The organism is Nocardioides sp. (genome assembly GCF_036503465.1).
Taxonomy (GTDB): Bacteria; Actinomycetota; Actinomycetes; order Propionibacteriales; family Nocardioidaceae; genus Nocardioides.
On record NZ_DASXWU010000059.1, the window covers coordinates 1 to 56405 of the forward strand.

A 56405-nucleotide genomic window follows, 5' to 3' on the forward strand; every position below is an offset into this window, starting at 1 on the left:
TCGAGCTCCTCAGCCGACGGAGCGTTCGCGCCGTCCTCGGGTTCAGGTGGACTCACACCCACCAGTGTCTCGGTCATGTCGACCCTCTCTGCCCGCTCAGCGGGCGATAGGGCCACTTACACCGTTAGAGCGACAGTCCCCCAGCAGGCGTCCAGGCGTCGCGACGCCGGCGCACGGTCAGCAGCATGACGCTGTGCCGCCCTGGCTGCGGCATCAGCGTGCCTCCGGACAGCCGCGTGTGTCACCGTTTGCTCACCCTGTGATCCACATGCATGGGCTGAGAGCGGGCGGAGGGGCTGTCGTGGCGCCGATGGTCAACAACTGGGGTGAGAACGGACCGAGGCCCACGCCTGACCCACGAGTGAGCGCGGTCGTACCGGCCATGGGTGTGAGCGTTCGGATGCCGATGGAGTGTCCACCCCAGGCGTTCTGGGACCTGATCACGAGTGTCGAGCGGATTGGTGAGTTCAGCCCGGAGTGTGTTGAGGCTTGGTGGGTGGACGGCTTCCCCGCGCAGGCTGTTGGCGGACGTTTCGAGGGGCGCAACCGCATCGAGGTCGAGGGCGTCGCCGACGAGTGGATACGGCCATGCGACGTGGTCGCCTACGACCCTCCGCGTCACTTCGCCTACACCGTCGGAGACCGTTTCGACGGGACGCCCGCGACGCGTTGGACCTTCCGGATCGCCCCGAGCGAGTTCGGCTGCATCGTGGAACAGCAGTTCGAGCACCTTCCGGAAGGGCTCAGCGGGCTTCGACTCCGGGCTGAGCAGGTCGAAGACGCTGAGGCGCTCATCGCCCGGCGGCGCACCATGTTGCGCGAAGGCATGACGCAGACCTTGGAACGCATCCGACGGGTTCTCGAGGCTTGAGCCCGACATTGGTCCGGAGAAGCCCGCCCTCGGTTGTGGGGGAGGGTGGTCGCCCGGAGCGAGAGAAGTCGCCCCTGACCTGCGCGAACAGTTCAGGACCGGATCGGTCGGGCTGACAGGATTTGAACCTGCGACCCCTTGTCCAGCGACGAGAGCCGCGACAGATCTGTCGTCGTTTGCGGAAACTAGCGCTGACATGCGCAAACACCCCGCGGCGTCGACTTGCCCTTTGCTTCACATTGACCGCAAGAGCGAGCTTTTCACCGAATACTTGGGGAATAAGTGCGGCACGCCCCGAGCTGCACACCAAATCAACGGGGCCAAATCCAACCAGATCTGCAGCCGAGGGTGGTACCACCCACCCCCGCGACTCCATAACCTGCCGCCCACAATTGCTCGCTAGACCGTCGTTGACCCGCGGCCCTGCGAGCCGGTGCTGGCCGTTCTTCTCCATTCGAGGAGGAGTCCTGGGAGACGACCGTGGTGGTCACCGTTGCCGACAACCGTCGCGTGCTCGGTGATCTTCGGCCGCCAGAGACCGCATGCTCGGTTCCCGCGGCCGTCATGATCCTGCCGCGAGGGCATCGACGAGGGACAGCTGACAAGGGCCTAGCGTTGCGCTCGGTTAGGGCTATCTCGGGCATCCGTTGTAGGTTCGGGAGTAACCGAACTGTCGCGCCAGCTCGTCGAGCTGCAGGACAGAAACGAAGGGTGGGCGTCATGGCGACGTCACCAAGCTCAGTCAACACCTCTGCCAACCGAGTGCCGCTGCGCATGCAGATGCTGGACTCTCCCTCCACCGGCCGCCTCGGCGGCGTCTGGTGGCCACAGTCGCGGGACCTCCAGGTGGAGGCCGCCGATCTGGTTGACCACTTCCCGGATCAGGTTGGCCACATCGACCGGTTGCTGTTCTCTCGGCCCGACTGGGACAACGCTGTTTTCGGCCACGGGGTGCGCCGGATCCACGCCCGGCGAGGGCCGGTCAAGGTCGGCTCGTTCCCCAGTGACGACACGGAGCTGATCATCCTTCTCCTCGCGACCGGCCGACGAGTAAGCCTCAAGGTGATCCCCAGTGCCACTGACCCCGTCGAGGCCGACCGGCAATTTCGGGTCCTAAGGGATGGCGAATTCTCGCGCGCCAAGGTCGAACCTGCCCAGGCTCGATCGCATACCGAGGGATCGCAAAGCTGGATGTAAGGAGCGCCGCGGTCATGGCTTACCTACTGCTGTACGGACCCGGATGGACCCAGCGATGGCAGATCGACAACCTTCAATCGGAGCTTGTCAGCGCCGCGATCAACCGAGTGGGCCATCACGAAACCGGGCACCTCCCGATTCTCGACCCAGGTTCGGGAGCGCCCACGACGTTGGTCGTCGCCTGGCAACACGTGGCAGCCGCTGTGGTGCTCGGCGCGGATCACACCGATCAGCCCGGTCAACCGATTGCCGGGTCAACCGGTCAATACCCCTAGACAGAAGACGCTCGAGACGCCCCGACTCCGGCCGCGACTCTGGGCCGCTCACTCGAACGCTCCTCGGGGCGCCACCTCGATCCTGACCAGGGCGCGCGAGAGTAGGGCTACCAGGCGAAACCTTGTCGGCGTCAGAGAATCTGCACTCCTCGTTGAGCAGCTCCTAGATCACCCCATCGATCAGCCTTGGCCGCTTCGAGCTGGTCAGGATCCTGACAGAGCAGCGTCGTGTGTTCGCCACCGACCAGACGGGCGCGTAGTGCGCTGGTTCCATCTCCAAAACCTCGCACCCAAACGCACTCCACAGGTGGACTGGAACGTAGTCGAGGCTTTCGAGTTTGCGCGCGAAGTGTTTGGGGTGCTCACGACACGCGCTGCCGCGATAGCGGGCGCCAACGGCCATCGTCTGCCTTTGGATGTTGGTGGTACGCCGATGGGGTGACTCACTGTGCGGCGCGCACCATGCTCGGTGGAAGCCCGGCTACTTCTCGCTGCCGTCCCAGATGGATCGGACGGCCGCATCGGCGTCTCGTTGCTTCGTGGCCTCGACGCTCGACTGGGCCGCCGCAAGGGTGGTGTGGGCCTCGGCCAGGTCGGACAACCATCGTTCGTGATACAGGTCGTGAGGATTGACGAGGTCTTGAGCACCATGCTGCCCGTCGCCTCGGATCGCGAAGCCATGGCGTTGGAGAACGTCCACGAGGGCGTCCATCCGTCGACCGTGCAAGTAGCTGAACAAGGCAGCATCGAGGTGGCGGGTGGCGGCCTCGCCGTACCGCACGGTCTGCTGGAGGGGCCAGGTGATCTGTGCCGTCGATATTTCCGCGGCTAGTTGGTTGGCTTTCTCCGCCAGCTCTGCTCGCATGGCTCTGATCCCGTCGCTCCCCAGCCGCCTGGTGACCTCCGGTTGCGATTCCGCAGCACCCTTGGCGGTGTCGTCGACGGCGCTTGGGACGCCGGCAGCAATTCGGTGGAGAAGTTCCCGCTCAAGCTGCTCGATCTTCGTCTGCGCGGCCGCGAGCGCTGCTCCAGCCCTCGACAGCGCGTCGGCCGCTTGATCACCCATGTCCTCGACCGTAATCCCACACCTCAACAAACCGTGTGCTCGCGGGCACCTCGTCAGCGACTCGACAGGCTAGACTGGCGTACTGCGGGCGCAGATCACCTATGCAGGTTCTGCCGCAGCAACCGAAGGTGGTGGCCCATGGCCACACAGACTCAAGTCTCTCAGACAATCGATTACCGCGGGCCGCCGATCCTCGTCGGCGCGCTTGCTCACCTGTTGCGTGAAGAGGGGCTCGACTTCGAGCGGCCACGAGATGACAGAACCAGCGTGGCCGAGGTGGTGGAGGCGACTCTGACTGTGACGTCCGGCGCCACGGTCCTTGATCAGAGTCTGGACGTCATGGTCGATACTGCGGTGGCGAGGTTCAGAAGGCGCTTCGGCGACTCTCCGGCATCGGTCTCCGTGGGAGGCAAACGTGGTACCCAGGCGTAGCCAGGCGGCGTCAGCAACTGGCCGTTAGGCCTGGTCAGGTCCTCCGCGGGACGCGGTCCCGCTCGAGGTTTCCGCTTCCCGTGCATGTTTGCGGGCCCGTTCGCTGGTTCAGCCACCTCCGATGCAGGCCCCGGGCCGCCGCCTGTGGTGTCTCCTGGATCGGGCGGTCGGCCGGGCGACGCGATTGTGTGATCGGCGCAGAGGACGACACCGGCTACTACTGGATTCCGGCCTCGACCGTGGCGCCCGAGGTGTCGCCCCTCGCTGAGGGCCTGAAACTGCCGGTCGGCCTCGTGCGGATCGGTGGCGCTGGCCGTCACCTCCGGACGTCTGATGCCAGTCGCTGGCCCGCGTGTGCGGTGATACCCCACCACTCAGCGGGGACGTCAGCGTCCTGTTTCGGTCAGGTGGGTGTGAGGCCTGTGCGGTCCAGGGTGTGAATTGCTCGGCTCAGGGCGCGGGCTTGGCGGTTGAGCAGTCGCATCGTGGGTCCGCGAGGTTCGGAGTACGGCGCGAGGCGAGCGCGGTCGCGCAAGATCTCGCTCTCGGCATGTGCGAGCGCGGCGTGGACCCGGGGGTCTGAGTCGAGACCCTCGCGGTGCCGGGCGAGTTCGGCGGCTACCAGACGGATCGCGGTCGGCTCGACGTCGTCGAGCCGATGCGGTGGCCGTGGCCGTCGTGGTCGCAGCCACAACCGGTCTGCCCAGGTCGGAGCGATCGCGACGGATGCCTGGGCGAGGACACGGTGGAGAACACGGGCGTAACCGCTGGGGAGCCCGATCCACACGACGAGGTCGTGCAGTGCCGCTTTGCGAGACGCCGCGCCGATCGCAGCGTCGTACGGCGCGACCGGGTTGGTCATCGCCACCCCGAGCAGCGGCATCAGCGCGGTCGACTTCGACAGGGTGCGCAACCGGGCCGGATCGGGAGGCTCGCCGGCGTCGGTGAGCCCAAAACGCTCGGTCAGCTCGCCGCGGACCGCCTGGAGAGCCCCACGGAAGCGTGGCTGCTGCGCGCTCGGCAGGTGCTCGGCCACGAAGTGGGCGTAGGCCAGCACCAGGTAGGCATGCAGCTCGGCGTCGTCGATCTCGGGCTCGGGCAGCGACGCCGGCACCGACAGCTGCCGGCCCAGGCTCCCGAACAACGCCCGACCCACGGCGCCGGCGACGAGAGCGGAGCCGAGATAGTTCTCCATGGGATGCCGACCGCCGGGCAGCACGATGTCCAGCACCCACGGGAACCGGTGGGAGATTCCACGCAGCCCGGTGACCGGGTCGGCGCCGCCCCACACGTTGAGCCACCAGGAAACCTGCGGCAACGGCTCCCGCAGCACCTCCAGACGATCACTGCCCGTGCGCACACCCAGGAGTCCCGCGGGTGAACCCACGGTGATCACACCGGACACCTCGATCCCCGCCGGCAGCCGGGTCAGCAGGTCAGCGGCTATGACAGAGCCAAGGCTGTGTGCCAGCAGCACGATCGGTCCGGTCTCCGGCAATGCAGCCAACACTCGATGCAGGGTGTTGGCACGCGTGGCCTCGTCCTCGAGATAGCGCCGGGCCTGCGGAATCACCTTCATCACCGCGGGGACCGTCTCGGCCACCAGCGGCATCCGCCACCCGGCCGTATGCACGCCGAGGGCGCGCTCGAGATCGGCCGTGGCCCGCTCCACCCGCCAACGCAGCTCGTCGCGCTCCCGGCCCGAAAGCCGAGGCGACGTCTGCGGCGGGAGGTCGTGGCGCTCGTCGCTGGGGTAGCGCAACGTGTTGGGGTACTTCGGCGCACAACACTCGACACCGTCGAAGAGACCCGGATAGCCGAGCTCGAGCAGCGCGGCGCTCATCAGGTCACGCCACGCATCATCGTGCTCGGCGCCGATGCCGTGGAGATAGATCAGCGTGGGTGTCATGGGACGCCCATCATGCGACAGACCGATGGCTCGCCGGTGGGCAGCCTGCGCAGTGGGTCCCGCGTGGCCGCTGCTCGAGGAATCTCTTCCCCACCGCATCGGGAGTAGAGTCGAGATCAGGACTGCGATTGTCGGATCACCGGAGGCCGGTTTGGCCACCTGGGTGCCAACAAAGGCAGCAACACGCGAGGCGGTGCGAGATGACCTCGCAAGCCCAAGCCCGACGACATGACCGACGATTCGCAGTCCGCGCCACGTTCGACAAGAACGAGCCGTACGCGGCCTGGTGGCCGCGCAACCGCACCCTGGCCGACCAGCTGGATGACCTCTTCTCCGCCTGGCCACCTCAAGCCGGACGGATCGTGCGGGTGCTGTACTCCCCTCCCGACTGGGACGACCGGCCTCGCTCGGTCGCAGTGGCCGGACGCCGGGTGAAGACCGGGTCCTTTCCCCGCGACGACACCCACCAGCTCCAGCTCACCCTCGGCGACGGCGTACGACGCGCCATCACCGTGATCCCGCCCGAGACCGCCGCTCAAGCCGCGCACGACATCCTGACCGCAGTCGAAGCCGACGGTTCCGTCGACACCTCCCGCACAGAACGGGCCGTATGGGACAACGAAGGCGGACACAGCGAGCGACTGATCTCGTCGGGCACGTCAACTCACGCAGTGGCGTAGCCCGGCCTGGAGGAGCGATGCGGCGTTTCCGGGACTGTCGACCTGGTCGGCACACCTGGGAACGCCGCGGATGCCCGACCTCCAGATGTCGACCCTTATCCACAATCCGGGGAACCAGGGAAAACTCGATCACCAGAAAGCCAGGCCGCATGACCCAACTCGCCACCTCTGGCGCCCGCGCGAGACCGATCGTGACGAGCACCGCCGGGTCACGCCCGCGACTCGGAGCCGTGATCCGACGGGTCGGTCTGGCCCTCCTGATCGCCTGCGCGATCCCGTTCGCGATCTTCTACACCACGCTCCAGGTGGCCGGGGTGTGGGTAGCGATCTTCGCTGCCCTCGGTTGGGCCTACGGCGCCATCGCTTGGCGCTGGCTGACCGGCCGCCGACCCTCCGGCCTGCTGATCCTCACCGCGACCGTGATGACCGGCCGCACCGTGATCGCGACGGCGGCCGACAGCACCTTCCTCTACTTCCTGCAACCTGTCATCACCGACGGCATCGTCGCGACGACGTTCCTGCTGTCGCTGGCCACCACCCGCCCCATAGTGGCGCGCCTCGCAGGTGACTTCTACCCGATGGACCACGAACTGTCCCTGCGACCGGCGATCCAGCGACTCTTCCGGCGCCTCACCGTGCTGTGGGCCGTCCTGGGTCTGGCCAAGGCAACGATCACGCTGTGGTTGCTGGAGACCCAGACCCTGCACACCTTCGTCCTGGTCAAAGGGATATCGGTCCTCACCCTGACCACCCTGACCATCGCCGCCACCATCGGCGCCGCCGCGGTCGTGGGCCGCAAAGAAGGCCTCTTGGCTTCTGCGTGACGGACTTCCGAAGGTCGCTGGCCGAACGAACGATCTGGAGACGGCAGAGCACACAACCCCGCATCTGTGTGGCACCGGCAAGGCCTCCCATCGACTGAGCGGCCTCATGGCTCCAATCAACATGCGCCGGATAGACGCGCGTGGTGTGCGTCGGGTGAGTTCGGCGATGCGCTGTACCGGGCACCCAGCCGTAGCCTGAAGGCTGTTGAAGGGGTGGCTCTGCAAGCCGCCCTGGCCGCGCACGAGGTTGCGGCTTGTCCGCAGGCAGAGAACGTCCGCGTCTCCTGATCTCGCCGCGAGAGCCCCGACCGCACGCCCGGGTCGGGGCCCTCGCGCAGCGAGTGCGGAACGTCAGCCGAGCGACAAGGCTGGCCCGACGGACGGCGACGCCGCAGCGCTGAGATTTGATCGGATGCTGCCGACTGCCAGGCGGTGGCTTTGTTGTTGCGTCGCCGTGTACCGGCGCCACCCCCCCAACCTCGCCGAACGCGAAGCACATGCACGCCCGAAAGTCACGCGTGTTGGCAGCGCGACGGAGGCGAGCCGGTGCCGAGAAAGCACTCCCGAAATCATCATCGTCGGCGACATCCCTCCGGATCCGAACCGCCTCCGTCACGGAGCAGCCGAGGGGAAATCAGGCTGATGCACGCACCACCCCAGCGGGGGGACGGTTCGCGCGCATTCTCAGGTAGGCTTTGCGCTGTTCAGTGCGTCGTCCCGGACCTCGACGGCTCTCCATCTTGTCGATGGCCGGAGGTCCAATGGCCACCACCACGCCGGCCGCTGGTGCGAGCCGCGCACAACGTCGGGCCGCCGCTGGCAGCTCGTACACGGATCTGGCGAAGGTGATCCGGGAGAGCGGTCTTCTCCGGCGTCGTTATGCCTGGTACTGGTGTCGGATCGGGCTCACCATCGCAGCGTTTGTGGCCGTCTGGGCTTGGGTCGCGTTTCTGGGGCACTCGTGGTTCCAGCTGCTCCCGGCGGTGGGCCTCGGGGTGCTGAGCGCGCAGTTCGGCTTCCTCGGGCACGACGCGGCCCACCGTCAGATGTTCGTCTCGGCAGAGTGGAACGACTGGACGTCACGGATCCTGTCGGCGGTGTTCGTGGGGCTCTGCCTGGGCTGGTGGAAGGGCAAGCACAACCGGCACCATGCGGCTCCCAACACCGAGGGCCGTGACCCAGACATCGCCGCGGGCGCCCTGGCCTTCACCCGCGACGCGGCGGCCGCCCGCAGACCGGGGCTCGGCACGTGGCTCCTGCGCCGCCAGGGCTGGCTGTTCTTCCCGATGCTCACCCTCGAGGGCCTGAACCTGCACTACGCCGGACTCCGGTACATCATCTCCGACCGGTCCGTTCCGCACCGCCGGGTCGAGATCGCACTCGTGGTGACCCGCATCGCGTCCTACGTCCTGGTCCTGGCCTTCCTGCTTCCTCCGGGCCTGGCGATCGCGTTCTTTGTCGTGCATATGGCCGTCTTCGGGCTCTGTCTTGGCGGCTCCTTCGCGCCCAGCCACAAGGGGATGCCGATCGTCCCCAAGGACGTCAAGATCGACTTCCTGCGCCGTCAGGTGATGATGTCGCGCAACGTCCGCGGGGGTGTCCTGGTTGACCTGGCCATGGGCGGCCTGAACTATCAGATCGAGCATCACCTGTTCCCAAGCATGCCCCGACCAAACCTGCGCCTGGCCCAGCCGGCCATACGCGCCTATTGCGCCGAGCAAGGGATTGTTTACACCGAGGCCGGGCTGTTCGAGTCCTACGGGATCGTCATCGATTACCTCAACCATGTCGGGCTGCGGGCTACGGGGCCGTTTGAGTGCCCGCTGAGAACGGGGCTGCGGTAACCGCAGAGGAGCCGGACATCCGCGGAACGGGGGGTGGCAGGGAAATCTCCTCAGAAAAAACTCTGCGCGCTTGGGACTCCCTGAAGTATGCCCCGATCTCCGTGGAGTCGAGTCGCTGAATTCTCATGCCCCGTGGATGACTCGATCATTGCCCCCATTAGTCGGGCTGAGCCTTCCTGCGGCGCTGTGTCCGCGGTTGTGCATGGATCTCGATCGCGTTGGCCACCTCGACACCGGTGCTTCAGTGACGTCCGATTGAGGAGTTCGCCTTGCATGCCTCCGGTGGCCGCAAGCCTCGTTGGCGCAGGCGATCTGCCGGCGTCTTGGAGTTTCCGGTCCGTGGGCAGACAGGGTCTGCTGCTGCACGACTTGCCGGTTTTCGGCTGCAGTGGCTTGGCGGGGCGGCAAAGGAGATGCCTGCGGAGTGTGCCGTCGTTGATCTGGACGAAGTCGACCCCTCGAGAGTGAGTCGTCCCGGGGCAGCCTCCATGAAACCAGGGCTCTCATGCCTGACGATGGTGTTGATGTCCGCGCCCGAGAGATCCACGCCCGGCGAACCCCGGTTTCCTGCAGCGGTTGCCGTGGTGGTCGCGATCGCGCTCTATGCAGCCTTGCCTGCGCAACTGCTGCTTGGGCCCCGATATGTGGTCCCCGGCCTCGAGGTGTTGCTGTTCGTGCCGCTTGTCGCGGTCAACCCGAGGAGGATGACCCGGGAGAACAAGTGGTTACGACGCCTATCTTTGGCGCTGGTCATGGTGATCGCGGCCGCCAACGCCATCGCCCTCGGTCTTCTCGTCGGGGAGCTCGTGTCGGGGGCTGCCAGCCAAGGCAAGGCGCTGCTGCTCGCTGCCGGTCAGGTGTGGTCGACCAACATCGTCATCTTCGCTTTGGCCTTCTGGGAGCTGGACCGGGGTGGGCCGGTCCGGCGAACCGAAGGTCGCGACCAGGACCTACCCGTGGCCGACTTTCGGTTTCCTCAGGATGAGGACCACGACGCAGTCGTCGAAGTAGCGGCCCGGTCGTCCATGAGGTCGGGGTGGACGCCCGGGTTCATCGACTACTTGTACGTGTCGGTCACGAACTCGTCGGCCTTCAGTCCCACCGACACCATGCCGCTGTCGCATCGGGCCAAGCTGTTGATGGGCGCCGAATCGGTCTCAGCGATCGTCCTGTCGGTACTCGTCATCTCGCGCGGCGTAAGCCTCCTGAATTGACAGCCACCTCTCGACCCGTGCGGTTCGCGGGGCCGAGATGTGCCCGGTGATCCGCATGGAGCCGTGAGGGTCTCGGTCACGCCTGATGGCTGCTTGGACGGTGGGCGTGAACGTCGCTCAAGGCGGAGGTCACGGTGGTGCGGCGCTGATCCGGGGACGTTGACCTCTGGGCTGTCGAAGAAACCCAACCTCGGGCATCCTCTCAGTTCGTCATGACCCCATGAGGTCTTGGACGCTGGCCGGGGTGGAGATCACCTGGTTGGCGACGTCGGTCAGACGCAGACGGTGGCTGCGGCAGTAGGCCCGCAGCATCTCGAAGGCTTGGTCAGGGGTGATGACGTTGGCTTGGGCGACCATACCCTTGGCTTGTTCGATGATGATGCGGGTGTTGAGGGCGCCCTGCAGCTGGTCGGTGAGGTCGTGACCATGTTGGATGGCGCGTTGCTGGAGGAGCCCGATGGTGGCTATATCGGCGAGTGCTTGGACGATTCGGATGTCGGTGGCGTCCATGCGTCCAGCCTCGTTGCTGAACAAGTTGAGTGCACCCAGCGACTGATTGCGGAGCCGGAGTGGGAAGGCATGGACCGAGCGGTAGCCGGCGGCCACGGCGCGGGGTGCGAAGGTGGGCCACCGGTCGCTGGCCTGGGTGAGGTCGGCGTTGATTACAGGTGTGCCTTGGGTGTAGCAGTCCTGGCAGGGACCTTCGCGAGCCTGAACCTGGAACAGTTCGAGCATCTCGGAGCGTTCGTCCGAGGCGGCCATCAGCTGGAGTCGGCCTCGATGGTCCGCCAGGAGCAGACCGGCGGCACGTGCCTCGAAGAGGTCGGAGGTGTGGGTGGCGAGCCTTTGGAGGAACTCGATGAGATCGAACTCATCGACGAGAGTGTCGGCGACCTCGACGAACACTTCGGCCAGCCGGTCAGTGGCGATCACGTTGTCCAACTTCTTTCATCTGTGCCTGGTGGCGGGCGGGCGCGTTCATGTGTCCGTCTGAAGGAGGAGTTTACCGACGATGATGTCGTCGGCGACGTCACTCAAAGCGCGGTCCTGAGCGTAGGCGTAGGCCCGGATCCTGATCATGGCCTCATCGAGTGGGATTCCCAGCTGGATGGCCAGCATGCCCTGGGCTTGGTATAGCTCGAACCTGTTGTCCAGAGCGTCGTCCAGGGCTGGCGGGCCGTCACTCTGGTTCGAACGTTGTTGCGCATTCAACAGCCCTGTCATGGCCACGTCAGCCAGCGTCAGCGCCTGGACGATGGTCTCGGCCGACGGGCTCCCGGGCTGGTCGCGGTAGACGTCCAATGCACCGAGACGCGCTGCGCCGATCTGGAGCGGGAACGAGAACGCAGCCTGGACACCGTGTTCTTGGGCAGCCGGCGCGTAGCCGGGCCACCGGACCCGGGCGGCGACGCTCAGGTCCGGGGCGAACACAGGTCTACCGGTGCTGAACGCGTCGATGCAAGGCCCCTCCCCTAGGGTGAACTGGAGGTCCTCCACGGTTGCGCTCTTGGCATCCGAGGCGGCCACCGTGGCCGGCTCACCACCTCGCGACATCACACTGATGCCGACCCCGGCGGCCGGGAGCGTTCTCGATGCCACACGGCACAACCGCTGCAGCCAACCCACCACGTCGGGCTTGTCCGCGGGATCGACCGCCTCAGCCTCGATCAGGGCCCACATGCTCTGGAAGGCTGCATCAGAGGTGGTCACGGCGTCCTCGACCCAACCCCGGGGTGCGGCAATGCAAGGCCACCGCTCTCAGGTGTCCATCGTGTGGCTGGATCCGGCGGTCAAGACATCGGCACGGGTGGGATCGAGCGGGCCGGATTCCGCGGGTAGCCATTTCTATGGCCTTCCTTGGTGCCGAGTTTCACCAAGGCGACGGCCAGCACCCGAAGCTCCACCCCGTGGGTGATTGACCACCGCAGCAAGAGGTGGAGTGCCTTGTCGGCCGGGAGGCCGTACCGCATCATCAGCATGCCTCGGGCCTGCTCGATCGGGGCCCGCGCCTCCATCGCACCACGCAGCTGCGCCACTTCACGGCGCGACAACATCAGTTCATGGGCGAAGTCATCAACTACGTCGGCGGTCGCTGACAGCAAGACGTTCAGGCTGTCTTCTCGTACGCTCAAAACGGTCAACCCCTACTTGGCGCGTGAAAGGTCGCTGTCGTCGGGGTCCGGGACGGCCTTGGCTGCCAACCTAGCCCCAGAAGCCCCGTTTCAGCCATAGAGGGCATGCACTCGTCTTCGTCGCGTTCGGCACAGTCAATGCGTTCCGCCCACCGCGGCCGTCCCAAGGTTCGGTGGGCGCCTCCTGGACGCCCGCGCCTGGGACGCGCCAGCTCGATGGTTCTGCTGGGTTCCTGTGGACGCGGGCGCGGGGCTGGTCCCGGGATTAGGCGTCAGTCCGGTCCGTGGCGACCCCTCGGGCGGGAGGGCGTTGCCGAGGGATGTGGCCCGGTTCGGACCCCGGCTGAGAGCCAGCCCGTGAGCGACACCCCACAGCACTGCTTGGGATCGGGTTGTCACGCCGATCTTGCGGTAGCTGGACCGGATGTAGCTCTTGACGGTGTTGATCGTCAGGCACGCCTCTTCGGTGATCTCTCGGTTGCTCAGTCCGGCAGTGATCAAGATGAGGACGCCTTGTTCGCGTTCGGTGAGCTCGTTGAGACGTGACACGTTCTCGCGGGGCAGCTCGACGCGCGGCTCCCGGTCACCTCCCACGACCTCACCTAGGTATATGCGCTCTAGAGTTGCCACCAGCTCTGAGACGGCCAGGTTCATCGATAGCCACCCACGCAATCTTCCGTGCAAAGCGCGCTCGATCGTGGCCATCTGCGGTGACTCGACGACAGGGCCCCACTTGAGGAAGACGATCAGCTCCATTGCTTCGAGACGTCTCAGCAGCCGCGCCGGATCCAGCCTGGGGTCATCGTGGTAGGGATCGATGAGGTGGATCACAGCCTCGTCCCCAGCCACTGAGGCACCCAGAAGAATGATGCGGTCGGCGTAGGGAGCGAGCAGCCCGCGGAGACCGAAGTCGACCAGCTCGCCCATGCTCTCGAGCACGACCGGCACGGGCGCCCACGTCTCGGCCTCGGGCGTGGCAGCTAGACGCTCTCGTGCTGTTTGGGCCGCCTGTGGTTTGGTGGAGCGATTCGACACGTCGGTTCTCCTTGCCTGAGCTCGGGCATTCGACACGCTCGAACTCGACAGCGGTGAGCCGATCGAGGAGACCCTGGCTGACGGCGGGAGTTGGGCGCGCCACCGAGGTCTGGGGTGGAGTCACAAAGTGTGGACCGAGACTCTACACCCGGAACCACCGCATGAGCTCACACTGCTATCGAGGGTTCGGGCCAGTCGTTGGGGTGCGGTGCCCAGGGTGCGTCGTAGGCCGCGGCGCAACCGGCTTACGTCTTCGGTGAGGAACGGGTCGTCAAGCCCGTGACTGCGGTGGACAAACGAGAGGGCCGACCAGGATGTGTCGATCACCGAGGCCGGCGCACCAGCGTTCCCAGCGGCGCCAGGTGTGGCCGTACACGGTGCGGGCGGACTCGGTGACGACCACGGCCGTCGCGTCGACGATCCGGCCGCGGTCGGTCGCGGTGAGGCCGGCGAACAGATCGGCGAACAGATCGGCGAACAGATCGGCGATCCGGTCTGCGGTCAGGGTGTCGGCGGGCGTGCGTGTGGGTGAGGTGGCGCCGGCGGCGACCACTTTCGCCCTGGGATCGACCAGCCGCGCGAGGCCGCCGCTCGTGGGCGGTAAAGGCCGGTTTCTGCCCGTTCGATCAAATCTCAAATGTCGTTCAGGCCGGGAGATCCATGGTCTCCGAGCCTGAATTTGGTAGCGGGGGCGGGATTTGAACCCGCGACCTCTGGCTAAAGGATCAAGCCACAGCAAAACCGATCGCACCAGGACAACCGAGATCCGCTCGACCGCAAAGGTGTCCGTCGCGGCCCGGCCAGTCAGCCGCCGAGCGCCTTCCTGCGTACCGCAGCGAGATCCCGCTCGAGGCGGTCGAGAGCACTCTCGACGTCGTCGGCAGGCGCGAGCGACTGGAGCAACAACTGACGCGCAACGGTCGAGACGGGCAATCCTCTGCCTTGCGCCAGGGCCACAAGCTCTGCGAGCTCGTCGTCGTTGAGACGGACCTGCAGCGTCCTCGCGCGCGAGTGCCCTCTCGTGACCTGCACGTCCGTGCGCTTCGGCGAGTTCGGGTCAGCTTCGGCTGCCTCCGCGGCGGCGCCCTCATCCGCGAGGAGTTCGTCCAGCTCGTTCATCGCAGCGCTCCTTCCGCGCACAGCGTATTACATTGCAGTACAGGTGCCCGCACAGGGCGCCTCCGTCCGGACTTGTCCACAGGCAGCACGGTTCGTTGTGCACACCTCCAGTCATGAGGGCAAACCTGTCCTCGTGACCACGAAGGAGCACATGATGAACACGACGATCGACACCAGCGTGGACGGCGGCATCCTCACCATCGACCAGGCGGCGACTTACCTCTCGATCCCGAAGGCGACGCTGTACACCTGGCGTACCCGCCGGGCCGGCTTCGGTCCGCGCGCGGTCAAGCTCGGCGGCTGCCTGCGCTACCGGCGCTCGGATCTGGACGCCTGGGTCGCGGAGCACCTCGAGAGCTTCGATGATGTCCCGGACATCCCCGCGCAGCGGCAGAGCGACGGCGTCTCGCTGTCGCGTGCCAGCGGTCCTCGCTGAGTGGGTGACGACATGGGACGCGGACGCCCGCCGACCTCAGTAGGCACCTGGGGCACGATCCGGACGACACGGATCCGCGAAGGCGCCTACCGCTCGCGGACTCGGATCCGGGACAGGGACGGCGTGACGAGAGAGGTCACGGCCACAGGAACGACGATCGCGGCCTCAGAGCGTGCGTTGCGCGAGAAGCTGGTCGACCGGGCGACACCGACGCAACAGGCGATCACCGCCGACACGAGCGTCGCGAAGCTCTCTGCACTTTGGTTGGCCTACCTCCGCGAGGAAGGCCGCATCGAAGCCACGACGATCAACGAGTACGAGCGTGTCCTCACCAAGGTGATCGTCCCGGAGCTCGGTGGCCTCCGCCTTCGGGAGCTGACCACCAGCCGACTCGACCTCTTCCTGGTCCGCCTACGCGCGACGAGCACCAGCCGACAGCGCAAGACCAAGGTTGTGATGGGGGCGATGCTGGGCTTGGCTGTCCGCCACGACGCGCTCGCCGTCAACCCAGTGCAGCAGACTTCACGCATCCACCGGGTCAGGTCGGAAGCCCGCTCTCTGACGCTCGAGGATCTCAACACGGTTCGCGAGGCACTCCGAGCCTGGACGTCGAAGCAGCGACCAGGGCCAAAGGCGACCAGCGACATGGCCGACATCATCGACCTGATGCTCGCCACCGGAGCTCGCATCGGCGAGATTCTTGCACTGCGCTGGGTCGACGTCTCACTCTCAACCGATCGCCCGAACCTGACGATCAACGGGACCATCAAGACCGAGCCGGGCAAAGGTACCTACCGCAAGGCCACTCCCAAGTCGGACGCCAGTGTCAGGACAGTCGCTCTGCCCGACTTCGCGGTCGCTGTGCTCCAACGCCGGCGGAAGTCGAAAGGACAGAACCCCGTCGACGCGGTCTTTCCGACCCGGAACGGGACCTGGCAGCAGGTGAACAACGTCGAGCGCCGCTGGAGGCAGATCCGCCAGGACACGGGCCTGGACTGGGTCACGCCCCACACCTTCCGAAAGACCGTGGCGACCCTGATCTCAGAGCGGGTCGGCGCGGAGACCGCCTCCCAGCAGCTCGGCCACTCCTCCCCCGCCATCACCCGGGAGTTCTACATCTCCAAGCCGGCGATCGCGGCCGACGTGGCGCATGTTCTCGAGGAGTTGGCTGACCCGGACCCGGACCACGGACCGAATACTTCGGGATTAAGTGGTGAATAGCGCCTTCGGGTTCGAAACCAAGACCGGCTCTGATCCGCGTTTCCGCAGGTCATCCCTGTAGGAGCGGGGCCGGTCAAGGGGTGTTCTTGGGTGCCGCGACGTAGTTGCGGGCGCGCCGGAGAGGGTTCGGGGTCAAGGCTCGGGCGTAGCCCGACCGCGGAGCGGCCGGAGGGCCTTGACGGCGATCCCGTTCGGCGCATGCTGTTCGTTTGTCGCGGTGTTCGGTGTTGGTGCGTGTTTGCATCAGGTCGGTCCGTGGCCGGTGGGAGCAGGCGGCTGCCGCTCGGTCATCCCTTCGCAACGCCCCGTGAGTCGCGGTTGTGGCGGCCAGGGGGTCGCGTGATGGGGTACGCGCCAACTGTGGTTCGGCCGGTCGGGGTCAATCAGAAGACGGACGACCTCGCCGTGGTGGTGCTGGGGGTCATGACCTGCACGACCCGCGACCGACCGAAGCTCCTGGTGGTGGGGATGGTTCTCATGCCGCCTCCCCGGGCGGTACCCGGTGTCCTGCGTGGAGTGCTCGGACGTGGTGGTCACGCAGCGCGTAGTAGACGAGCTCGATCTGGGCGCGGGCGGCCGCGACGACCCCGATGTTACGGCCCCGGCGGGCAGCGACCCGGTTGCGCATGCCGCCGATTCTGGTGTGGCCGGGCAGGATCTGCACCGACTCCACCGCGGCCCAGCGGACCAGTCGGGAGCCCTGCTTGGTGATGCGTCCGCGGTGCACGTGGGTGTCGGACTCACGGTGCTTGGGGGTCAGGCCGGCCCAGCAGGCCAGCTGGGCGGCACCCCGGAAGCGGGTGACGTCACCGACCTCGGCGACGAAGACCGCCCCCAGGATCGGCCCGATCCCCGGGATCTGCTGGACCGCGAGGTAGCCGGGGTCGCGGGCCAGGCGACCTCGGACGATGCCGGCGAACAGGTCGATCTCGAACTCCAGATCCTCGATCAGCCGTCGCAGAGAACGGACCCGGGCCGCGTAGGGGCCCGGGAGTCGACCGTCCCCGACCAGCCGGTCCAGCAGGTCGTTGCCCGCCATGCCGAACAGGTCGCTCATCGAGACCGGGATGCCGCACTTGGCCAAGACCGCGTGGACCTCGGCCTTGCAGTGACTGCGCAGCGCAACCAACTTGGCCCGATGCCGGACCAGCTCGCGCAGCTCACGAATCGCTGGGGGCGCGATCCACGCCTCCGGCAGCCGGCCCATCCGTAACAGATCGGCCAGGTCCTTGGCGTCCCGCTCGTCGTTCTTGACCCGCCGGTACTCGAACGCCTTGACCCCCAGCGGGTGGGCCAGGTGCACATGGGCACCAGCCTCCTGGAGGGCATCGACCGCCCAGTACCAGCCGTAGGTCGCCTCGAGCACGACTTCGGGGTCGGCTCCAGCCCGGGCCATCACCCGGTTCAACGAGTCGACATCGTTGGGGATCCGGACCGACTCCAGCACCTCACCGGCATCGGTCGTCCTCACCAAGACGGTGCGGCGCCGATGCAGATCGACACCCACGAACTGCTGACCGTCATACTCAGACACAAGGGGCCTCCTTCGTCGTAGACGTGAGACACCCAGCATCCGCCGGGGACACGAGGAGCGAGGCCCCGCTCCTACATCGCATCAGAGCCGGTATTTTTGTCGGGCTGACAGGATTTGAACCTGCGACCCCTTGACCCCCAGTCAAGTGCGCTACCAAACTGCGCCACAGCCCGATGCCCCGCGGCGACCGGCCGCGGAGCGGAGTGAAGGCTACCGCAGCGCTCGGCGCCCCTCGGAATCGGTGAGGCGGACGCGGCGTCTCAGCAACTTCTTCCGCGGCGGCTATCGGCGTCCCAGCGGGCTCACAGGTTCCTCAGAGGATCCCGGGGCTTCATGGATCCATCCGACGAGGAGGAGCCCATGGACGAGCAGGCCCCACGATCCGGCGAGAACAGCCCCACCGATGGTCCGGCCGACAACCCGGCCGACAATCCGGCACGGTACGGCGCACCGCTCCCGCCTCCCCCAGTCATGGGATGGGTGCCTCCGCCTCCTACTCCCCCACGGCGTCGTCGGCGGCGGCTGGCCGCGGCCGGGACCGCCCTGGCGGTGGTCGCCGTCGCAGGCGGGGCGGGCTTCGCGCTGGGGCGGCTCGACCACCAGGTCCACGCGTCGGCCGGCACGCCGGCCGCGGGCTCTGGAGGCGAGGCTCGGGACGGGCAGGGCTTCGGCGAGCCGCCGTTCGGCAACACCGATCCCTTCGGAGGCACGCCGTTCAGCGGGCCTGGTGGGACGGGCGGAACGCCGTTCGACTCCGCCTCGAGCGGGACACCGGCCACCGACAGCCAGCTGACCGGCCTGGTACGGATCGCGTCGACCCTCACGTACGCGAACGGCCGGGCCGCCGGCACCGGCATGATCCTCACCAGCACCGGTGAGGTCGTGACCAACCACCACGTCGTCGAGGGCTCGACGAAGCTTCGGGTGACGGTGATGAGCACCGGGCGGAGCTACCGCGCGACCGTCGTCGGGACCGACGCCCAGGACGACGTGGCCGTGCTCCAGCTCCGGAACGCCACCGGGCTGCAGACCGTCACCCCCGACACGGACGGGATCTCCGTCGGCGACGCGGTGACCGCCGTCGGCGACGCCGGCGGCGACACCTCGACGTTCACCGCCGCCGCCGGGAAGATCCTCGCCACCCGGCAGCACATCACCACCCGGAGCGAGGGCAGCGCGAGCAGCGAGAAGCTCCACGGCCTGATCGAGATCAGCAGCGACGTGATCTCCGGCGACTCCGGCGGCGCGACGTACGACGACGAGGGCGAGGTGGTCGGCATGACCACGGCGGCGTCGTCCGGCACACGGGACGTGGTCGGGTACGCGATCCCGATCGCGAAGGTCGTCCGGATCGCCGCCGACCTCGAGAGCGGCACGCAGAACGCCCGCTACGACTACGGCTCGCCCGCCTTCCTCGGCGTCGGGCTCGGCGGGTCGACCACCCGGGTCGGTGTCGTCTACCCGGGTACGCCGGCCGCCCGTGCGGGCCTCACGACCGGTGACACGATCACCCGCGTCGGCACCACCAGCGTCCACACCGCGTCCCAGCTCCGGGACGCGATCACGGCGTACTCCCCCGGCGACCGGGTGCGACTGGGCTGGACCGACCGGGACGGCAGGTCGCACATCTCGTCGGTGAAGCTGATGGCCGGGCCGATCGCCTGACCGCCGCGCAGCCGGCGGCGGGGAGATGTTTGAAGATCGAACCACCGGGGAACGAGAGGAGTACCGCCCCACCGGCGAGGCTCAGTCGTCCGAGGGCGTCACCCCACAAGGACGTGCTGCATGTCGAACCTCACCATCGCGAACATCTTCTTGTTCTTCGCCATCCTCTGCATGACCCTCAGCGCCTCCGCCGGGCTGATGCTCTACTTCATCTACTCCATCGGGGCGACCGCGATGGCCGGGGCGGTCCGCTACCAGCAGCTCCCGGAGAAGCCGCGGAAGACGCATCGCCACTGACCCTCGGCCGGCTCGGACCGGCCCAGCACAGGAGGCACCATGCCCACCCGCACCGCCCGCACCGCGTGGTCCGGCACCCTCGAGCAGGGCTCGGGCCGGGTCGAGCTGACCAGCTCGGGGCTCGCGACGTACGACGTCTCGTTCCCCCAGCGCGCCGCCGAGGACGCCGGTGGGACCACCAGTCCCGAGGAGCTGATCGCGGCAGCCCACTCCTCGTGCTTCGCCATGCAGCTCTCCGCGCTGATCGCGGAGGCCGGCGGCACGCCGGTCGCGCTGGACGTGCGGGCCGACGTCTCGCTCGGACCCGACCCGGCCGGCGGCTTCCACCTCACCGGGATCGAGCTCACGGTGCGTGGGGAGGTCGAGGGCCTCGACGCCGACGGGTTCCAGAAGGCGGCCGAGGGGGCCCGGACCGGCTGCCCGGTGAGCAAGGCGCTCACCGGCGTTGAGATCTCGCTCGACGCGGCTCTGGCGAGCTGAGCCGGTCCCTCAGCGGGTGGCGCCGCTGTTCCTCGACACCCTCAACGACGAGGTGTCGACGGCGACGAACGTGCGCGCCGGAATGCGTTTGAGCTGCTCGATCAGCGGGTTCGGCCAGTGCCCGTTCTGCTCGCCCTGGAAGAACCAGGGCGACCCGTTGTCGGCCAGCACGAGCCCGTACTTCTTCATCGCCCGCACCACTGCCATCGCCTTCGGCCCGAAGCCGCTCGGGTGGTACGACGCACGCAGCCGGAAACGGGCACCCATCGGCGGATAGCCCCAGCTGCGCGTGGACCCGGCGTCGTGCCGGGCCGGCCAGAGATGGTGGCTCGAGGTGACGTCGGTGGTGAACCGGATCGCGTGGTCGATGTCGCGGTGCTTCACCTCGCTCCACCGGAGCAGGCCGGGCAGGATCGGCAGCCCGGCCGCGTCGGCCGAGGTCCAGCCGTTCGGGCGCAGGGCATCGGAGGTCAGTGACCAGACGGCACCGGATCCGGCGTACCACCTGCCGTTGCGCTCGCGGGTCGCGAAGGTCTCGTAGAGCCGGCACACGCCCTTGTCGACGACGATCGCGTGCCGGTCGCCCGACGAGCGCCGTCCGCCCTCGATCCGGGTGTCGCTGCCGAGCGGGTAGCGGACCCGGTCGCTCTCGCCGGCGTACTCGAACCGGACGCGGACACGCGGGTGGCCGTGCCCGACGACCGTGATCGGGATGCCGTAGTTCGGGCCGTCGCCGAACGACGGTCCGAAGTCCGGGTGCAGGTCGACCCCGGCCGACATGTGCGAGAGCCAGCGCCGACTGCGCGGGTCGACCGGCAGGTTGCGGATGTCGGCGTGCCACCAGTTGTCCGCAGGGAACGTCGGACAGTCGGTGCCGGCCACCGGCCGGGCGGAGCCGCCCGTGGCGGACGGACCCGCGATGCCGGCGTACGCCGTGCCGGTCACCGCGAGCGCGGCCACGAGCCCGAGCGTCGTGCCCCGCAGCCGGATGCGCGCTCTCATGCGGCGTCCGGCCGTCCCCCGACGGCCACCGCGACACCGAGCCCGATCATCGACACGCCGCCCACGGTCCCCAGCGCGCGGCCCCGTCCCGGAGAGGCGTTGAACCAGCGCCGGAGCTGGCTGGCGAGCAGCGCCCAGAGACTGTCGGAGCAGAGCCCGATCACGAACGCGATCGAGCCGAGCAGGAGCATCTGGAGACCGGCGTGGCCGTGGTCGCGGTCGAGGAACTGCGGCAGGAGTGCCACGAACATCACGTAGCCCTTGGGGTTGGTGAAGCCGACCAGGTAGCCCTGGCGGAGCGCTGTCAGCGGCCTGAGCGGCGGGCCGGCGGAGTGCCCCTCGCGGGTGACGGTGATCCCGTGGCGGTGCCGGAGCGCCTGGACGCCCAGGTAGACCAGGAAGCACGCGCCCCCGAGCTTCACCACCTCGAAGACCATCTCGGAGGTTGCCACCAGCTCGCCGAGACCGAGCACCACGAGGACCAGCGCGGTCAGCAGACCGAACGAGTTGCCGACCACGGTGGTGAGCGCGACGCTGCGGCCGTAGGTGAGCGCCCGGCCGACCGTGAACACCACGCTCGGCCCGGGGATGGCGATCACCACCAGGGCGACGAGGCCGAACGCGAGCACTTGATGCATCGTGACCATGCCCGCGATGGTCTCACTCCGGCCGGCGGACGCGCCGCCGGTTTCATTCAGCGCTTGCGACGCTCCCGGACCCGCTGGGTGAGCACGATCGGGGTGCCGACGAAGCCGAACTCCTCCCGGAGCCGGCGTTCGATGAACCTCTCGTACGCCGCGTCGAGCCGGCCCGAGGTGAACAGCGCGAAGGTCGGGGGCGCCACCGACGGCTGCGTGCCGAACAGGATCTTGGGCTGCTTGCCGCTGCGCACCGGGTGCGGGTGCTCGGCGACCAGCCGGCCGAGGAACGAGTTGAGGGCACCCGTCGACACCCGCGTCTCCCAGCCCTCCAGCGCCTTGTCGAGGGCGGGCACCAGGCGGTCGACGTGCCAGCCGGTACGGGCGGTGATGTTGATCCTCGGTGCCCACCGCACCTGCACCAGCTCCTGCTCGACCTCGCGCTCGAGGTAGTGGCGGCGGTCCTCGTCGACCAGGTCCCACTTGTTGAACGCGATCACCAGGGCGCGGCCGGAGTCCCTCACGGTCTGGAGGATCCGGACATCCTGCTCGGAGATGCTCTGGTCGGCGTCCAGCACCAGCACCGCGACCTCGGCCCGGTCGATCGCGGTCGAGGTGCGCAGCGACGCGTAGAACTCGTGGCCCGACGCCTCCTTCACCCGCTTCCGGATGCCGGCGGTGTCGATGAACCGCCACTCCCGCCCGCCGAGCTCGATCAGCTCGTCGACGGGGTCGACCGTGGTGCCCGCCACGGCGTCGACGACGACCCGCTCGGAGCCGGCCAGCTTGTTCAGCAGTGACGACTTGCCGACGTTGGGCTTGCCGACGATGGCGACCCGCCGCGGCCCCGCCTCTTCCTCGAAGGACTCCGGTGGCGGCTCGGGGAGCACGGCGAGCACCGCGTCGAGCAGGTCGCCGGAGCCCCGGCCGTGCAGGGCCGAGACCGGACAGGGCTCGCCGAGCCCGAGGTTCCACAACCCGTACGCCTCGGCCTCGGCACGCTGGTCGTCGACCTTGTTGGCGGCGAGGACCACCGGCTTCTCCGACCTCCGGAGCACGCGTACGACGGCCTCGTCGGCGTCGGTGATGCCGACGGTCGCATCCACCACGAACAGCACGGCGTCGGCCAGCCCCACGGCGATCTCGGCCTGCGCCCGGATCCGCTCGGCCATGCCGCGCGCATCCGGGTCCCAGCCGCCGGTGTCGACGACGGTGAAGGCCCGTCCGGCCCAGGTCGCGTCGTAGGACACCCGGTCCCTGGTGACGCCGGGGATGTCCTCGACGACCGCCTCGCGACGGCCGAGGATGCGGTTGACGAGGGTGGACTTGCCGACGTTCGGCCGGCCCACGACCGCCAGCACGGGGAGCGGGCCGGTCGGGGCGTCCCCGGCCTCGTCGGCGGGGACATGGGTGATGTCGTCGGGAGTCGTGTTCATGAGATTTCCTTGGCCTCGTCGGCCGGGATCGGCCCGGGCATCGTCTGCCCTGTCAACGCCAGACCCGCGGCCAGCTCTTCCAGCATCCGGGCGTGGAGTGCCTCACTCGTCGCCGCCACCAGCCTGCGCGTGCGCGGCCAGGGGGTCCGGTCGACACGGTACGGCGCCCCGTACACCAGGTCGACCACGCCGTGCCGGGGCGGGAGCGCGTCCTTGCCGCCCCCACGGGGCCGGGTGCCGTACATCATCAGCGGCACGACGGGCGCGCCGGTGACCAGCGCGAGGTACGCCGTGCCGTTCTGGAACCGAATCAGGTCCCCGGCGCCGCGGTTGCCCTCGGGAAAGATCCCGACCGCTCCCCCGTGCCCCAGGACGTGCAGGCAGGTGCGGACGGCGCGCAGGTCGGTGGCGAAGCGGTCCAGCTCGATCTGCCCGGTGACACGGAGCAGGGGCCCGAGCCGCCCGCGGAACATCTCCTCCTTGGTCAGCGTGTGCACCGGACGCGGGCCGAAGATGGAGAGCAGTGGCCCGTCGATGACGCCGGTGTGGTTGGCGGCCACGATCAGCGGACCCTGGGGCGGGACGCGCCCGGCCCCGTGCTCGCGGACGTCGTACCGGCGACGGATCAGCCACCGGCTCGCCGGGCGTCCACCGTGCAGCAGCCAGGTCGGGGGGTGCCGGTGCCCGCTCCGACGGGGAGCGGTCATCCGGCTGCCTCGACCATGCCCGCGATGAGGTCGACGACCTCCTCGAGGCTGTACGGGGTGCTGTCGATGTGGACGGCTCCCTCGGCGATGACGAGGGGCGAGGCCGTCCGGGTGGAGTCGATGCGGTCGCGCGCGAGCAGCGAGGACTCGGTGGCCGCGACGTCCGCCCCGCCCTCCTCGGCCGCGCGCCGCGCCGCCCTGGCGGAGGCGTCGGCGGTGAGATAGACCTTCACGTCGGCGTCGGGGGCCACCACGGAGCCGATGTCGCGTCCCTCGACCACGATCCCGACACCGTCGACACCGTCGAGCGCCGCCGCGATCGCCTCGTGCTGGAGCTCGAGGAGCCGGGCCCGGACCTGGGGGACGGCACTGACCGGGGAGACGGCCGCGTTCACCTCCGGGGTCCGGATCGCCGCGGCCACGTCCCTCCCGTCGACCGTGATCGTGGGGTGGAACGGATCCGTGCCGGTCTCGATCACCGGCTCGTGGCAGCGCTCCGCCACGGCAGCCGGGTCGTGGACCGACACATCGTGCCGGAGCATCCACCACGTCATCGCGCGGTACATCGCCCCGGTGTCCAGGTAGCGCAGTCCGAGCCGCCTCGCGACTCCGCGCGACGTGCTCGACTTGCCCGAACCCGAGGGTCCGTCGATCGCCACGACCACGCCTCGGGTGCGTGCGCGTGCGCTCACGGGACTCTCCTGATCTCGATGGCCCGATCTCGGCGGGCCCGATCCGGCGGGTGGGAGGGCGCGGCTCGCCGTACCCGGGGCTGCGCAAGCGCCAACCCTACCGGTGGGTCTCCCAACCACGGGATTCCAGAGAGTCGTGCAGGTGGTCGCTGCGGGTCTCGTCGACCACCAGCTCCACGAGACCGGTCTCCCGCGCGGGGTCGTGGTCGATGTGGACGTCCTCGATGTTGACCCCGCTGGCACCGGCGTCGGCGAACAGCCGGGCCAGCTCCCCCGGATGGTCGGGCACCGAGACGAAGACCGACGCGGTCGGCCTCGACGGGCCGCCGTGCTTGCCCGGGATGGCCTGCGTGCCGGCCACGCCGCGCTCGAGGATCTCGCCGAGCGTCCCACGGTCGCCCGTGGTCACCGCGTCGATCAGCACGTCGAGCTGGTCGCGCACCTGGGTCAGCAGCCCCGCCACCGCGGCGGAGTTTCCGGTGACGATCTGTTGCCACAGGGCCGGGTCCCCTCCGGCGACCCGGGTCACGTCACGGACGCCCTGCCCGCTGAGGGCCAGGTGGTCCGTCGGGGCGTCCGCGAGCCGGCCGGCGACGAGGACGGAGAGCAGGTGGGGCAGGTGCGAGGTGCGGGCGACGGCCTCGTCATGCTCCTCCGGGCTGAGCCGTACGACGCTCGCCCCCGCCGTCCGGGCGAGCTCCTGGACGGCCTCGGTCGCCGCCGCCGACGAGCGCGCGTGCGGCGTCACCGCCCAGGGTCGGCCGTCGAACAGCGCGGCGGAGGCGGCGAGCGGTCCGGATCGTTCGCTGCCCGCCATCGGGTGCCCGCCGACGTACCGCTCGATGCCCGCCGTACCGTCCAGGAGCCGCAGCGGCGCCGTCTTGACGCTGCCCACGTCCGTGACGACCGCATCAGTCTCCGCGAGGGCCCTGGCCACCTCGGGACCCACGTGGTCGGGTGGGACGGCGACCACCACCAGCCCGACAGCTTCCCCGTCGTGCGGGTGTCCGGCACCGAGACCGGTCGCCGTGCGGACGTGCTCGGGGACCACGTCGGAGAGCAGGACCTCGACGTGACGGCGCCGCAGCGCCAGCCCGAGCGACGTGCCGAGCAGCCCGGTGCCGACGATCAGGACGGGCTGCGGGAGTCGCTCATCCATCCCGGCCCTCATCGGCTGGGCCGTCGGACGGGTCGTCGGCGGGCGTGTCCGGCAGAGCGCGGACCCGGGCGAGGTCTCGGCGCAGCGCGGCCGCGCCGTGGAGGTAGACGTGGGTGATGTCGGCCCGCGGCAGGTCGGTCTCGACGTGGGCCATCATCCGCACCACCCGCGGCATCGACCCCTCGATCTCCAGCTCACGGGTGCAGATCAACGGCACGTCGGTGAACCCCAGGATCCGCGCGGCGTAGGCCGGGAACTCCGAGACCAGGTCGGTGGTCGCGGTGAAGATGATCGAGATGAAGTCGTCGACGTCCCATCCGTTGGCATCCATCACCTCGGTCACCATCTCGGTGACCCGCGCGAGCATGTGGTCGCGGTCGTCGAAGTCGAGCTGGGTCGCGCCCCGCACCGCCCTCACTGCCACGCCCCGACCCTAGTGGTGGGCAACCGTCAGAGCCTGGCCGCGTCCAGGAGTGCGCCCAGCTCGTCGTTGGTCAGCTCCCGCATCTCCGCGACTCCCAGGTTCGCCAGCTGCACCGGGCCGATGGCCGTCCGGGTGAGCTGGCGCACCGGGTGCCCCACGTGGTCCAGCAACCGGCGGACGATCCGGTTGCGGCCCTCGTGGATCACCAGCTCGAGGATCGTGCCGTCCCGGGACGTGCCGCGTCCCCCGACCAGCTTCACCGAGGAGACGGTGACCGGGCCGTCGTCCAGCGTGACGCCTCCCATGATCTGCTTCAGCGTGCTCTGCTGGACGATGCCGTCGACGGCGGCGACGTACGTCTTGTCGACCTCGTACGACGGGTGGGCCATGCGCTGGGCGAACTCACCGTCGTTGGTCAGCAGCAGCAGCCCCGAGGTGTCGGTGTCGAGCCGTCCGACGTGGAAGAGCCGCTCGGGCCGGTCGGCGACCAGGTCGGACAGCGTGCGCTCGGCGTGCGGGTCGGACATGGTCGAGGTGACGCCGACGGGCTTGTTCAGGACCAGGTAGACGTTCGGCGACATCGGCGGAAGGCGCATGCCCGACACCCGGATCACGGCCGAGGTCGGGTCGACCTTCGTCCCGAGCCGGGTCACCACCTCGTCGTCGACGGTCACCTCACCTGCCAGCATCAGCTCCTCGCACTTGCGCCGCGACGCGACGCCCGAGCGGGCGAGCAGCTTGTGCAGCCGGACGAGCCCCTCCTCGTCCCGTTCGATGTCCGGACCGCTCACGTCGTGTCGGTCTCGGCGCCACCGCTCAGCTCGTCCTCGAGGGCGTCGAGGTCCTCGAGGTCGGGCAGGTACGGCGCGAGCTCGGGCAGGTCGTCGAGAGAGGTGACGCCGATCCGCTCGAGGAAGTACGACGTGGTGCGGTAGAGGTGGGCGCCGGTGGAGTGATCCTCCCCGGCCTCCTCGACGAGCCCGCGGGTGACCAGCGTGCGCATCACACCGTCGACGTTCACGCCACGGATCGCCGACACCCGCGCCCGCGAGACCGGCTGCTTGTACGCGACCACCGCCAGGGTCTCGAGCGCCGCCTGGGTGAGCCGCGCCTGCTGCCCGTCGAGCACGAACGCCTCGACCACCGGCGCGAACTCCTCGCGCGTGTAGTAGCGCCAGCCACCCGCGACGTTGCGCAGCTCGAAGCCCCGCCCCTGGTCTGCGTACTCCTGGGCCAGCTCGGCCAGCGCACCGGACACCTCCGCGACCGGCGCCCCGACGGCCGACGCCAGGGTGGTGTCGTCGAGCGGCTGGTCGGCGACCATCAGCAGCGCCTCCAGCGACGGCCGCAGCTCGGCGACCGCGAACTCCAGCACGTCCTCGCTCATGGTGTCTCCTCGTCGGGCATCGTGGTCTGGTCCGCCTCGGGGGTCGCGTCGGCCGGCTCCGGAGCACCCTCGAACTCGTCGATCGCGAAGTCCACGGCCTCGGCGTCGACGCCTCCGGTCCAGCGGACGGTCAGCTCGCCCAGCGGCGAGACCTGGTCGAAGGCCACGGCGTTCTCGCGGAACAGCTCCAGGAGCGCCAGGAACCGCGCCACCGTGGTCAGCATGTCGGGCGAGTCGCCGCACAAGGCCCGGAAGGTCATGGTGCCGGTACGCCGGAGCCGCTCCACCACGACCTCGGCCTGCTCGCGCACCGAGACCGCCGGTGCGTGGATGTGCTGGAGCGACAGCTCGGGCTCCGGCTTCGGCTCCAGCGCCTTCGCGGCCAGCGCCACGAACGCGTCCACACCGATGCCGATCAGCACCTCCGGCAGCAGGCCGGCGTACCGCTCCTCGAGCCCGACGGCGCGGGGATGCCGTCGCGACTCGCCGGCGAGCCGCGACTCGAGCACGGCGGCGACCTGCTTGAACGCGCGGTACTGCAGGAGCCGGGCGAAGAGCAGGTCGCGGGCCTCGAGCAGGGCGAGGTCCTCCTCGTCCTCGATCTCGCCCTGGGGCAGCAGACGCGCCGACTTCAGGTCGAGCAGGGTCGAGGCGACGAGCAGGAACGACGAGGTCTGCTCGAGGTCCCACGATCCGTCGCCGTCACGACCGGCGCCGGCCTTCACGTGCGCGATGAACTCGTCGGTGACCGTCGAGAGCGAGACCTCGGTGATGTCGAGCTTGTGCTTCGAGATCAGGCTGAGCAGCAGGTCGAAGGGCCCCTCGAAGTTGTCCAGCCGCACCTCGAAGGCATGGGTACCCTCCGGGGTGGACTCTGCCCCTCGATCGGAGAGAGTGGCGTCCGACCCCGTGGAGCCGGACGTGGTGGCGACGGTCATCTGCGGTGGTTTCGTCCTCGGTCAGGCCTCGAACAGACGTTGCACCAGCATGCTGTCATGCCCGTGCTCGTCCAGATCGGCCAGCACCAGGGCGACCGCCTCGCGCACCAGCCGGCCGCGGTCGACGGCCAGGCCGTGGTGGCGGCGTAGCTCGAGGCGGGCGTGCTCGAGATCTAGCAGCTCGTCGGCGGTGACGTAGATCGTGATCTTCTCGTCGTGCCGCACCCGGCCGCTCGGGCGGCGGCGTACGTCGTCGTCTGCGGCTGCCGTCGCCTGCGCCGTGGGGACGGCTCGCACGGTGCGTTCGCGCCGGGCGGGCTCCGCGGGGTCGGTGGGGCGGAAGAGGTCGTCCGCGGCCGGCAGGTTCACGCGTCGAGCCACCGCAGTGCCACCTCCTTGGCCAGCTGCCGGTAGGCGTCCGCTCCGGTCGACGTCGAGGCGTACGACGTGATCGGCTCACCGGCGACCGTGGAGTCGGAGAACTTCACGGTCCGCCGGATCACCGTGTGGAACACCTTCTCGCCCCAGGCCTGCACCAGGCGCTCCATCACCTCGCGGCTGTGCAGCGTCCGGCCGTCGTACATGGTCCCGAGGACCCCGTCGATCTCCAGGCGCGGGTTGAGCCGCTCACGCACCTTGTCGATGGTGGTCTTCAGCAGGGCGACGCCGCGGAGCGCGAAGTACTCGCACTCGAGCGGGACGATCACGCCGTCGGAGGCGGTCAAGGCGTTCACGGTGAGCAGCCCGAGGGACGGCTGGCAGTCGATGAGGACCACGTCGTACTTCTCGATCGCCGGGCCGAGGACCCGCTGCAGCGTCTGCTCGCGGGCGACCTCGTGGACCAGCTGAACCTCGGCGGCCGACAGGTCGATGTTGGACGGCAGCAGGTCCATCCCCGTTACCCCGGTGGGCACCACGACCTCGTCGAGGGACACCTCGCGGTCCATCAGGAGGTTGTAGACGGTCAGCTCCATGTCGTGGGGGTTCAGCCCGAGACCGACCGAGAGTGAGCCCTGCGGGTCGAAGTCGACCAGCAGCACCCGGCGTCCGAACTCCGCCAGCGAGGCACCGAGGTTGATCGTGGTCGTGGTCTTGCCGACCCCTCCCTTCTGGTTGCACATCGAGATCACCCGCGCGTGACCGTGGGAGGTCAGCGGCCTCGGGTCGGGGAACTCCGGCACCGGCCGCCCGGTGGGCCCCACGACGGCCTCCGGGGCCTCGTCCACGGCCTGGTCAACCGCCACGCCGCCGCCTGACACGTCGAGCTCGCCGGGCATGGTGACCGGCTCCTCGGTGATCGGGCGGACAAAGGGCAACGGCTCGGTCATGGGGTGCTCCGTCTCCGAGGGAAGCGCAGCCACGGGGTCCACCTCCGGGGCGGGGTCCGGGACCTTCGGCGGCACGACGGGTGCGTTGGCTCCGGAATGGCCGCGAGAGAAGATCCCAGGCATGTGTGCCCTCCAGGTGTCGGGTGCTGGCAATTGTCGACTTTGCGACATGTTGCCCCGAGGTACGGCGCGACTGTAGGAGGGCGCGCCGAGAGGCCTCAACCGGTTCTGAGATTCCCCCAGGCCCGAGCCGAAATCTGTGTACAGCGTGTGCACGAGCGACCCGGGGACTGCACAGCGGCACCCCCTCCTGTGCACAAGCCTGTGCACATCCGGTCTGGACCGGCACCCGGCCGATGTGGGTGTCGGGGCGGGAGATGTCCCACCTCGGCGATCAGGCGTAGAGCTCGGGACATTCCTCCTGCGGGATCGTGACCCGGCCGCCGCCCTGGCGCGACGCGACCGCCGCGAACGCGGCGAGGTCCGCGAGATGGCCGTCCCAGGCCGACGGGCCGACGGGCCGGCCGGAGCGGATGCCGTCGATCCAGGCGCCGAGCTCGATCCGGTAGGCGTCGAGGAAGCGGGAGGTCCAGCCACCGTCGACGACGCGTCCGTCGACGCCGGCCGTGTCGGACAGGCCGCGCCTCACCGAGACGCCGTACGGCGGGGTCAGCGAGACGGTTCCGGCCGTGCCCACGATCTCGGTGTGGATGTCGTAGCCGTAGCGCGCGTTCACGTACACCTCGACCGTCACCACGACCCCTCCGCGCGTCTCGAGCACCGCGACCTGGAGGTCCTCCAGCGCGCCGGCACCGACGCGCGAGGCGAACACCGTGACGGAGGTCAGCGGGTCGTCGAGCAACCACGGCACGCAGTCGAGCTCGTGGATCATGGAGTTCACGAGGACGCTGTCGGAGGTGTGGCTGGGATGCGCCTGCGCGTTGCGATGGACGCAGTGCACTGCCCGCACGGTTCCGACGGCGCCGCCGGCCACGGCCTCGCGCAGATCGACGTACGCCGGGTCGAAACGCCGCATGAACCCGAGCTGGATCAACCGCCGGCCGCCGGCGACCTCGGCCTCCACGACCCGCCGCGCGCCCTCGGGCGTGGTGGCGATCGGCTTCTCCAGGAGGGTCGGCTTGTCGGCGGCCAGGCAGGTCAGGGCGAGACTCTCGTGCAGCGGGTCGGGTGCGGCGACCAGGACCGCGTCGACGCCGGCCGAGGCGATCAGTTCCTCGGCCGAGGCTGCCACCGCGGCCCCACAGCGTTCGCCGATCGCCCGCGCGCGCCCGACGTCCACGTCGAAGACCTGCGCGACACTCGCCCCGGGCACCCACCGCTCCAGGGTTTCCACGTGGGCCGCGCCCATCGCGCCGAGGCCGATCACCCCGACGCGCACCGCCTCGGGGCTGCTCACACCGCCACCCATCGCCTCTCCGTGTGGGACGTCACCATCGCGTCCACCAGCTCCGCGGCCACCAGGGCGTCGTCGATCGTCGCGCCCTGGGGGTGGCCGCTGTGGATGCTCTCCGCGAGCGCCCGGCACTCCACGACCTTGAGGTCGTCGTAGCTCATCGCGATCCCCGACCCCGGCTGGAACGCCGCGAGGTCACCGTCCCCGGGTCGGACCAGGCGGGTCTCCCAGTCGGCGTCCTGGTAGTCCCGCCCGATGCACAGCCGCAGCTCGCCCATCCGCCGGAAGTCCCACGCGATCGCGCCCGTTGTGCCGCGCAGCTCGAATCCGTAGGTGCACTGCTCCCCCACCGCCACCCGCGACGAGGTCAGGGTGCCGCGCGCCCCCGAGGCGAACCTCAGCAGCGCCGACGCGGCGTCCTCGTTGCCGACGGCGCCTCGCGGACCGTCACCGCCGCGCGCGAAGTGCGACATCGTGCCCTCTCCGGGCAGCGGGCGCTCGGAGATGTACGTCGCCTGGTCGGCCACCAGCTCCACGACCGGGCCCAGAGCCGCACCGCCGACGTGCAGCGCGAGATCGAAGCCGTGGCTCGCCAGGTCACCCAGCACCCCCGTGCCGGCGTACGCCGGGTCGAACCGCCAGGACAGGGCCTGGTCGGGATGTGCCGAGTAGTCGGCGAGCATCCGGACGTCGATGGACTCGACGGTGCCGACCGCGCCCTCGGTCACCAGCCGACGGGCGACCTGCACGGCCGGGGCGTTGCGGTAGTTGAACCCGACCGCCGACATCACACCCGCCTCGTGCACGGCCGCGGCGATGGCCCGGGTGTCGTCGACGCTGCGGCCGGCGGGCTTCTCGACCCAGAGGTGCCGCCCCGACCGGGCGACCGCCTCACCGATCTCGCGGTGCACGAAGTTCGGGCCGCAGACGCTGACCACGTCGACGTCGCCGCGCTCCAGGACCTCCTGCCAGGACCCGGTCGTGACCTCGAACCCGAAGACCTCCTCCGCCACCTCGCGCCGCGCCGCCTCCGTGTCCGCGGCCGCCACGAGGCGGGGACGCACCGGAAGGTGCGGGTAGTGCTGCGCGAGACGGGTCCAGGCGCGACTGTGCACCTGCCCCATCCATCCGAAACCCACGACGGCCACGCCCAGCGGCCGCGGCTGCCGGGCGGTCGTCCCCAGGGTCACGGGCGGGAGCCCTCCGAGACCTCGTCCACGTCGTCCACGTCGTCCACGTCGCCGACGCTCCCCAAGGTCTCGGCCACGTCGGACTCCAGCTCGCGGGCGACCTTCGAGTCGGGCAGCTGCCGTGCCAGCTCGTGACTGAGCTGCTCGAGCTCGACACCACCGGCCATCATCCGGACCAGCTCCTCGAGGGTCATCTCCGCCTTCGGGAAGTTGCCCATGCTGCGGCCGCGCCGCAGCAGCATGAACCGGTCGCCCACCGGGTAGGCATGGTGCGGGTTGTGGCTGATGAAGACGACACCGAGCCCGCGGTCGCGCGCCTTCGCGACGTACTGGAGGACCACGCCCGACTGACGTACGCCGAGCGCCGCGGTCGGCTCGTCGAGGATCAGCACCCGGGCGCCGAAGTAGACGGCCCGGGCGATCGCCACGCACTGCCGCTCGCCGCCCGACAGGGTGCCGATCGGCTGCTCGACGTCGCGCAGGTCGATGCCCATCGCCGCGAGCTCGCTCTTGGTGATCTGCTTCATCCGCTGGTGGTCGAGCCGCCGGATCGGGCCCTTGCCCCTGGTGATCTCGGAGCCGAGGAAGAAGTTCCGCCACACCGGCATCAACGGCACGACGGCCAGGTCCTGGTAGACCGTCGCGATGCCGAGCGCGAGGGCCTCGCGGGGCGAGGAGAACCGCCGCTTCTCGCCGTCCACCATGAACTCGCCGTCGGTGTGCGCATGGGCACCGGCCAGGATCTTGATGAACGTCGACTTCCCGGCGCCGTTGTCGCCGAGCACGCAGGTGACCTCGCCGGCGTTCACCGTGGAGGTCACGTCGCGGAGCGCGATCACGGACCCGTAGCTCTTGCCGATGTCGTTGACCTCGATGATCGGCGTGCCCGGCGCCGGCAGTGGCGGCCCGGACTGCAGGGCCCGGGCCTCGTCTTCCGGGCTCACCTGCTCCGGCTCCCGTGCCAGCTGCTCGGACTCGCTCATCGGACTCTCTCCGCTCGCGCCTTGATCCAGTTGTTGACCATCACCGCGGCGAGCAGCATCACCCCGAGGAACGCGTACTGCCAGTCGCTGTCCCAGTTGTGGTAGACGATCCCCTGGTAGACCATGCCGTAGATCAGTGCGCCGAGGAACGCCCCGACGGCCGACCCGTATCCGCCCGTCAGCAGGCACCCGCCGACCACCGCGCAGATGATGTAGATGAACTCCTCGCCGACCCCGGTCGTCGACTGCGCGGTCGTGGTCTTGAACAGCTTCAGCATGCCCACCATCCAGCCCGCGAACGCCGTGGTCATGAACAGCCCGACCTTGGTCCGGAAGACGGGTACGCCGACCTGCCGGGCGCTCTGCTGGGCACCGCCGACCGCGAAGATCCAATTACCGGGACGGGTGCGCTGGAGCACCCACGTGGCGACCACGATGACGCCGATCGCCCACCACGTCGCCGAGTAGATGGTCAGGATGCCGGTGTTCGGGATCTTCACCCACGGCAGGAAGCCGAGGTCGATCTGCATCTTCGACCCGAACAGCTGGGCACCGGCGTTGTAGCCGGGGGCGGACTGGAAGTCGACGACCGAGACCTGGTGGATGATCTGCTTGACCACCGCCAGGTTGACGCCGCGCAGGACGAAGAACGTCCCGAGCGTGACGATGAAGCTCGGGAGCCCCGTCTTCATCACCAGCAGGCCGTTCAGGAACCCGATCGCGAGCGCCGCCACCAGCGAGACCACGATCGAGACCCACACGTTCACGTGGTAGTGGCTCATCATGATGCCGGTGATGAGGCCGGTGGTCCCGGTCATCGCGCCGGCCGAGAGGTCGAACTCGCCGCCGATCATCAGCAGGGCGACCGCCACCGACATGATCGCGAACGAGGACGAGAAGAAGATCCACGTGCTGGCACCGGCGGGCAGCGCGAAGGCCTTCGTGGTGAACGAGAAGTAGAGGAAGATCACCACCGCCGCGACCAAGGCCCCCACCTCGGGCCGGCGCAGGACGGAGGCGAGCCGCGCGTGCCGTCCCACGCGCTCGTCCTGCTGGGGTGCCTGGTCGACCACCGGCGGTGGCGCTGCGGTTGTGCTCATCGATGCCCTCCTTCGAGGCGCCGGTCGATCCTGTGGGCGTGGGACCCGGGCCTGGTCACCGCCGGCCCGGGCCCCACGCTCAACTCAGCGGGTGCCGTTCTTGGCGAACTTCAGCACCGCCTCCGCGTTGTCCTTGGTGATGATGGCAGGACCGGAGTACACCGGCTGCCCACCGCCGATGTCGTTGCCGTTCAGCACCTTCAGGTAGACGCCCGTGACACCGAGGTAGCCCTGGACGTAAGGCTGCTGGTCGATGGCGAACGCGAGCTTGCCGTCGATGACGTTCTGCACGACGTCGGCGTTCACGTCGAAGGTGCCGACCTTGATGCTGGCGCCGGTGTTGTCCACCGCCTTGACGGCCTGGCCTGACATGTCACCACCGAGGGTGAGGATGCCGTCGATGCTCGGGTCGGCCTGGATCTTCGACTCGATGGTCGCCTCCGAACCGGCCAGGTCGGTGTTGTCGACCTGCAGGTTCGTCAGGGTGCCCGAGAACGTCGACTTGGCACCGGCGCAGCGCTGCTCCAGACCGATGTTGCCTGCCTCCTGGATGACGCACAGCGCGTTCTTCACGCCGAGCGAGTTCAGCTGGTCGCCGGCGGCCTTGCCCGCGAGCGTCTCGCTCTGACCGACGTGGGTGATCGCCCCGAACTGCTTCCACTGGTCGATCCCGGAGTTGATCGTCACGACCGGGACACCCGCCCGGACCGCCGCCTTGATGCTGTTCTCCAGCCCGTCCGGGTTGGCCATCGAGACCACGAGTCCGTCGGTGCCGGCGGCGACGGCGTTGTCGATCAGCGTGGCCTGCTTCCCGACGTCCGGGTCGGACTGGTAGTGCAGGTCGATGTGCTCGTCCTTGCCGGCCTGGACTGCGCCGGCCTTGACGACGTCCCAGAACGAGTCGCCGGGCGCGCCGTGGGTGATGACGTCGATGCGGATGTCGCCGCCCGACGAACCGGTGTCCGAGCTGCCGGTGGTGCTGCTGTCGGCGCTCGGACTGCTGCTGTTGCTGGTGCTGCAGCCCGTGAGGGCCAGGGCACCGACCGCGATCCCCGCGGTGAGCAACCGTCGGATCTTCATGGTGTTCTCCTTCTCAACCGCATGTCGCGGACTTTCCTACTGGTGACCCGTGGGGTCGGTCGACCCCTCGGGACGTGTGGGGTCGGATGGGCTCAGATACCCGCGCTGACGCGCCTTGTTCTTCTCGTACGCCGTGCGTGCGGCACGGGTGGACTCCAGCGACGAGACCTCGGCCACCGGCACGTCCCACCACGCGGGGCTGTCCGGGGCCGGGACCAGCGGGTCGGTCTCGATGTGGATGACGGTGGTCGTGTCCGCCGCCTGCGCCTCGAACAGCGCCTTCTCGAGACCGGCCAGATCGGTCACGGACGCCACCCGGACGCCCAGGCTCGCGGCGTTCGCGGCCAGGTCGACGGGGAGGGTCTCCCCGTCCAGCCCGGTCTCGGTGCGGTACCGGTACCGGGTGCCGAACCGTTGCGAGCCCAGCGACTCAGACAGCGCTCCGATCGAGGCGAAGCCGTGGTTCTGCACGAGCACCACGATCAGCTTGACGCCCTCCTGGACGGCGGTGACCAGCTCCGAGGCCATCATCAGGTAGGACCCGTCGCCGACCAGGACCACGACGTCGCGGTCCTCGCCGGCGTCCAGCGTCGCGAGCTTCACCCCGAGGCCCCCGGCGATCTCGTAGCCCATGCACGAGTAGCCGTACTCCACGTGGTAGCCCTTGCGGTCGCGGGTGCGCCACAGCTTGTGCAGGTCACCGGGCATCGAGCCGGCCGCGCAGACCACGACGTCCTGAGGCCGGGTCACCCGGTTGACCACGCCGAGCACCTCCGCCTGCGCCGGGACGGGTCCGTGGCCGCCGTCGTAGGCACGCTGCACGACGTCGTCCCACTCCCGCGCCAGCGCGGTGGCCCGGGTCGTGTGGCCCTCCGGTGCGCGCCAGCCGGCGAGCGCCTCGGTGAGCTGGTGGAGCCCGACCCGGGCGTCGCCCACGAGGGAAGCCGCCGCGAGCTTGTGGGCGTCGAACGACGCGACATTGAGGTTCACGAACCGGACGTCCGGGTGCGCGAAGACCGTCCTGGAGGCGGTGGTGAAGTCGCTGTAGCGCGTGCCGACCCCGATCACGACGTCGGCGTCGGCGGCCAGCGCGTCAGCCGCGCTGGTGCCGGTCGCCCCGATCGCACCAACGGACTGCGGGTGGTCGTACGGGAGGCTGCCCTTGCCGGCCTGCGTCTCCGCCACCGGTACGCCGGTCGCCTCGGCGAAGGCGCGCAGGGCCTCGCTCGCGTCGGCGTAGAGGACGCCGCCTCCGGCCACGACCAGCGGGCGCTCGGCGTCCCGGACCAGGGCGGTGGCGCGGGCCAGCGCGTCCTCGGCGACCGGCTGCCGGACGACGTGCCAGACCCGGCGCACGAAGAGGTCGTCGTCCCAGTCCCCCGCCTCGGCCTGCACGTCCTGCGGCAGGGCGAGAGTCACCGCACCCGTCTCGGCCGGGTCCGTCAGCACCCGCATCGCCGACATCAGCGACTGCGGCAGCTGCTCGGGCCGGATGATCCGGTCCCAGAAGCGTGAGACCGGCCGGAGGCAGTCGTTGACGCTCACGTCCAGCGAGCGCGGGTCCTCGAGCTCCTGGAGCACGGGGTTGGCGACCCGGGTGGCGAACACGTCACCCGGCAGCAGCAGCACCGGGATGCGGTTGATCGTGGCCAGCGCGGCACCGGTGACCATGTTGGTCGAGCCCGGCCCGACCGAGGCCGTGCAGGCGTACGCCGCCAGCCGGTCGCGGTGCCGGGCGTATCCGACGGCGGCGTGCACCATCGCCTGCTCGTTGCGCGCCTGGCGGTAGCGCAGGACCCGCTCACCTGTCTCATCGGCCGCGCGCTCGCCCTCCAGCAGCGCCTCACCGATCCCGGCCACGTTGCCGTGCCCGAAGATGCCCCAGCAGCCGGCGAAGAACGGGGTCACGACGCCGTCGCGCTCGACGTACTGCTGCTCGAGGAAGCGCACGATCGCCTGCGCCACGGTCAGCCGGGTCGTCATCCGCCCACTCCCGCGCCGTCGCCACCGCCGAAGGGCAGCCGGGGGTCGACCTGCTGGTCGGGCCAGGTCTCGCGCACCCACCCGTGGGCGGGGTCGTCGCAGATCCGCCAGGCGCGCTCCTCCCCCGGGCCGGCCATCACGTTCAGGTAGTAGAGGTCGTAGCCCGGCACCGCCATCGACGGACCGTGCCAGCCGTACGGGATCAGCACGACGTCGCCGGTGCGCACCTCGGCGAGCACGTCGATCTCGCGGTCGTCGTGGCCGTAGACCCGCTGGTAGGCAATTCCGGGGCCGGCCGGCCCGTCGGCGACCTCGAAGTAGTAGATCTCCTCCAGGACGCTCTCGGTGGCACTGGCCTCGTCGTGCTTGTGCGGCGGGTACGACGACCAGTTGCCGCCCGGGGTGAGCACCTCGCAGGCGATCAGCGCGTCGGCCTCGAAGGCCTCGGGCGTGCAGAAGTTGTTGACCTGCCGGCTGGCGGCGCCGGCGCCGCGCATCTCGACCGGAACGGCGTCCGCCGGCTGGTGGCGGACCGGAAGGCGCCGCTCGCACACCGCCGACGGCAGCGCGAAGCGACCGCCGGCGTCGCTGGTCACGGTCAGCTCCGCGTCGCGCGGCAGGTACACGAAGTCGCTGGGGCCACTGAAGACGTCGGCCCGCCCCTGGACGTCGTACGTCGTGCCGTCACAGGTCACCCGGCACGAGCCGGCCAGCGACATCACCAGCGTCTCGGCCGGTCCGGTCGACCAGGTGGCCGACTCTCCCGGCCCGAGATCGAGCACGGCGAGCCCGCTGTAGCTCCAGCCGGCCGACTGCGGGGTGACCAGCAGGGTGCAGCCGGGAGCGGCTGCCGAGCCCGCGGGCAGGTGGAGGGAGACAGTCGCGGCAGGAGGGGTCATCACATCATCCCCACCAGGGTGTCGACTGCGCCGGCCACGTCACCGTCGGGAGGGTAGAGCAGCGACCGGCCGACGACCATGCCCCGCACCTGCGGATGGCCGAGGACCTTGGCCCACGTGGCGAACTGCGCCTCCTGGTCGGCGGCCACCTCCCCTCCGAGGAGCAGCACCGGGAGCGTGGTGGCTGCGATCACCGGCTCCATGTCCTCGATCACCGGCAGCTTGAGCCAGGTGTGGGCGCTGGTCCAGCCGAGCCCGGCCGCCACGGTGGCGGACCGGACGACAGCCTCGGTCGACAGGTCGTTGCGCACCCGGCCGTCGACGCGGTGGGCGATGAACGGCTCGACCATGGCCATCAGACCGCGCTCGGCGAGGGCCCCGACCGCCCGGCCGCACGCCTCGAGCGTCGGCGCGGTGGCCGGGTCGTCGGGATCGATGCGCAGCAGCATCTTGCCGCCCTGCCAGCCCATCCGCTCGACCGCCGCCGGGTCGTACGCCGTGAACCGGTCGTCGATCTCGAACGCCGTGCCGACCAAGCCGCCGCGGTTCATCGAGCCGACCACGACCTTGTCCTCGAGGACCCCCATCAGCAGCAGGTCCTCCAGCACGTCCGGGGTCCCCAGGACGCCGTCCACCCCCGGGCGGGACAGGGCGATCTCGAGTCGCTCGAGGAGCCGCCTCCGGTCGGCGATCGCCATCGGGTCCTCGCCGGCACGCAGGGCACCCCGGGCGGAGTGGTCGGCCGCCACCAGCATCAGCCGGCCGGTGACCCCCGTCAGTCCCACCGGCCGGCGACGAGCCGCGGCGGCCTCGGCCACCTGCCCGGGCTGCTCCACGCGCGTCCTCACCAGGGCGGCGATGTCGACGCTCATCCCGCCACGCCCTGCATCAGCTCCTCGAGCTCGTCGGTCGTCGGCATCGCGTCCGCGCACGCGAAGCGCCCGGCGACGTACGCCCCTGCCGCGTTGGCGAAACGCAGGATCCGCTCCAGGTCCCAGCCGGCGAGCAGGCCGTGGCACATCGCTCCCCCGAAGGCGTCGCCGGCGCCCAAGCCGTTGACGACGTCGACCGGCACCGGCGGCACCACGGCCGACTCGGTGCCCCGCACCCCGAGCACGCCCCGCGGCCCCTGCTTCACCACGGCCAGGTCGACGCCGAGCTCCCGCAGGGCCGCGGCCGCGCGGTCCGGGTCGCGCTCACCGACCGCGACCTCGCACTCCTCGCGGTTGCCGACGGCGACGTCCGCGTGGGCCAGCGCCGCCCGGACGTGGGGCGTCGCATCGGCGGCGGAGTCCCAGAACATCGGGCGGTAGTCCAGGTCCACCACCGTCAGGCCGTGCCCGCCCCGTGCGTCGAGCGCCGCCAGCGTGGCCTGCCGCGAGGGCTCCTGGCAGAGCCCGGTCACGGTGACCCAGAAGATGTCGGCGCCGGCGATCGCGTCGAGGTCGAGCTCCTCGGGGTGGATCTGCAGATCGGGCGCGGTCGGGAAGCGGTAGAAGTACAGGGGGAACTCGTCCGGCGGGAAGATCTCGCAGAACGTCACGGGTGTGCAGAGACCCGGCACCGAGGAGACGAACCGGTCGTCCACCCCGAACCCGCGCAGGGCTCGATGGATGTAGGTGCCGAACGGATCTTCGCCGGTGCGCGAGATCACGGCCGTACGCCGGCCGTGCCGGGCCGCGGCCACCGCGACGTTCGTGGGGCTGCCCCCGAGAGTCCGGCTGAACGACTCGACGTCCTCGAGGTGGGTGTCGACCTGCGTGGGATACAGATCGACTCCGATCCGGCCCATGGTCAGCACCTCGAGGCGGTCGGTCACGACACGACCCGGGCCAGGAAGTCGAGACTGGCCCGCACGTCGGCGTTCGGCGCCTCGGTGTCGCCGGGTCCGTCGAGCACCACGTCCTGCTCGAGCACGTACCAGCCGTCGTACCCGGCGTCCTCGAGGGTGCGGACCATCGTCTCGATGTCCACGTCGCCTTGTCCGAGCGGCCGGAACATGCCGTCGCGCACGGCCGTCCCGAACGTCGTCTCTCCCGCCCGTACCCGCGCCGCCCGGCTCGCGTCGACGTCCTTGAGGTGCACGTGGACGACGCGATCGGGATGGGCGGCGCTCAGGGCGACCGGGTCGGCGCCGCCGACGAGCAGGTGCCCGGTGTCGACGCAGAGCCCGATCCGTGAGCCCGCGAGGACCCGCTCGGTCTCGTCGCCGGTCTCGACCATCGTCCCGACGTGGGGATGCAGCGCCGCGACGACGTCGCGCGAGGAGGCGCGGTCCGCGATCCGGTCGAGGTTCCCCAGCAGGGCCGCCCAGCCCTCCTCGCCGAGGCGCGGGCGCCCGTCGTACCCGTCGCCGCCCGTGTACGCCGCGATCACGACCACACCGGCTCCCGTGGCCGGACACGCGTCGAGAAACCGGTCCACCTCGGGCAGGGGGTCGTGCCCGGCATCGTGCAGCAGCACGGGCAGGAAACCGCCCACGGCGCGCAGCCCGAACGACGCCAGCTGGGCGGCCCGGACCCTCGGATCGGTCGCCAGGAATCCGTCGGGACCGAACTCCGTCGCGGCCAACCCGAGCGCGCGCATCTGGGCGAGCACGGTGTCCGCGTCGAGCTGGTAGCCCCAGCCGGGGACCTCGCAGACCCCCCACGAGATCGGCGCCCCGGCCAGCCGCTCGCGCACCGGGCGACGGGTCGAGCCGTCGGGGGGCGCGCTGGCGGTCTCCTGCGTCACGGGTGCGATTGTCGTCACAGGCCCGAGGGGGTGTCAACGGAATGTCCTGACATATTGACGTACTGACGTGCTGGCTCCATGCTGCTGACCAGACGCTCCCCGCCACGACAGGAGTCCGGCCGTGCCGCTGCCCGAGGTGGTGGTCAACCGCTCGAGCCCGATCCCCCTCTACTTCCAGGTGGCCGAGCAGATCGAGGGAGCGATCCAGAACGGCGCCCTCGCCCCCGGCGACCGGATCGCCAACGAGGTGGCCCTCGCCGACCAGCTGGGGCTCTCCCGGCCCACCGTGCGCCAGGCGATCCAGACCCTGGTGGACAAGGGGCTGCTGGTCCGCAAGCGCGGCGTCGGCACACAGGTCGTGAACGCGCCGATCCGGCGTACGGTCGAGCTCACCAGCCTCTACGACGACCTGAGCCGCAGTGGCCTGGCTCCCACCACGAGCGTCCTCCGCCTGGAGCTGTCGGATCCGGACGAGGTGTCGCGGCAGCGCCTCAACGTCGGCGCCGGCGAGCGGGTGTGGCGCGTCGACCGGCTCCGCTCCGCCAAGGGCGAGCCGCTGGCCCTGATGTCCAACGTGGTGCCCGCGTCCGTGACCGACCTCTCCCTGGCCGACCTCGAGACGACCGGCCTCTACGAGCACTTCCGCACCCAGGCGATCCACCTGCGGGTGGCGCACCAGGTGATCTGCGCGCGCACCGTCGACAGCCGCGAGGCGAAGCTCCTCGGGGGACGCAAGGGCGACCCGGTGCTGACCATGGAGCGCACGTCGTACGACGACCAGGGACGCGCGGTGGAGTACGGCGTGCACCTGTACCGGCCCGACCGGTACGCCTACGAGACCACCCTCGTCGACCGCTGACCCGCCGTGGAGCCCTTTCAGTCGTAGGCACCCGGGACGGCCTGGTCCCAGTCGATGACCGAGCCGGTCACGACGCCGCTGCGGTCCGACAGCAGGAACACGACCAGGTTGGCGATCTCGTCGGGAGCTCCGAGCCGGCCCATCGGCAGGCCGGCACCCGCCCGCTCCTGCCACCCGTCCTCGGCGCCGTGGAACCGGCGCTGGGTCTCGTCCTCGCCCTCGGTGTCGGTCCACCCGATGTTGACGCCGTTGATCCGGATCCGGTCGAAGCGATGCGCGTGGGCGGCGTTCCTGGTCAGCCCGATCAAGGCCGCCTTGGCGGTGACGTACGGCGCGAGGTACGGCTGCCCGCCGTGCGCCGACATCGAGATCACGTTGACGATCGACCCACCGGCCCCCCTGCGGAGCATGTCACGGACCACCGCCTGCATCAGGAAGAACGGGCCCTTGGCGTTGACCGCGAGGTGCTGGTCGAGCAGCTCCGGCGTGGTGTCGAGGAGGGTGCCGCGCGTGGTCAGGCCGGCGCAGGAGGCGAGCCCGTCGACCCGGCCGCAGAGCTCGACGGTGCGGTCCACCGCCGCCCGCACCTGGTCGACGTCCCCGACGTCGCAGCGGACGAAGTACGCCGTGTCACCGGTCTCCCGCAGGCGGGCCGCGGCAGCCTCGCCCACATCTGTCCGGCGGCCGGTGACGACCACCGTCGCGCCGTTGCGGACCGCCGCCTCGGCGACGGCGGCGCCGAGGCCGCCGGTGCCGCCGCTGACGAGCACGACGCGGTCCTGAAGGAGGTCGTCGGAGAGCCCTCGAGGCCCGGTCATCGGGCGAGGTCCACGTCGACGCGACGGCCCTCCCGGGCCGAGAGCAGCGCGGCATCCGCGAGGACCAGGGCGGCGCGACCGTCCTCGAAGCCCGGGACGACCACGTCCGCGCCGCGCACCGCGGAGACGAAGGCTGCGAGCTCGCGCTCGTACGCCGCGGCGTACCGCTCGAGGAAGAAGTTCTGGAACGGCTCGCCCACCTCCGACGCGGTCGCTCCGGAGAAACGGACGACGGTGTCGGTGACGTTGCCGACCGAGAGCAGCCCGTCGGACCCGAACGCCTCGAGCCGCTGGTCGTAGCCGTAGGCGCTGTGGCGGGAGTTCGTGATCACCACGGACTCACCGCCGGCCCCGACCAGCGTCAGCACCGCGGCGTCGTAGTCACCGGTCCCGGCGATCTCGTCGTCGAACTGGCGGAGCCCGGTCGCCGTCACCGAGACGATGTCCGGCACGAACCACCGGGCCATGTCGAGGTCGTGGATGGTCATGTCGCGGAAGATGCCGCCCGAGACCGCGACGTACGCGACGGGCGGTGGCGCCGGGTCGCGGCTCGTGACGGCCAGGTGCTCGAGGTGGCCGATCTCGCCGGCCGCGACCCGGGCCCGGAGAGCGGCGAAGTGCGGGTCGAACCGGCGGTTGAAGCCGACCATCACCGGTGCCGTCGCCGCGGCCGCCCGCTCGCGGAGCGCGTCCACGCGCGCGATGTCGAGGTCGATCGGCTTCTCGCACAGCGCCGGGACGCCCGCCTCGACGGCCTGGCCGAGCAGGTCGACGTGCGTGGCGGTCGGCGAGGCGATCACCACCGCGTCGACGTCTGCGGACCCGATCACGAGCCCCGGGTCGGTCGCCACCGCCCCGCCGTACGCCGCGGCGACGGCCTCCGCCCTCGCGGTGTCGACGTCGCAGACGACGGCGAGCTCGACGCCGTCGGTGCGGGCCAGGGTCGCGGCATGGACGCGACCGATCCGGCCGGTCCCGATCAGGGCGACCCTGAGCGCGTCGGCCATCAGTGCCCCACCTGCGACCGTCGCCGGGCCTGCTGCGTCTCGAGCTCGTCGACGAGCCGGGCGGTGTCCCAGTCCTCGGCGAGCGCCCGCAGGAGGAGCTCGGCCTCGGTCTGCGGCACCAGCGACCCGACCGGCTGGTCGAGGTCGAGGTTGGTCGGGAACGGGTAACCCTCGGCGGCGGACGCCACCACGTTGCCGATGGCGCGGTCCCCTACCCCCTCGGCGCGCCAGCGGCGGAGCACGGGGTGGACGGCGCGGCAGATGGCCGTGGTGTCGACGGTCTCCATCGCCCGGCCGAAGGGCGACGAGACCTGGAGCAGGTTGGCCATCCGGCGCACGTCCGTCGTGCGGTTGGTGCCGGCTCCGTGGAAAACGGCGGGGTTGAAGAACACCGCGTCGCCTCTGGTGAGCGGCAGCTGGACGTGGTGCTCCGCGACGTACGCCGAGAAGGCCGGGTCGTGGTAGGCGAGATATCCCACGCCGTACTTCTGGGAGTGCGGGACGTACAGGGTCGGCCCGGTCTCGACCGGCATGTCGACGTGGGCGACCGCGCCCTGGAGCGTGAGCGCCGGGGACAGTGCGTGCACCTGGGCCGGGAAGGACGCCGCGCGGTCGAGATCCATGAAGCCGAGGTGGTAGTCGCGGTGGGCGACCTGGGCCTCGCCACCGGGGTTGACGACGTTGACCTGGGAGGTGACCTGGTAGCCGGGGCCGAGCCAGGCCTCGCTGACCAGCGCCAGCACGTCGCAGGCGTAGTACGCCGCGAACGTCTCCGGGTCGGCGACGGCGAGCTTGTCGAGCGCGCCCCAGACCCGGTCGTTGGCACCCGGCGTGGCGAAGTGGTCGCCGGCCGCGGCCCCCGAACGCCTCTGCTCCTCGATCAGCCGGGTGAAGGCCGCGGTGGCCCGATCGACCACCGGCCCCTCGATCGCCGAGCGGAAGACGACGATGCCGGGGCCGCTCTGGAGGGCTCGACCGAGCTCGGCCTGGACTTCGCGCCGTGTGGACCGCTCGCGGACCCGGTCGCTGAGTGCTGCGCCGTACACGACGACGTTCTGGACCACCTCGTCGGCGTGCGGATAGTCGGCGAGATCGGTCTGCTGCTCGACGACCGCGCGGAAGTCGTCCAGGTCGCAGTCCGCCGGGGAGTACCACCCGGTGGGCACAGTGGGCAGCGTGGGCACCGGAGGCCCGGCCGGTCGGTTCGTGGTCGTGCTCATCGCGTCTCCTCGGTGTCAGTCGGTGCCGGTGAGCCCGGGCCGCTCGAAGAGGCGACGACGAGGCTTGCCGGTGCGGGAGCGCCGCAGCCGGCCGCGGCGCGAGCGGCGGGCCGCCGAGCGGGCCATGTCGGCGGCGCCGATGAACCCGGCGTTCGGCCCGAGCTCCGCCTGCACGATCACCGGCTCATCGCGGTGGCCGCGGCCCGTCAGGGTGCGGTGGAACGCCTGGCGGGTGGGCTCGATCAGGAAGTCACCCGACTCGGACAGCCCGCCGCCGATGATGATGCACCCCGGGTCGAACGCCGCGGCCATGCCGGCCAGACCGACTCCGAGCCACCGGCCGACGTCGGCGAGCAGCTCGATCGACAACGGGTCGCCGTCCCGAGCGGCCTGGGTGATCTGCGGACCGTCGAGGGCGTCAGCGTCGCCGTCCACCAGCGTGCGGAGCTGGTGGGCCATCGGCGACGTGGACCGTACGAGCTCGCGGGCGTCGCGGACCAGGGCGTTGCCGGAGGCGTACTGCTCCCAGCAGCCGCGGTTGCCGCACTCGCACCAGTGGCCCTCCGGGACGACCTGCATGTGGCCGAACTCCCCCGCCATCCCGTTGGCGCCCCGGTAGACCCGGTTGTCGAGCACGAGCGCCCCGCCGATGCCGGTGCCGAGGGTCACGCAGAGCACGAACCGGTGTCCGCGCCCGGCGCCGAACCGGCACTCGGCCAGGGCCATCGCGTTGGCGTCGTTGTCGACGACGACGGGCAGCCGTATCCGCTCCGCGACGCGAGCCCGCAACGGCTCGCGGCGCCAGTCGAGGTGGGGCGAGAACATCACGACGGTCCGGGTGACGTCGACGAAGCCCGCCGCGCCGATGCCCACCGCCGCCACGTCGTACCGCCTCGCGAACTCCGAGACGATGTCGACGATCGTGTCCTCGACCTTGCGCACGTCGTGGCCCTCCGTGGGCCGGCGGTCGAGCGCCACCACCGTGCCGGTCGAGTCCACCACGGCGCCGAGCACCTTGGTGCCGCCGATGTCGATGCCCACCGTGAGCGGCTCCCAGCGCGTGGCACGGGCGCGGCGTGGGCGGGCCTCCGACATGCGCTCAGGCTAGCGACGAAGCGGCCGGGCGCCGTGAAGGCCGCTGGTAGGAGCGGTGAAACCGCCGTGTAACCACCCCCGCGGATGCTGGTTCCATGAACGAGACCACACCCGCAGTCCGGGCCGAGGGCCTGGTCAAGAGCTTCGGTGAGCTGTGCGCCGTGGACCACGTCGACCTCGAGGTACGCCGCGGCCAGGTCTTCGGCGTCCTCGGCCCCAACGGCGCCGGCAAGACGACGATGCTCAAGATGCTCGCCACCCTGCTGCCGATCGACGGCGGGCACGCCGAGGTGTTCGGCCACGACGTACGCCGTGAGCCCCACGTGGTGCGTCAGCTGCTCGGCGTGACCGGCCAGTACGCGTCGGTCGACGAGAACCTGACCGCCACGGAGAACCTGTTGCTCTTCGCCCGGCTCCAGGGCGTCCCCAAGCCGATCGCCCGCACCACGGCCGCCTCCTTGCTCGAGCAGTTCGACCTGGCCGAGGCCGCCGGCAAGCCGATCTCGGCGTTCTCCGGTGGCATGCGACGGCGGCTCGACCTGGCCGCCAGCCTGATCACCCGGCCGCCGCTGATCTTCCTCGACGAGCCGACCACCGGCCTCGACCCGCGCACCCGCGGCCAGATGTGGGAGACCATCCGCGATCTCGTCGCGAACGGGTGCACGGTGCTGCTGACCACCCAGTACCTCGACGAGGCAGACCAGCTCGCCGACCGCATCGCCGTGATCGACCGGGGCGTGAAGGTTGCCGAGGGCACCTCCGACGAGCTCAAGTCGTCGGTCGGCCGCTCGACCCTCACCCTGGACCTCGCCGACCCGGACCAGAACGGCGCTGCGGCCGAGCTGGTCGCGCGGATCGTGGGCGAGAAGCCGGCACTCTCACCGGAGGCCCGGCGGCTCTCAGTCCCGTTGCAGCGCAGCGACCAGGCCGTCGACGTACTGGTGACCCTGCGCGAGCGGGGCATCCACATCGACTCCGTCACCGTCCAGAAGCCGTCGCTCGACGAGGTGTTCATGGCCCTCACCGGCCACCACGCCGTCAGCGACGACGGCACCGACCCCGAGAACTCCTCGTCCGATCTGGAGACCGTCCGATGACCGCACTCACCACCGCACTGCGCGACCCCGCCGAGGGTCTGTCCGCCCACGTGGGCCTGCGCCAGACCGTCGCGCAGACGATGACCCTGGCCTGGCGCGCCACCATGAAGATGCGCCGGAACTTCGAGCAGATGTTCGACGTGACGATCCAGCCGCTGTTGTTCACCGCGATGTTCGCCGGCATCTTCGGCGGCGCCATCTCGGGCAGCGTCGGTGACTACCTCCCGGTGATCATCCCCGGCCTGGTCGGACAGACGGTGATGACCGCCTGCGTGGCGACCGGCGTCCAGCTCCGCGAGGACATGGACAAGGGCGTCTTCGACCGGTTCAAGGTCCTCCCGATCGCGCGGATCGCGCCGCTCGCCGGCCCGATGGTCGCCGACACGCTCCGCTACGCCATCGCCGGGACCCTGACCTTCGTGACCGGCATCGCCATGGGCTACCGGCCCGGGGGCGGGGTGCTCGGCGTCCTCGGGGCGATCCTCCTCGGCATCGTCGCCGGTTGGTCGCTGGCCTGGATCTTCACCTGGTTCGGCACGGTCGGCCGCAGCGCCCAGGGCGTGCAGGGCATCTCCTTGATGGTGATGTTCCCCCTCACCTTCCTGTCCAACGCCTTCGTGCCGACCAGCACCATGCCGGGATGGCTGCGCGCCTTCGCCGACGTGAACCCCGTCTCGCACGTGATCTCGGCGATGCGCGGCCTGGCCAACGACGGAACGATCACCGCCGACCTCGGGTGGGCGCTGCTCGGCTTCGCCGTGATCATCGCGGTCTTCGCCCCGCTGTCGGTGCGCAGGTTCAGCCGGAAGATGTGAGATCCGGCGTGGGTCTCCCGTCCAGGAGCCGGGCCAGCACACGCTCGGCCTCCGGACGCAGCTGCCGGCCGTGGCGGTCGTCGTATTCCTCGAGGACGGCGGCCAGCCGGCCGGGAGCCGCCGCGTCCGCGAGAGCGACCAGCGGCTCCCATGCCATCACCGGGAACCAGCGGTTGTAGCCGAACCCGTGGGCCAGCGCCACCAGCCTGATCGCGGAGTCGATGTGGTCGATGTGGTCGGTGTGGTCGGTGGACTGCGCAGTCTCGTCGCGGGTCAGCAGCCACACGCCGTACGCCGCCAGCGCCATGCCCGCGATCGGGAAGTCGACCGCCGGGTCGGAGACGGTCGGGAACCTCCTCAGCAGGTCGCCGGCCTGGGCGGCGAGGTCGTCGGCGCGAGCCCGCTGCCCAGGGGTTTGCGCGAACCGTGCGTGGGCCGCCAGGTCGGTCGCCAGCGCGATCAGGGTCCACGGCTCGAGGCCGTTGGTGGAGAGCTCGCCGAAGCCCCATCCGCGCACGCCGGCCAGCGAGAGGTCGAACGCCGCGAGGCCACCCGCGACGTCACCGCGGACGAGTGCCAGCTCGGCCCGCACCTGAGCGGTGATCAGGCTGGCGGTCACGTCGGTCGTGGCCACCTCGCCGATCTCCTCGAGCATCCGCTCCGCCTCCTCGAGCCGCCCTCGACGCATCGCGGAGAGGGCAAGGCTGGCCCGCATGCTGAACGCGTCCTCCATCGAGTGGAGCCGGTGGAGCAGCGGGATCGCGGTCCGTGCGTGGACGTCGGCACGGTCGTGGTCGCCGGCGTGGAGCGCCTGCATCGCGGCCTGGGTGTTGAGGGTGGCGATCTCCCAGGTGGAGGTGTCCTCGTCGACCAGGGCGAGGGCACGCTCGAGGTACTCGCCCGCCTGCTCGATGGATCCCTCGTTCTCCGCGAGGATCGCCGCCCACTGCCAGGCCATGGCCCGGGCACGCCGATCCGGGTCCTGCGTCATCGTCAGTACCGCGGTACGCCGGTCGGCCGGGCCGTCCGCCTCGAGGAACATCGCGCGCGCCACGCGGCTCCACGGCTGGGACGGCTCGGGAAGTCCGCGCAGGACCGCGATGAGGTCGTCCACGCCGTCCGGCCGGAGGAACCCGAGATGCGCCAGCAGCAGGGTCAGTGCCTCCACGGTCACCTCGGTCAGCTCCGGCGGCGGCTGCCAGGCCACGAGCACCCGCTCCGCCAGATCCGCCATCGCCAGGAAGCGTGGGAAGTTGCCGGTCACCGACCACAGTGCACCGAGCGAGGCGAGCAGCGGCACCGCGTTCGGCGCATCGCCGGCGAGCACCAGTCGACGGAGCACGTCGGCGAGGTTGGTCTCCTCGGTGTCGAGCAGATCGATCGCGTCGACCTGGTGCGCTCCGAAGAGGTCGGGACGCAGGCGCGTCGCCAGCCGCACCGCCCACGCGGTGAGAGCGTCGTGCGCGGCCGCGATCTCGCCGGCGTCGGCCAGCCTGAGGGCCCCGAACTCCCGGACGGTCTCGAGCATCCTGTAGCGCACCGTCCCGGCGTGATCCGCGACGGTGAGGAGCGACTGGTCGACCAATGCCTCGACCAGGTCGGGACCGTCCCGTCCGAGGAGATCGTGGGCACCGTCCAGGGAGAAGCCGTCCTGGAAGACAGAGAGCCAGGCCAGGGCGCGCTGCTCCTCGGGGTTCAGCAGGTCCCAGGACCAGGAGATGACCGCGGTCAGGGTCTGGTGACGGGCCGGAGCCGAGCGGTCGCGGCTCCGGAGCAGCCCGAAGCGGTCGTCGAGGGCACGGCGTACGTCGTCAACGGACATCGTGCGCACCCGGGCCGCGGCGAGCTCGACGGCCAGCGGCAGCCCGTCGAGCCGCTCCACGATCTCGGCGACCACGTCGCCCGGGAGCTCTGCGTCCGGCCGTACGGCTCGTGCCCGGCGCCGGAACAGCTCGGCCCCGTCTGCGGCGGCGAGCTGGCTGAGCGGGAACACCCGCTCGGCCGCGATCGTGAGGGGCGCCCGACTGGTGGTCACGACGCGCAGGTCGCGGGTGGTGACGAGGAGGAAGGCGACCAGGGACGCCGCGGCGTCAAGCACGTGCTCGCAGTTGTCGAGGACCAGCAGGGTCGGCACGGAATCCAGCTCCTGCGCGATGCGGGAGCGGACGTCGGCCCGCTGCGCGGGCGTGAGGGTACGTCGCCCGGTCACCGAGTTGCGGACCCCCAGCGCCGACCCGACCTCGGACACGACGTCGTCGGGCGAGGAGATCCCGACCAGCTCCACGAAGTGCACCCGCGGCTGAGTCGCCTCGCGGGCGAGCACGTGGGCGATCCGGGTCTTGCCGAGCCCGCCGGGCCCGAGGATCGTCGTCAGCCGGCCGGTGCGCACGAGCATGCGCAGCCCGGCCAGGTCATGGGCCCGGCCGAGCAGCTCGTCGGCGTCGAACCGCACCCCGCTGCGCACCGGCTCGTCGGAGGCGAGCAGCTCGCGGTGCACCCGCTGGAGCGCCGGGTCGGGGTCGAGCCCGAGGCGGTCGGCGAGGTCGCGGCGATAGGCGTCGTAGCGGGCCAGCGCCACCGGGGCCCCCACACTGGCCGCTTCGCTCCGCAGCAGCCACTGCAGCACCTCCACGTCGTCGGGATCCGCGGCATGCGCGCGCTGCAGCCCGCCGACCGCCTCCGCATCATGCCCGCATCGGGCCAGCGCGAGGGCGTGGGTGCGGACGAGACCCGGTCCCAGCGCCAGCACCCGGCGGCGTACCTCGGCCAAGGGGTCGTCGCCGTCGTCCGCGCACGTGCCGCAGAGCAGGTCGTCGGCTGCCGCCGCGTGCGCGCGGGCTTGCTGGGGGTCGTCGAGGAGCGCTTTCCGGGCCGACTCCACGAGGGTCTCCACGAGCCAGACGTCGACGGCGTCCTCGGCCAGGCCGAGCCGGTACCCGCCGTCGTACCGCTCGATCACCACGGGGCCGCACTGCGCCCGGACACGGGACACCAGCACCTGCAGAGCCTTGGGGCTCGGGGCGAGGTCTCCCCACACCGCCTCGAGCAGGCGCGCGTCCGAGAGTCCCGACCGGTGCTGCACCAGCGCCGCCAGCAGCTCCGCCGACCGCCCGCCGACGACGGGCTCACCGTCGAAGGAGGTCTCGCCGAGGAGGCGCAGGGCGATCGTCACGCCGCCAGCATAGGAAGGTGCAAGATGTGACCGTCACGTCCGCCGATCGCGAGGAGGACCTCGATGAAGAGCACGATGCAGGACGCCCAGCTCACGATCGGCTCGGTGCTGAGGCACGGCACGACCGTCCAGGGCGACTCCGAGGTCGTCACCGCGACCGGCGACGGCACGCGGAGTCGCACGTACGCCGAAGTGGGCCGCCGAGCGGCTCAGCTCGCGCACGGCCTGCGCGAGCTGGGAATCGACGGCGACCAGCGGGTCGCGACGTTCATGTGGAACAACGCCGAGCACCTCGAGGCCTACCTCGCCGTCCCGTCGATGGGCGCGGTCCTGCACACCCTCAACATCCGGCTGTTCCCCGAGCAGCTGGTCTACATCGCCAACCACGCCGAGGACCGGGTGGTGGTCGTCGACGACACCCTGGTCCCGCTGTTCGCCAAGGAGCTGCCGCAGCTGCGGACGGTCAGCCACGTGCTGGTCTCCGGCCCCGACGCGGCCGGCGCCGACCTCGACGCACTCCGGGCCGGCGGCAAGAAGGTGCTCCTCTACGAGGACCTGCTCGCCGGCCGGGAGGACACCTTCGACTGGCCCGAGATCGACGAGCGCGACGCCGCGGCGATGTGCTACACCAGCGGCACCACCGGCAACCCGAAGGGCGTGGTCTACAGCCACCGGTCCGCCTGGCTGCACTCGCTGGCGGTGAGCACCGGGAACGCCGCCGGGCTCGACTTCCGCGATCGGGTGCTCCCGATCGTGCCGATGTTCCACGCGAACGCCTGGGGGCTGGCGTACGCCGCGATCATGACCGGTGCCTCTTTGTGCATGCCCGACCGCTGGCTCCAGGCCGAGCCGCTGGTCCGGTTCATCCAGGCCAGCCGGCCGACGGTGTCGGGTGCCGTCCCGACCGTGTGGAACGACGTGCTGTCCTACCTCGATGGGCACGACGGCGTACGACTGGACTCGCTGCGCCTCATCCTCTGCGGTGGCTCCGCCGTCCCGGTCTCGCTGCAGCAGGGTCTCGAGGAACGGCACGGTCTCCACATCCGGCAGGCGTGGGGCATGACCGAGACCTCACCGGTCGCCTCGGCGGGTCTGGTGCCGGCCGGGATCGAGGGCGATGCGCAGTGGCCCTACCGGGCCAGCCAAGGCCGCCTGCTGTGCGGCGTCGAGGGGCGGATCGTGGGCGACGACGGCGGGACCCTTCCCTGGGACGGCACCTCCGTCGGCGAGCTCGAGGTCCGCGGACCCTGGGTCACCGGCAGCTACTACAACCCCGACGACTCGGAGGGTGAGGGTTCCGGCCAGAAGTTCCATGACGGCTGGCTCCGCACCGGCGACGTGGGGCACCTCGACGCGCTCGGCTACATCTCGCTCAGCGACCGGGCCAAGGACGTGATCAAGTCCGGTGGGGAGTGGATCTCCTCGGTCGATCTCGAGAACGCCCTGATGGGTCACCCGGACGTTCTCGAAGCCGCGGTCGTCGGCATTCCGGACGAGAAGTGGCAGGAGCGTCCGCTGGCCACGGTGGTGCTCCGCGAGGGTGCGAGCGTCACGCCGGAGCAGCTGCGGGACCATCTCGCGCGGTCGTTCGCGAAGTGGCAGCTGCCCGACGCCTGGGCCTTCGTCGACGAGGTGCCGCGCACGTCGGTCGGCAAGTTCGACAAGAAGGTGGTCCGGCAGGGCTTCGCCGAGGGCCGCTACGACGTACGCCGGGTCACCGGCTGACGCCGGCCCATCCCTCACACCGTGTCTCGCCCACCGCTCGCCCGCCGACCCGGGGCCTCGGGGCGAGATCTCAGGCGGTGCGCTGCTGGGCGGCGAGCCGGGTGAGGGCGAACTCCGTGATCCGGATCAGCGCCCGCTTGGCGGAGTCGCGGTCGCGCGCGTCGAGGGTGATCAGCGGGACGTCGTCCGGCAGCGCGAGCGCCTCGGCCACCTCGTGGAGCGGGTACGTCGGGCCGCCCTCGAAGGCGTTGACGGCGACGATGAACGGGACGTCCTTCGACTCGAAGTAGTCCAGCGGCGCGAACGCCGCGTCCAGCCGGGCCGTGTCGACCAGCACGATGGCGCCGATCGCGCCGCGCACCAGGTCGTCCCACATGAACCAGAACCGCTTCTGGCCAGGCGTGCCGAACAGGTAGAGGACGAGATCCTCGGCCAGCGTGATGCGGCCGAAGTCCATCGCCACGGTCGTGGTCGACTTGGCGGGAGTCTGGGCGAGGTCGTCGACGCCGACCGACTCGTTGGTGACCAGTGCCTCGGTGCGGAGCGGCACGATCTCCGAGACCGACCCGACGAGGGTGGTCTTGCCCACGCCGAACCCGCCGGCGATGACGATCTTCGTCGATGCGGCAGTGCGGCTGACGCTGGGGGAAGCGTTAGAGAGCACGGAGTCCACGGAGGGTCCTTTCGAGGAGGTCGTAGCGTTCGTCGTCGGTGGAGTTCTCGGTCAGGGTGGCCTGGACGTGGACGTAGCCCTGCTGGACGAGGTCTCCGAGCAGCACGCGGACGACGCCGATGGGGCGTTGCACCAGGGCCGAGACCTCGGCGACCGAGCGGGAGTCGAGGACCCCGATGATCTTGCCCTGGACGTCCTCGCCCCACGCGCGACGCGTGGCGCTGGTGTCGAGCCGCAGGGTCGCCTCCAGCGGGAGGTCGACCGAGGCGCGGGTGCGCCCCGCGGTCAGTGCGTACGGTCGGACGATGCGCGCAGCCGGCGGGCTGGCGTGCATCTCCTCGACCTCGGGCTCGTCTGCCATCTCAACCCCTAAACGCCATGCACCCGAGCCTGGGCCTGCACCATCTGACCGACCCGCTCGACGAGGAGGGCCATCTCGTAGCCCACCTGGCCGATGTCCGCGGTGGCCTGGGTCAGCACCGCCAGGTGCGACCCGTCGCCCACGCTCATCAGGAGCATGAAGCCGTTCTCCATCTCGACGATGGTCTGCATCACGGCGCCACCCTCGAAGAGGCGTGCCGCCCCGGTGGCCAGGCTGGCCAGGCCGGACGACACCGCGGCCACCTGCTCGGCGCGCTCCGCGGGGAGCCGCCCACTGCAGGCCATCAGCAGGCCGTCAGCGGACACCAGCACCGCGTGCGCCGCACCGGGAACGCTGTCGACGAATCGGTTCACGACCCAGTCGAGCTCCCGGGTCTCGGTCTCGACGGCAGTCATCTCTGCCTGGAGGCTCTCGGTCATGCCGGTCCTGTCTCCTCGTGCGCGTAGTCGAAGGTGGTGGGTTGTTCGGCCGCGGCCGCACGGCCACGGGAGACGCCGGCCGCATGTGCGGCGAGGCGGTTGCGAATGGCCTCCGGGTCACGGACGACCTTCGCGGGTTCCTGCGAGACGCCACCGGGGACCAGGCGGCCGCCGGGACGACGTACCGGAAGACCGGTGCGGGTGGTGCCGTCGGAGTCGCCGCTCTCGGCGCGCTCCGCAGCGTTCCAGCCTCGGTCCACCTCGCTCGCCGACCACTCGTCACCCTCGGCGTCACTCAGCCAGTTCGAGCGGAGCTGACCGAAGATGGGCGAGTCGCCGGGCTTCTCGGTCTCGGCCACGAACTCGCCCTCGAGGGCGGAGGCGGCGCGGGCGGCGGACAGCGGGCGGCGGATCTGCAGCCGGACCGGAGCCTCCTCGACGGCGACCTCGTGGGGGGCGGGCTCCGCCGACGCGACCACCGGCTCCGGCGCGTCGTACGCCGGCTCCCCGGCGACCTCGGCCGCAGCGGCCGGCACCGGCTCGGGCTCGGGCAGCGTGCCCCAGCCCTGCGAGTCCGCCTGGCCCCAGGGACTCGCCGGGACCGGCTCGACCTCCGGCTCCGCGACCCCGTGCTGGGCGACCTCGTGCTGGGTGACCTCGTACGGCGCGACCTCGGGCTCCTCGGCCTGCTCGTCGCTCTGGTCCTCGGTCGGCTCCTCGGCCTGCTCCTCGGTCTCGAGCTCGGCCGTGACCAGCTCGGGCTCATCGCTCTCCTCGGCCGCCTCCTCGGAGTCGTCGGAGTCGAGCACGGCGACGAGCTGGCGCTCCGCCCCGAACTGCGGGGTGACGACCTCGGCCAGGCCCTCGTCAGTGTCCTCGGAGTCCACGTCGGCGTCCTCGTCGGTCTCCACGTCACGGAGCTCGTGAACGGCGGCGGGCAGCGCGATCGGGACGGGTTCGCCAGGCTGCTCGTCCTCGGAGACGTCGGCGGTCAGACCGGGCAGCTCGGTCGGCTCGAAGCCCGGGGGCAGCTCCGGGGTCGGTCCGGCGTCGAACATGCCCACGGACGCGGCCGGCGCGGCCGGCTGAGCCGGACCCGGCGTCTGGCCGGGACGACGGCGCGGGAGCCCGGTGACGGCGGCGATCGCCTCCTCGATGCGCTCGAGGTACGGGTCGTACTCCTCCTCCGGCTCCTCGTCGACGACCGGCGCGACGGGCTCGCCCGCGGGCTCGGGGGCGTCGAGGATCGAGACGTGCTCGACCGGGCTGTCGGAGACCAGCACTGCGCTCGGCAGAAGGATCGAGGCGATGATGCCGCCGCCGTTGGTGTTGCGGCCCAGCTTGACCTTCAGACCGTGCTCCTCCGCGAGGCGGCTGACCACGAACAGGCCCATCCGGCGGGCGGTGTCGACGGTGACCTCGCCGCCGTTCTTCAAGGAGTCGTTGGCCTGGGCGAGCGCGTCGCCGGCCATGCCGAGGCCGTTGTCGATGATCTCGATCTCGACCTTTCCGCCGTCCTCGGCGGCCTGGATGGTCACCGGGCTGCCCGGAGGCGAGTACGACAGGGCGTTGTCGATCAGCTCCGCCATCAGGTGGACGATGTCGGAGGCTGCGCGACCGGCGATCATCCGGTCGGGGGCGGCGTCGATGCGCACCCGCTGGTAGTCCTGGACCTCCGAGACGGCCGCGTGGACCACGTCCGAGACGCTGAGCTCTTCGAACCCGGCGGTCCGGCCCTCGGCACCTCCCAGGATGACCAGGCTCTCCGCGGTACGGCGCATCCGGGTGGCCAGGTGGTC

At 70.3% G+C, this 56405-nt stretch carries 56 protein-coding genes and 1 tRNA gene (1 of these 57 running past the window's edge); 16 read left to right on the forward strand and 41 right to left on the reverse strand.

Features of this window, described 5'->3' with window-relative positions:
- Positions 1-310: 310 nt before the first annotated feature.
- Both VGK78_RS11555 and VGK78_RS11560 read left to right on the forward strand, forming a co-directional pair.
- The gene (locus tag VGK78_RS11555) at positions 311-871 is read left to right on the forward strand and encodes an SRPBCC family protein (protein WP_331527850.1); all 561 of its coding nucleotides are present in this window, start codon (positions 311-313) and stop codon (positions 869-871) included.
- Between the two features lie 720 nt (positions 872-1591).
- Positions 1592-2068 carry a DUF5994 family protein gene (locus tag VGK78_RS11560; RefSeq protein ID WP_331527783.1) on the forward strand — a complete coding sequence of 159 codons (477 nt, stop codon included), beginning with the start codon at positions 1592-1594 and terminating at the stop codon, positions 2066-2068.
- Between the two features lie 756 nt (positions 2069-2824).
- Here the strand turns inward: VGK78_RS11560 and VGK78_RS11565 are convergent.
- Entirely contained in the window at positions 2825-3409 is a 585-nt protein-coding gene (locus VGK78_RS11565; protein WP_331527784.1) for a hypothetical protein, read from the reverse strand.
- A gap of 138 nt (positions 3410-3547) precedes the next feature.
- Here VGK78_RS11565 and VGK78_RS11570 point away from each other — a divergent pair, with 138 nt between their 5' ends.
- Positions 3548-3841 carry a hypothetical protein gene (locus VGK78_RS11570; RefSeq protein ID WP_331527785.1) on the forward strand — a complete coding sequence of 98 codons (294 nt, stop codon included), beginning with the start codon at positions 3548-3550 and terminating at the stop codon, positions 3839-3841.
- Between the two features lie 403 nt (positions 3842-4244).
- On the opposite strand, the gene VGK78_RS11575 is transcribed toward VGK78_RS11570, so the two are convergent.
- Positions 4245-5750, reverse strand: a complete 1506-nt coding sequence (locus tag VGK78_RS11575; RefSeq protein WP_331527786.1) for a hypothetical protein — start codon at positions 5748-5750, stop codon at positions 4245-4247.
- Positions 5751-5950: 200 nt separating this feature from the next.
- On the opposite strand from VGK78_RS11575, the gene VGK78_RS11580 reads away from it, so the two are divergent.
- The 4 genes from VGK78_RS11580 to VGK78_RS11595 all read left to right on the forward strand — a co-directional run bounded on the left by VGK78_RS11580 (position 5951) and on the right by VGK78_RS11595 (position 10312).
- Positions 5951-6430 carry a DUF5994 family protein gene (locus tag VGK78_RS11580; protein WP_331527787.1) on the forward strand — a complete coding sequence of 160 codons (480 nt, stop codon included), beginning with the start codon at positions 5951-5953 and terminating at the stop codon, positions 6428-6430.
- Positions 6431-6660: 230 nt separating this feature from the next.
- Entirely contained in the window at positions 6661-7254 is a 594-nt protein-coding gene (locus VGK78_RS11585; protein ID WP_331527788.1) for a VC0807 family protein, read from the forward strand.
- Positions 7255-8015: 761 nt separating this feature from the next.
- On the forward strand, positions 8016-9098 hold the full coding sequence (locus VGK78_RS11590; protein WP_331527789.1) for a fatty acid desaturase family protein: 1083 nt from the start codon (positions 8016-8018) through the stop codon (positions 9096-9098).
- 524 nt (positions 9099-9622) lie between these two features.
- On the forward strand, positions 9623-10312 hold the full coding sequence (locus VGK78_RS11595) for a hypothetical protein (protein ID WP_331527790.1): 690 nt from the start codon (positions 9623-9625) through the stop codon (positions 10310-10312).
- 210 nt (positions 10313-10522) lie between these two features.
- On the opposite strand, the gene VGK78_RS11600 is transcribed toward VGK78_RS11595, so the two are convergent.
- From VGK78_RS11600 to VGK78_RS11625, 6 genes are all read right to left on the reverse strand, one after another.
- Positions 10523-11245, reverse strand: a complete 723-nt coding sequence (locus VGK78_RS11600; protein WP_331527791.1) for a GAF and ANTAR domain-containing protein — start codon at positions 11243-11245, stop codon at positions 10523-10525.
- A 45-nt stretch (positions 11246-11290) separates the two neighbouring features.
- On the reverse strand, positions 11291-11992 hold the full coding sequence (locus VGK78_RS11605) for a GAF and ANTAR domain-containing protein (protein ID WP_331527792.1): 702 nt from the start codon (positions 11990-11992) through the stop codon (positions 11291-11293).
- Positions 11993-12102: 110 nt separating this feature from the next.
- Positions 12103-12414 (reverse strand): ANTAR domain-containing protein, encoded by a 312-nt coding sequence (locus VGK78_RS11610; RefSeq protein ID WP_331527793.1) that lies wholly within the window; start codon positions 12412-12414, stop codon positions 12103-12105.
- Positions 12415-12579: 165 nt separating this feature from the next.
- A complete protein-coding gene (locus tag VGK78_RS11615; protein WP_331527794.1) occupies positions 12580-13392 on the reverse strand; it encodes a helix-turn-helix transcriptional regulator in 813 nt (270 codons plus the stop codon).
- A 358-nt stretch (positions 13393-13750) separates the two neighbouring features.
- Positions 13751-14032, reverse strand: a complete 282-nt coding sequence (locus VGK78_RS11620; protein ID WP_331527795.1) for a hypothetical protein — start codon at positions 14030-14032, stop codon at positions 13751-13753.
- Positions 14033-14283: 251 nt separating this feature from the next.
- The gene (locus tag VGK78_RS11625; protein WP_331527796.1) at positions 14284-14598 is read right to left on the reverse strand and encodes a hypothetical protein; all 315 of its coding nucleotides are present in this window, start codon (positions 14596-14598) and stop codon (positions 14284-14286) included.
- Positions 14599-14752: 154 nt separating this feature from the next.
- On the opposite strand from VGK78_RS11625, the gene VGK78_RS11630 reads away from it, so the two are divergent.
- Positions 14753-15034, forward strand: coding sequence for a helix-turn-helix transcriptional regulator (locus VGK78_RS11630; RefSeq protein WP_331527797.1), 282 nt, complete (start codon positions 14753-14755; stop codon positions 15032-15034).
- A 177-nt stretch (positions 15035-15211) separates the two neighbouring features.
- Positions 15212-16255: a tyrosine-type recombinase/integrase gene (locus VGK78_RS11635; RefSeq protein WP_331527798.1), complete on the forward strand. Its 1044-nt coding sequence runs from the start codon at positions 15212-15214 to the stop codon at positions 16253-16255.
- Positions 16256-16730: 475 nt separating this feature from the next.
- On the opposite strand, the gene VGK78_RS11640 is transcribed toward VGK78_RS11635, so the two are convergent.
- Both VGK78_RS11640 and VGK78_RS11645 read right to left on the reverse strand, forming a co-directional pair.
- The gene (locus tag VGK78_RS11640; RefSeq protein ID WP_331527799.1) at positions 16731-17789 is read right to left on the reverse strand and encodes an IS110 family transposase; all 1059 of its coding nucleotides are present in this window, start codon (positions 17787-17789) and stop codon (positions 16731-16733) included.
- A gap of 99 nt (positions 17790-17888) precedes the next feature.
- Positions 17889-17962: transfer RNA gene (locus tag VGK78_RS11645), tRNA-Pro, on the reverse strand.
- 187 nt (positions 17963-18149) lie between these two features.
- Here VGK78_RS11645 and VGK78_RS11650 point away from each other — a divergent pair.
- The 3 genes from VGK78_RS11650 to VGK78_RS11660 all read left to right on the forward strand — a co-directional run bounded on the left by VGK78_RS11650 (position 18150) and on the right by VGK78_RS11660 (position 20231).
- Complete coding sequence (locus VGK78_RS11650) at positions 18150-19454, forward strand: S1C family serine protease (protein WP_331527800.1); 1305 nt, start codon at positions 18150-18152, stop codon at positions 19452-19454.
- Between the two features lie 120 nt (positions 19455-19574).
- Entirely contained in the window at positions 19575-19751 is a 177-nt protein-coding gene (locus tag VGK78_RS11655; RefSeq protein WP_331527801.1) for a hypothetical protein, read from the forward strand.
- 39 nt (positions 19752-19790) lie between these two features.
- Positions 19791-20231, forward strand: coding sequence for an OsmC family peroxiredoxin (locus VGK78_RS11660; RefSeq protein WP_331527802.1), 441 nt, complete (start codon positions 19791-19793; stop codon positions 20229-20231).
- Between the two features lie 9 nt (positions 20232-20240).
- On the opposite strand, the gene VGK78_RS11665 is transcribed toward VGK78_RS11660, so the two are convergent.
- The 22 genes from VGK78_RS11665 to VGK78_RS11770 all read right to left on the reverse strand — a co-directional run bounded on the left by VGK78_RS11665 (position 20241) and on the right by VGK78_RS11770 (position 41324).
- Positions 20241-21233, reverse strand: a complete 993-nt coding sequence (locus tag VGK78_RS11665; RefSeq protein ID WP_331527803.1) for a hypothetical protein — start codon at positions 21231-21233, stop codon at positions 20241-20243.
- A complete protein-coding gene (locus VGK78_RS11670) occupies positions 21230-21880 on the reverse strand; it encodes a LysE family translocator (protein WP_331527804.1) in 651 nt (216 codons plus the stop codon). Before VGK78_RS11670 ends, VGK78_RS11665 begins: the two co-directional genes overlap by 4 nt.
- Before the next feature lie 47 nt (positions 21881-21927).
- On the reverse strand, positions 21928-23307 hold the full coding sequence (gene der / locus VGK78_RS11675; protein WP_331527805.1) for a ribosome biogenesis GTPase Der: 1380 nt from the start codon (positions 23305-23307) through the stop codon (positions 21928-21930).
- The gene (locus VGK78_RS11680; RefSeq protein ID WP_331527806.1) at positions 23304-24014 is read right to left on the reverse strand and encodes a lysophospholipid acyltransferase family protein; all 711 of its coding nucleotides are present in this window, start codon (positions 24012-24014) and stop codon (positions 23304-23306) included. Before VGK78_RS11680 ends, der begins: the two co-directional genes overlap by 4 nt.
- Entirely contained in the window at positions 24011-24706 is a 696-nt protein-coding gene (gene cmk, locus VGK78_RS11685) for a (d)CMP kinase (RefSeq protein ID WP_331527807.1), read from the reverse strand. Before cmk ends, VGK78_RS11680 begins: the two co-directional genes overlap by 4 nt.
- Before the next feature lie 97 nt (positions 24707-24803).
- Positions 24804-25865: a prephenate dehydrogenase gene (locus tag VGK78_RS11690; protein ID WP_331527808.1), complete on the reverse strand. Its 1062-nt coding sequence runs from the start codon at positions 25863-25865 to the stop codon at positions 24804-24806.
- A complete protein-coding gene (gene aroH, locus VGK78_RS11695) occupies positions 25858-26289 on the reverse strand; it encodes a chorismate mutase (RefSeq protein WP_331527809.1) in 432 nt (143 codons plus the stop codon). The genes VGK78_RS11690 and aroH overlap by 8 nt, the downstream gene beginning before the upstream one ends.
- A 26-nt stretch (positions 26290-26315) precedes the next feature.
- Complete coding sequence (locus VGK78_RS11700) at positions 26316-27080, reverse strand: pseudouridine synthase (protein WP_331527810.1); 765 nt, start codon at positions 27078-27080, stop codon at positions 26316-26318.
- Positions 27077-27676, reverse strand: a complete 600-nt coding sequence (gene scpB / locus VGK78_RS11705; RefSeq protein WP_331527811.1) for an SMC-Scp complex subunit ScpB — start codon at positions 27674-27676, stop codon at positions 27077-27079. Before scpB ends, VGK78_RS11700 begins: the two co-directional genes overlap by 4 nt.
- A complete protein-coding gene (locus VGK78_RS11710) occupies positions 27673-28614 on the reverse strand; it encodes a segregation and condensation protein A (RefSeq protein ID WP_331527812.1) in 942 nt (313 codons plus the stop codon). The genes scpB and VGK78_RS11710 overlap by 4 nt, the downstream gene beginning before the upstream one ends.
- A gap of 21 nt (positions 28615-28635) precedes the next feature.
- Positions 28636-28995, reverse strand: coding sequence for a hypothetical protein (locus VGK78_RS11715; protein ID WP_331527813.1), 360 nt, complete (start codon positions 28993-28995; stop codon positions 28636-28638).
- Entirely contained in the window at positions 28980-29891 is a 912-nt protein-coding gene (locus VGK78_RS11720; protein ID WP_331527851.1) for a ParA family protein, read from the reverse strand. The genes VGK78_RS11715 and VGK78_RS11720 overlap by 16 nt, the downstream gene beginning before the upstream one ends.
- A 445-nt stretch (positions 29892-30336) precedes the next feature.
- Positions 30337-31359 carry a Gfo/Idh/MocA family protein gene (locus VGK78_RS11725; RefSeq protein ID WP_331527814.1) on the reverse strand — a complete coding sequence of 341 codons (1023 nt, stop codon included), beginning with the start codon at positions 31357-31359 and terminating at the stop codon, positions 30337-30339.
- Complete coding sequence (locus VGK78_RS11730) at positions 31356-32546, reverse strand: Gfo/Idh/MocA family protein (protein WP_331527815.1); 1191 nt, start codon at positions 32544-32546, stop codon at positions 31356-31358. Before VGK78_RS11730 ends, VGK78_RS11725 begins: the two co-directional genes overlap by 4 nt.
- On the reverse strand, positions 32543-33529 hold the full coding sequence (locus VGK78_RS11735; protein WP_331527816.1) for an ATP-binding cassette domain-containing protein: 987 nt from the start codon (positions 33527-33529) through the stop codon (positions 32543-32545). Before VGK78_RS11735 ends, VGK78_RS11730 begins: the two co-directional genes overlap by 4 nt.
- Positions 33526-34629, reverse strand: coding sequence for an ABC transporter permease (locus VGK78_RS11740; protein WP_331527817.1), 1104 nt, complete (start codon positions 34627-34629; stop codon positions 33526-33528). The genes VGK78_RS11735 and VGK78_RS11740 overlap by 4 nt, the downstream gene beginning before the upstream one ends.
- An 84-nt stretch (positions 34630-34713) precedes the next feature.
- The gene (locus VGK78_RS11745) at positions 34714-35709 is read right to left on the reverse strand and encodes a substrate-binding domain-containing protein (RefSeq protein ID WP_331527818.1); all 996 of its coding nucleotides are present in this window, start codon (positions 35707-35709) and stop codon (positions 34714-34716) included.
- Between the two features lie 36 nt (positions 35710-35745).
- The gene (gene iolD, locus VGK78_RS11750) at positions 35746-37692 is read right to left on the reverse strand and encodes a 3D-(3,5/4)-trihydroxycyclohexane-1,2-dione acylhydrolase (decyclizing) (RefSeq protein WP_331527819.1); all 1947 of its coding nucleotides are present in this window, start codon (positions 37690-37692) and stop codon (positions 35746-35748) included.
- Positions 37689-38591 carry a 5-deoxy-glucuronate isomerase gene (gene iolB / locus VGK78_RS11755; RefSeq protein ID WP_331527820.1) on the reverse strand — a complete coding sequence of 301 codons (903 nt, stop codon included), beginning with the start codon at positions 38589-38591 and terminating at the stop codon, positions 37689-37691. The genes iolD and iolB overlap by 4 nt, the downstream gene beginning before the upstream one ends.
- Entirely contained in the window at positions 38591-39463 is an 873-nt protein-coding gene (locus tag VGK78_RS11760; protein WP_331527821.1) for a Cgl0159 family (beta/alpha)8-fold protein, read from the reverse strand. The genes iolB and VGK78_RS11760 overlap by 1 nt, the downstream gene beginning before the upstream one ends.
- Positions 39460-40410: a 5-dehydro-2-deoxygluconokinase gene (iolC, locus tag VGK78_RS11765; RefSeq protein ID WP_331527822.1), complete on the reverse strand. Its 951-nt coding sequence runs from the start codon at positions 40408-40410 to the stop codon at positions 39460-39462. Before iolC ends, VGK78_RS11760 begins: the two co-directional genes overlap by 4 nt.
- A complete protein-coding gene (locus VGK78_RS11770; protein ID WP_331527823.1) occupies positions 40407-41324 on the reverse strand; it encodes a TIM barrel protein in 918 nt (305 codons plus the stop codon). Before VGK78_RS11770 ends, iolC begins: the two co-directional genes overlap by 4 nt.
- A gap of 121 nt (positions 41325-41445) precedes the next feature.
- Here VGK78_RS11770 and VGK78_RS11775 point away from each other — a divergent pair, with 121 nt between their 5' ends.
- Positions 41446-42183 (forward strand): GntR family transcriptional regulator, encoded by a 738-nt coding sequence (locus VGK78_RS11775; RefSeq protein WP_331527824.1) that lies wholly within the window; start codon positions 41446-41448, stop codon positions 42181-42183.
- A 17-nt stretch (positions 42184-42200) separates the two neighbouring features.
- Here the strand turns inward: VGK78_RS11775 and VGK78_RS11780 are convergent, their stop codons facing one another.
- From VGK78_RS11780 to VGK78_RS11795, 4 genes are read right to left on the reverse strand one after another with little or no spacing between them, the layout of a single operon-like run.
- Positions 42201-43001 (reverse strand): SDR family oxidoreductase, encoded by an 801-nt coding sequence (locus tag VGK78_RS11780; protein WP_331527825.1) that lies wholly within the window; start codon positions 42999-43001, stop codon positions 42201-42203.
- Positions 42998-44008, reverse strand: a complete 1011-nt coding sequence (gene iolG / locus VGK78_RS11785) for an inositol 2-dehydrogenase (protein ID WP_331527826.1) — start codon at positions 44006-44008, stop codon at positions 42998-43000. The genes VGK78_RS11780 and iolG overlap by 4 nt, the downstream gene beginning before the upstream one ends.
- Positions 44008-45228 (reverse strand): phytanoyl-CoA dioxygenase family protein, encoded by a 1221-nt coding sequence (locus VGK78_RS11790; RefSeq protein WP_331527827.1) that lies wholly within the window; start codon positions 45226-45228, stop codon positions 44008-44010. Before VGK78_RS11790 ends, iolG begins: the two co-directional genes overlap by 1 nt.
- 15 nt (positions 45229-45243) lie before the next feature.
- On the reverse strand, positions 45244-46323 hold the full coding sequence (locus tag VGK78_RS11795; protein WP_331527828.1) for an ROK family glucokinase: 1080 nt from the start codon (positions 46321-46323) through the stop codon (positions 45244-45246).
- A gap of 95 nt (positions 46324-46418) precedes the next feature.
- Between VGK78_RS11795 and VGK78_RS11800 the strand changes: the two genes are divergently transcribed.
- Positions 46419-47420 carry an ATP-binding cassette domain-containing protein gene (locus tag VGK78_RS11800; protein WP_331527829.1) on the forward strand — a complete coding sequence of 334 codons (1002 nt, stop codon included), beginning with the start codon at positions 46419-46421 and terminating at the stop codon, positions 47418-47420.
- Positions 47417-48235 carry an ABC transporter permease gene (locus tag VGK78_RS11805; RefSeq protein WP_331527830.1) on the forward strand — a complete coding sequence of 273 codons (819 nt, stop codon included), beginning with the start codon at positions 47417-47419 and terminating at the stop codon, positions 48233-48235. Before VGK78_RS11800 ends, VGK78_RS11805 begins: the two co-directional genes overlap by 4 nt.
- On the opposite strand, the gene VGK78_RS11810 is transcribed toward VGK78_RS11805, so the two are convergent.
- Positions 48219-51407, reverse strand: a complete 3189-nt coding sequence (locus VGK78_RS11810) for an AfsR/SARP family transcriptional regulator (RefSeq protein ID WP_331527831.1) — start codon at positions 51405-51407, stop codon at positions 48219-48221. The two genes, VGK78_RS11805 and VGK78_RS11810, sit on opposite strands and share 17 nt — an antisense overlap.
- Before the next feature lie 63 nt (positions 51408-51470).
- Here VGK78_RS11810 and VGK78_RS11815 point away from each other — a divergent pair, with 63 nt between their 5' ends.
- Positions 51471-53132: a long-chain fatty acid--CoA ligase gene (locus VGK78_RS11815; RefSeq protein WP_331527832.1), complete on the forward strand. Its 1662-nt coding sequence runs from the start codon at positions 51471-51473 to the stop codon at positions 53130-53132.
- 70 nt (positions 53133-53202) lie between these two features.
- Here the strand turns inward: VGK78_RS11815 and VGK78_RS11820 are convergent, their stop codons facing one another.
- The 4 genes in view from VGK78_RS11820 to VGK78_RS11835 are tightly spaced (at most 40 nt apart) and all read right to left on the reverse strand, a layout consistent with a single transcriptional unit that may run on beyond the window.
- Positions 53203-53745 (reverse strand): GTP-binding protein, encoded by a 543-nt coding sequence (locus tag VGK78_RS11820; protein ID WP_414690676.1) that lies wholly within the window; start codon positions 53743-53745, stop codon positions 53203-53205.
- Between the two features lie 40 nt (positions 53746-53785).
- The gene (locus tag VGK78_RS11825; RefSeq protein ID WP_331527834.1) at positions 53786-54166 is read right to left on the reverse strand and encodes a DUF742 domain-containing protein; all 381 of its coding nucleotides are present in this window, start codon (positions 54164-54166) and stop codon (positions 53786-53788) included.
- Between the two features lie 8 nt (positions 54167-54174).
- Complete coding sequence (locus VGK78_RS11830; protein WP_331527854.1) at positions 54175-54582, reverse strand: roadblock/LC7 domain-containing protein; 408 nt, start codon at positions 54580-54582, stop codon at positions 54175-54177.
- Positions 54583-54602: 20 nt separating this feature from the next.
- Positions 54603-56405 carry the 3' portion of a HAMP domain-containing sensor histidine kinase gene (locus tag VGK78_RS11835; protein WP_331527835.1) on the reverse strand. The gene runs 1212 nt beyond the window's last position, so 1803 of the gene's 3015 nt are visible here — the last part of the coding sequence; the start codon falls outside the window, past its right edge; it ends in the stop codon at positions 54603-54605.

What these genes read in the sequence shown, in the direction of transcription:
- VGK78_RS11555 (WP_331527850.1), top strand. Translation starts at nt 311, where the DNA reads ATGGTCAACAACTGGGGTGAGAACGGACCGAGGCCCACGCCTGACCCA.
- VGK78_RS11560 (WP_331527783.1), top strand. Translation starts at nt 1,592, where the DNA reads ATGGCGACGTCACCAAGCTCAGTCAACACCTCTGCCAACCGAGTGCCG.
- VGK78_RS11565 (WP_331527784.1), bottom strand. Translation starts at nt 3,409, where the DNA reads ATGGGTGATCAAGCGGCCGACGCGCTGTCGAGGGCTGGAGCAGCGCTC.
- VGK78_RS11570 (WP_331527785.1), top strand. Translation starts at nt 3,548, where the DNA reads ATGGCCACACAGACTCAAGTCTCTCAGACAATCGATTACCGCGGGCCG.
- VGK78_RS11575 (WP_331527786.1), bottom strand. Translation starts at nt 5,750, where the DNA reads ATGACACCCACGCTGATCTATCTCCACGGCATCGGCGCCGAGCACGAT.
- VGK78_RS11580 (WP_331527787.1), top strand. Translation starts at nt 5,951, where the DNA reads ATGACCTCGCAAGCCCAAGCCCGACGACATGACCGACGATTCGCAGTC.
- VGK78_RS11590 (WP_331527789.1), top strand. Translation starts at nt 8,016, where the DNA reads ATGGCCACCACCACGCCGGCCGCTGGTGCGAGCCGCGCACAACGTCGG.
- VGK78_RS11595 (WP_331527790.1), top strand. Translation starts at nt 9,623, where the DNA reads ATGTCCGCGCCCGAGAGATCCACGCCCGGCGAACCCCGGTTTCCTGCA.
- VGK78_RS11605 (WP_331527792.1), bottom strand. Translation starts at nt 11,992, where the DNA reads ATGTGGGCCCTGATCGAGGCTGAGGCGGTCGATCCCGCGGACAAGCCC.
- VGK78_RS11625 (WP_331527796.1), bottom strand. Translation starts at nt 14,598, where the DNA reads ATGAACGAGCTGGACGAACTCCTCGCGGATGAGGGCGCCGCCGCGGAG.
- VGK78_RS11630 (WP_331527797.1), top strand. Translation starts at nt 14,753, where the DNA reads ATGAACACGACGATCGACACCAGCGTGGACGGCGGCATCCTCACCATC.
- VGK78_RS11650 (WP_331527800.1), top strand. Translation starts at nt 18,150, where the DNA reads ATGGACGAGCAGGCCCCACGATCCGGCGAGAACAGCCCCACCGATGGT.
- VGK78_RS11655 (WP_331527801.1), top strand. Translation starts at nt 19,575, where the DNA reads ATGTCGAACCTCACCATCGCGAACATCTTCTTGTTCTTCGCCATCCTC.
- VGK78_RS11660 (WP_331527802.1), top strand. Translation starts at nt 19,791, where the DNA reads ATGCCCACCCGCACCGCCCGCACCGCGTGGTCCGGCACCCTCGAGCAG.
- VGK78_RS11665 (WP_331527803.1), bottom strand. Translation starts at nt 21,233, where the DNA reads ATGAGAGCGCGCATCCGGCTGCGGGGCACGACGCTCGGGCTCGTGGCC.
- VGK78_RS11670 (WP_331527804.1), bottom strand. Translation starts at nt 21,880, where the DNA reads ATGGTCACGATGCATCAAGTGCTCGCGTTCGGCCTCGTCGCCCTGGTG.
- der (WP_331527805.1), bottom strand. Translation starts at nt 23,307, where the DNA reads ATGAACACGACTCCCGACGACATCACCCATGTCCCCGCCGACGAGGCC.
- VGK78_RS11680 (WP_331527806.1), bottom strand. Translation starts at nt 24,014, where the DNA reads ATGACCGCTCCCCGTCGGAGCGGGCACCGGCACCCCCCGACCTGGCTG.
- VGK78_RS11690 (WP_331527808.1), bottom strand. Translation starts at nt 25,865, where the DNA reads ATGGATGAGCGACTCCCGCAGCCCGTCCTGATCGTCGGCACCGGGCTG.
- scpB (WP_331527811.1), bottom strand. Translation starts at nt 27,676, where the DNA reads ATGAGCGAGGACGTGCTGGAGTTCGCGGTCGCCGAGCTGCGGCCGTCG.
- VGK78_RS11710 (WP_331527812.1), bottom strand. Translation starts at nt 28,614, where the DNA reads ATGACCGTCGCCACCACGTCCGGCTCCACGGGGTCGGACGCCACTCTC.
- VGK78_RS11720 (WP_331527851.1), bottom strand. Translation starts at nt 29,891, where the DNA reads ATGCCCGGCGAGCTCGACGTGTCAGGCGGCGGCGTGGCGGTTGACCAG.
- VGK78_RS11735 (WP_331527816.1), bottom strand. Translation starts at nt 33,529, where the DNA reads ATGAGCGAGTCCGAGCAGCTGGCACGGGAGCCGGAGCAGGTGAGCCCG.
- VGK78_RS11740 (WP_331527817.1), bottom strand. Translation starts at nt 34,629, where the DNA reads ATGAGCACAACCGCAGCGCCACCGCCGGTGGTCGACCAGGCACCCCAG.
- VGK78_RS11745 (WP_331527818.1), bottom strand. Translation starts at nt 35,709, where the DNA reads ATGAAGATCCGACGGTTGCTCACCGCGGGGATCGCGGTCGGTGCCCTG.
- iolD (WP_331527819.1), bottom strand. Translation starts at nt 37,692, where the DNA reads ATGACGACCCGGCTGACCGTGGCGCAGGCGATCGTGCGCTTCCTCGAG.
- iolB (WP_331527820.1), bottom strand. Translation starts at nt 38,591, where the DNA reads ATGACCCCTCCTGCCGCGACTGTCTCCCTCCACCTGCCCGCGGGCTCG.
- VGK78_RS11760 (WP_331527821.1), bottom strand. Translation starts at nt 39,463, where the DNA reads ATGAGCGTCGACATCGCCGCCCTGGTGAGGACGCGCGTGGAGCAGCCC.
- VGK78_RS11780 (WP_331527825.1), bottom strand. Translation starts at nt 43,001, where the DNA reads ATGACCGGGCCTCGAGGGCTCTCCGACGACCTCCTTCAGGACCGCGTC.
- iolG (WP_331527826.1), bottom strand. Translation starts at nt 44,008, where the DNA reads ATGGCCGACGCGCTCAGGGTCGCCCTGATCGGGACCGGCCGGATCGGT.
- VGK78_RS11790 (WP_331527827.1), bottom strand. Translation starts at nt 45,228, where the DNA reads ATGAGCACGACCACGAACCGACCGGCCGGGCCTCCGGTGCCCACGCTG.
- VGK78_RS11795 (WP_331527828.1), bottom strand. Translation starts at nt 46,323, where the DNA reads ATGTCGGAGGCCCGCCCACGCCGCGCCCGTGCCACGCGCTGGGAGCCG.
- VGK78_RS11800 (WP_331527829.1), top strand. Translation starts at nt 46,419, where the DNA reads ATGAACGAGACCACACCCGCAGTCCGGGCCGAGGGCCTGGTCAAGAGC.
- VGK78_RS11805 (WP_331527830.1), top strand. Translation starts at nt 47,417, where the DNA reads ATGACCGCACTCACCACCGCACTGCGCGACCCCGCCGAGGGTCTGTCC.
- VGK78_RS11815 (WP_331527832.1), top strand. Translation starts at nt 51,471, where the DNA reads ATGAAGAGCACGATGCAGGACGCCCAGCTCACGATCGGCTCGGTGCTG.
- VGK78_RS11825 (WP_331527834.1), bottom strand. Translation starts at nt 54,166, where the DNA reads ATGGCAGACGAGCCCGAGGTCGAGGAGATGCACGCCAGCCCGCCGGCT.
- VGK78_RS11830 (WP_331527854.1), bottom strand. Translation starts at nt 54,582, where the DNA reads ATGACTGCCGTCGAGACCGAGACCCGGGAGCTCGACTGGGTCGTGAAC.